The organism is Streptomyces sp. NPDC017993, from assembly GCF_044328065.1.
Lineage (GTDB): Bacteria > Actinomycetota > Actinomycetes > Streptomycetales > Streptomycetaceae > Streptomyces.
In genome coordinates, this window is record NZ_JBIRGO010000017.1 from 1 (window position 1) to 57,286 (window position 57,286).

A 57,286-nucleotide genomic window follows, 5' to 3' on the forward strand; every position below is an offset into this window, starting at 1 on the left:
CCAGTTCGCGAAACCGGCGAACAGCGGCGTCGCGAACATCAGCAGCATGATCGTGCCGTGCATCGTGAACGCCTGATTGAACTGCTCGTTCGACATGATCTGCGTGCCGGGACGGGCCAGCTCGGCGCGCATGAGGAGCGCCATCAGGCCGCCGACGCAGAAAAACGCGAACGACGTGACCAGGTACATCGTGCCGATGGTCTTGTGATCAGTGGTCGTGAGCCACTTCACCACGGCGATACCCGGTTGCTTCTTGCGTACGGGCGGTGCTGCCGGAGCCGAATCGGCGGCGGCACCCTGAGGTTCGTTGAGGATGCTCACTGGTTTTTGGTCTCCGCGTTCCTGGCGTGATCCGTCTGCTCGATGCCCGACGGCAGGTAACCGGTCTGGCCCTTCTTCGCCAGGTCCTTCAAGTGCTCCCGGTACCGCTCGGGGGAGACGACCTTGACGTTGAAGAGCATCCGGGAGTGGTCGACGCCGCAGAGCTCGGCGCACTTGCCCATGAAGGTGCCCTCGTGGTTCGGAGTCACCTCGAAGACGTTGGTGTGGCCCGGGATGACGTCCTGCTTCATCAGGAAGGGCACCACCCAGAAGGAGTGGATGACGTCACGCGACGTCAGGACGAACTGGACGGTCTCGCCCTTGGGCAGCCACAGGGTCGGACCCGGGTTGCCGGTCTGCGGATTCCGCTCGCCCGGGGTGCCCTCGTCGTAGACGCCTTCGGCGCCGGTGGGAACACCCTTCTTCCACTTGTCCGGAATAGCGGAGAGTTCCTTGGAATCGACAGCCGAGGTCGACTTGTTGCCGTCCACGTCCTCCAGGTAGTTGAACGCCCAGCTCCACTGGAAGCCCACCACGTTCACGACGTGGTCCGGCTTCTTGGAAGTCTTGAGGAGTTCGCTCTCATCACGCGCGGTGAAGTAGAAAAGCACCGCGATGATGATGAACGGGACGATCGTGTACAACGCCTCGATCGGCATGTTGTACCGCGTCTGCGCGGGGACCTCCACCTTGGTCCTGCTGCGACGGTGGAAGATCACGCTCCAGATGATCAGGCCCCACACCAGCACGCCCGTTGCGAGGGCGGCGGCCCAGGAGCCCTGCCAAAGAGAGAGGATCCGCGGCGCCTCGTCGGTGACGGGCGTTGGCATGCCGAGGCGGGGGAAGTCCTTATATGTGCAACCAGTCGCGGTCGCCAGGACCAGGCCCGCAGCAAGCACCTGCGGCAGCTTCCGCCGCATCGGGCGCCGCGACGAGCGGTCGGAGCCGTTGGGACTCACGTAGCGCCTTCCCGAGAGTCTCGCCCGCGAGACCGGCTGCGGCCGTCTCGCTGGTCGGTCGCCGGCCCTGGCACGGGCAGGGGTTTGGATGTTTATGCGGACCAAACCCTACTGGACGCTATTTGGGGTCGCGCGGGGAGGGTGCCCAACGCGCCGCACGGCACCCCGAAGGGGTGGCCGAGCCCTTCCGGCGCCGCCCCCTGAGCTCCCGAATCGCCGCTTCCACCAGGCATCTGACGACGTGCCGACATCAGGCCCGGCGGCGCCCCCTGCCCTGTCTCCCACCTGCCGCCCGTCCGCGCCCCTGCGCCCGGAGCGGCGGCCCGGCCGGTCATCTAACGTCTCGTACGTGCCCTACTTCGACGCCGCCTCCGCCGCCCCTCTGCACCCCGTCGCCCGGGACGCGTTGCTCGCCTCCCTGGACGAGGGCTGGGCCGATCCGGCCCGCCTCTACCGCGAGGGGCGCCGGGCCCGGCTGCTGCTGGATGCCGCGCGGGAGGCGGCGGCGGAGGCCGTGGGGTGCCGCCCCGACGAGCTGGTTTTCACCCCTTCGGGGACGCAGGCGGTACATTCCGGAATTTTCGGCGCGCTCGCGGCCCGTCGGCGTGTCGGGCGCCAACTGCTGCACTCCTCGGTTGAGCACTCCTCGGTGCTGCACGCCGCGGAGGTGCACGCGGCGGCCGGCGGCACGGTGTCGGAGGTCGCCGTGAACCGGTTCGGCCGGGTGGCCGCCGAGGACGTCGCCGCGGCGCTGCGGCCGGACACCGCGCTCGTCTGCCTCCAGTCCGCGAACCACGAGGTGGGAACCGAACAACCGGTCGAGGAGGTAGCGGCGCTCTGCCGGGAGGCGGGTGTGCCCCTCCTGGTGGACGCCGCACAGTCCCTGTTGTGGGGAAGCGTGCCCGGCGCCTGGTCACTGCTGGCGGGGAGCGCGCACAAGTGGGGCGGACCACCCGGCGTCGGGCTGCTCGTGGTCCGCAAGGGCACCCGGTTCTCGCCCCAGGGGCCCCTGGACGAGCGGGAGTCGGGGCGCGCGCCGGGGTTCCAGAACCTCCCGGCGATCGTGGCCGCGGCGGCATCCCTGCGGGCGGTGCGCGCGGCCGCGGAGTCCGCGCCGGCCGGCTCCGCGCCGGACGAAGGGGCGCGGCTGCGGGGGCTGGTGGATGTGATCCGGGCCAGGGTTCCGGAGCTGGTACCGGACGTGGAGGTCGTCGGTGACCCCGTCCACCGGCTGCCGCACGTGGTGACCTTCTCCTGTCTCTACGTGGACGGGGAGACGTTGCTGCACGAGCTGGACCGTGCGGGCTTCTCGGTCTCCTCGGGCTCCTCGTGCACATCGAGCACGCTGGTCCCGAGCCATGTGCTGCGCGCGATGGGGGTGCTGTCCGAGGGCAATGTGCGGGTCTCGCTGCCGTACGGCACGTCCGAGGCGGATGTGGACCGGTTCCTGGAGGTGCTGCCGGGGACGGTGCGCTCGGTGCGGGAGCGGCTCGGTGTGCCTACCGGGGAGTCCGCGGCTACGGTGCCGGCCGAGGCCACGGAGGGCGGGCCGGACGCGGGGAGCACGGCGGAGGCTACCGCCACTACGGATCCGGAGCCCGACTCCCCCGCCGGGCTGGTGGTCGACGCGCTCGGCAGACGCTGTCCGATCCCGGTCATCGAGCTGGCGAAGGTGATCGGCCGCGTGCCGGTCGGTGACACCGTGACGGTGCTGTCCGACGACGAAGCCGCACGGCTGGACATCCCCGCCTGGTGCGCGATGCGCGACCAGGAGTTCGTCGGCGAACGGGCCGCGGAGCGCGGCGCCGCGTACGTCGTGCGGCGCCGCGTCTGACCATTCGGCCGGCTCAGCCCAGGTGTGCCTGGATCTCGCCCGCGGCCTCGTGGCCGTATGCCTTGGTGAAGCGGTCCAGGAAGTGGCTGCGGCGCAGCTCGTACTCCTGGGTGCCGACGGTCTCGATGACCAGCGTCGCCAGCATGCAGCCGACCTGCGCGGCGCGCTCCAGGCCGACGCCCCAGGCCAGGCCGGACAGGAAGCCGGCGCGGAAGGCGTCGCCCACGCCGGTCGGGTCGGCCTTGGCGTTCTCCTCCGGGACACCGACCTCGACGGCGGGCTCGCCGACCCGCTCGATGCGGACGCCGTTGGCGCCCAGGGTGGTCACGCGGGTGCCGACCTTGGCGAGGATCTCGTCGGAGGTCCAGCCGGTCTTGGACTCGATCAGGCCCTTTTCGTACTCGTTGGAGAAGAGGTAGGCCGCGCCCTCCATGAGCGTGCGGATGGCCTCGCCGTCCATCCGGGCGATCTGCTGGGAGAAGTCGGCCGCGAAGGGGATCGCGCGGCTGCGGCACTCCTCGGTGTGCCGGATCATCGCCTCGGGGTCGTCCGCGCCGATCAGCGCGAGGTCGAGGCCGCCGACCCGCTCGGCCACGGTGTGCAGCTCGATCAGCCGGGCCTCACTCATGGCGCCGGTGTAGAAGGAGCCGATCTGGTTGTGGTCGGCGTCGGTGGTGCACACGAAGCGCGCGGTGTGCAGGACCTCGGAGATGCGCACCGAGCGGGTGTCCACGCCGTGCCGGTCGAGCCAGGCGCGGTACTCCTCGAAGTCGTTGCCCGCGGCGCCGACCAGGATCGGGGCGGTGCCCAGCTGGCCCATGCCGAAGCAGATGTTGGCGGCGACGCCACCGCGACGGACGTCGAGCTGGTCGACCAGGAAGGAGAGGGAGACCGTGTGCAGCTGATCGGCGACCAATTGGTCGGCGAAGCGGCCGGGGAAGGTCATCAGATGGTCGGTGGCGATGGAGCCGGTGACTGCGATACGCACGACGGGTCTGCTCCTGCGGAAGGCGTGAGGGCGGACGGACGGAGAGCAACGCTACCCGGTCACACCGGACCCTCCTACCTGACAAAACTACCCAATAGTAGGGCTTTCTCCGCAGGCCGAAGGGTGCGTACGGTTCCGCTATGACCAACGATGTGAAAGCCGTCACTTCCCGTTCCCGCGCGGTTTCCACCGGGGATCCGGAGTCGCTCGACCAGCTGCGTGGGGACTGCGCGCGGATGGCGCCGCACTGGAAGGCCGGGCGGCGGTCCACGCCGGCTCCGGCCGGCGCGTCCGATCTGCACGGAATCAAGGTCTCGGCGGCTTCCGCCGCACTTGTCGATGGTATGTCCGAGTACGGCGACTGAAAAGCGCACTGAAGGGAACCGCCCGCACCCCCGGCCCGTCCCATCGGCGTCCCCCTCACGGAGGATGGCACGTCAGATGTCCAGCGGAGCCGAAGGAGCGATGCGGTGAACACCGAGGACACCCCCGAGACCACCACGTCCACGGAGCGCAGGCGGCGCACCCCCCTGGTGGTCGCCTCGATGGCCGCTGCGGTGCTGCTCGCCGGGGGCGGCGCGGCGTACTGGGCCTCGTCCGCGTCCAGCGGCGGGGACTCCGCGGCGGGCGCCGGGGCGAAGAAGGACCCGCCGCCGCTTGCGCTCGACGGCTACGGCGGCGGCGGGATCGCCGCCGGTGAGCCCAATCCCCAGGGTGCGAACTACCGGGCGGTGGAGAAGCTGCCGGACGGGCCGGACTCCGCGCCGGTGTACCGCCCGCAGGGGCAGATCAGCAAGGCCGCCGTGGAACGGCTGGCCAAGGCCCTGGATGTGGCCGGAAAGGCCCGGTCGGAGGGCAACACCTGGAAGGTCGGAGGGCTGACGCGGGATGCCCGCAGCCCCGTTCTGCAGGTGAACAAGACCGGCTCGGGCTCGTGGACGTACACGCAGTACGGCACCCCGGGCGGGACGAACTGCGCGCTGCCCGCCAATCCCAAGGACGACGCCGAGGAGGGCTCGGGCGCGTCGAGCCGGCCCGGCTGCCCGTCCTACCGCGGTGGCGGGGACGCCTCGACCGAGGACGACGGCAGCGGCAAGGGCGCGGTGTCGCAGGAGAAGGCGAAGCAGGCGGTGCAGCCCGCGCTGAAGGCGCTCGGCCGGCAGGACGCGAAGCTGGACGCGAGCGGGCTGTCCGGCGCGGTGCGGATCGTGACCGCGAACCCGGTGCTCGGCGGGCTGCCGACGTACGGCTGGCAGAGCGATCTGCAGGTCGGCTCGGACGGGCAAGTCGTGGGCGGCAGCGGCCAGTTGGCGAATCCGGCGAAGGGCGCGGACTATCCGGTGCTGAACGCGGACAGGACGCTGGACCGGCTGAACTCGCGGGACGGCCGCAACAAGCCCGGTGACTGCGCCTCGCCGCAGACCGAGAAGGGCCGCAGCGGTGGCGGCGTCGCGCCGTGCGAGCCGGCACCGACGCGGGCACAGAAGCCGGCCGACGTGACCGGGGCGACCTTCGGGCTCTCGGTGCAGTACGTGGACGGCCGGCAGGCGCTGGTGCCGTCGTGGCTGTACAAGGTGCGCCAGCCGGGCGCGAGCAACGGCCCGGACGCGTTGTCGACGGTCGCGCATCCGGCGGTGGATCCGGCGTATCTGGCCCACCAGGGCGAGGACGGCGCGTCGCAGAGCCCGGGGCAGTCGCCGCAGAAGCCGTCCGGGAAGCCCGGGGCGATGGCGCTGGAGGCGTACGCCGTCTCCGATGGCGGGAAGAAGCTGACGCTGCACTTCTGGGGCGGCGTGTGCAGTACGTACTCGGTCAGCGCCGAGGAGTCGGGCACGACGGTGAAGACCAAGGTGACCGGCAAGGACAAGAAGCCGGGTCAGGTCTGCGTCAAGATCGCCAAGGAGTTCACCAAGACGGTGACGCTGGACAAGCCGCTGGACGGCCGGAAGGTCGTCGATGTGTCGACCGGTGAGTCCGTGCCGAAGCAGTGACAAGCCCCCCGGGCCGCCGACGGCCCGGGGGAAACAGCGAAAGGCGGCGCCCCCTCGGGGGCGCCGCCTTTCTTCCCGCTGACTCTTAGCTGAAGGAGTCGCCGCAGGCGCAGGAGCCGGTGGCGTTCGGGTTGTCGATCGTGAAGCCCTGCTTCTCGATGGTGTCCACGAAGTCGATCGAGGCACCACCCAGGTAGGGGGCGCTCATCCGGTCGGTGACGACCTTGACGCCGTCGAAGTCCTTCACGACGTCACCGTCGAGCGAGCGCTCGTCGAAGAAGAGCTGGTAGCGCAGTCCGGAGCAGCCACCGGGCTGAACGGCCACCCGCAGCGCGAGGTCGTCCCGGCCTTCCTGCTCCAGCAGGCCCTTCACCTTCGACGCGGCCGCGTCGGACAGGATGATGCCGTCGCTGACGGTGGTCTCGTCCTGAACGCTCATCTACATCTCTCCCGGGTTGTACGGACCGCTTGTCATCGGATGCAGAACTCTGCAACCAAAGACGTCCCGGATTAATTCCGGCTGGGCTCAACTTGTCGAGAAGCCTTCCGGACACTGCCGGCAAGGGTTCTCTCTTCATGCTCGCACACCGGCGCGCGGTTGACGGTGGCCGCCCGCACAAGCGGCGGGGCGGATGCGTCACATCGACACAATGGCCATCGTCAAAGTGACGTGAAGGAGCTATGATAGATAGCGTCAAATAGACGAAAAGGCTCCCGGTGTGCACGCACCGGCTCCACTGGTGTGCGGCAGCGCCGCGCTCATCGAAGAAAAGAGAGGGTGCGTGTCGTGACCACCGCCCAGCCCCTGGACGTCCAGCCGAGCCCGCTCGCGCTGCTCCTCCTCGGCCGCGAGGCCGACCCCAAGAGCGAGCGTGGCGTGGACTGCCCCGGCGACCTGCCGGCTCCGTCCGACCCCGACCTCGTCGAGCGCGCCCGCGCGGCCAAGGCGAAGCTCGGGGACAAGGTCTTCATCCTCGGGCACCACTACCAGCGCGACGAGGTCATCGAGTTCGCCGATGTGACCGGAGACTCCTTCAAGCTCGCGCGGGACGCCGCCGCCCGGCCGGCCGCCGAGTACATCGTCTTCTGCGGTGTGCACTTCATGGCGGAGTCCGCGGACATCCTCACCACCGACGACCAGCAGGTCGTCCTCCCCGACCTGGCCGCCGGCTGCTCGATGGCCGACATGGCCAATGCCGAGCAGGTCGCCGAGTGCTGGGACGTGCTGACCGAGGCCGGCATAGCCGAGCAGGTCGTGCCCGTGTCGTATATGAACTCCTCGGCCGACATCAAGGCGTTCACCGGCAAGCACGGCGGCACGATCTGCACCTCCTCCAACGCCAAGCGGGCGCTGGAGTGGGCGTTCGAGCAGGGGGACCCCTCGACGAGCAAGGTGCTCTTCCTGCCCGACCAGCACCTGGGCCGCAACACCGCCGTCCGCGACCTGGGGATGTCCCTGGAGGACTGCGTCGTCTACAACCCGCACAAGCCGGGCGGCGGGCTGACCGTCGAGCAGCTGCGGAACGCCAAGATGATCCTGTGGCGCGGGCACTGCTCGGTGCACGGCCGCTTCTCGCTGGAGTCGGTCGAGGACGTACGGGCCCGGATCCCCGGCGTGAACGTCCTGGTGCACCCCGAGTGCAAGAACGAGGTCGTGGCGGCGGCGGACTACGTCGGGTCGACGGAGTACATCATCAAGGCCCTGGAGGCCGCGCCCGCCGGTTCGAAGTGGGCGATCGGCACCGAGCTGAACCTCGTCCGGCGGCTGGCGAACCGGTTCGCCGACCAGGACAAGGAGATCGTCTTCCTCGACAAGACGGTCTGCTTCTGCTCGACCATGAACCGCATCGACCTGCCGCACCTGGTCTGGACGCTGGAGTCGCTGGCGGCCGGCAAGGTCGTCAACCGCATCGAGGTCGACAAAGAGACCGAGAGCTTCGCCAAGCTGGCGCTGGAGCGGATGCTGGCGCTGCCGTAGGCGCGCCGGAAACCCGAAGGGCCGGGGCCCGCACCGTGAAGTGCGGGCCCCGGCCCTTGCCGTCATCGACGTGGCCGCAGGGGGCGGTCAGACGCCCGCAGGCTCCGGGGTGCGGTCGTCCTTCCCGGCCGGGGCCGCGTCCGTGTTCCTGGCCGCCTTCTTCTTCGCGCGGCGCTCCTTGCGCAGCTCGATCATGGCGTAGAGCGTCGGGACGAGAAGCAGCGTCAGCAGCGTCGAGGTGATCAGACCGCCGATCACGACCACCGCGAGGGGCTGCGAGATGAAGCCGCCGTCCCCGGTGATCGACAGCGCCATCGGCAACAGCGCGCAGATCGTCGCGAGCGCCGTCATCAGGATCGGGCGGAGCCGGTGCCGGCCGCCCTCGATGACCGCTTCCACCACGCCGTGGCCCTGCGCCCGGTACTGGTTGATCAGGTCGATCAGCACGATCGCGTTGGTGACCACGATGCCGATCAGCATCAGCATGCCGATCATCGCCGGCACGCCCAGCGGGGTGCCGGTGGCGACCAGCAGGCCGATGGCGCCGGTCGCCGCGAAGGGTATCGACACCAGCAGGATCAGCGGCTGCACCAGCGACTTGAAGGTCGCGACCAGCAGCATGAAGACGATCGCGATGGCCGCCAGCATGGCCAGTCCGAGCGAGGTGAACGCCTCGGTCTGGTCCTGCGAGACGCCGCCGATCTCCGCGGTCGCGCCGTCCGGCAGGTCGAGCGCCTTGATCTCGCTCTGCAGCGCGGTGCTGACCGCGCCGGTGTTGTCACCGGTCGGCTTGGCGGTGATCGTCGCGGAGCGCGCGCCGTCGATCCGGGTCATCTGGACCGGGCCGGGGACGGTCCGCACGGTGGCGATCTCGCCGAGTTCGACCGCGCCGGCCGGCGTCGGGACGGCCAGGTTCCGCAACTCGGCCTCGGTGGTGGCCGGGTGGGCCGCCGTGATGACGATGTCGCGCTCGGTGTCGTCCAGCAGCGCCTTGCCGCTGGTGGTACCGCGGACCGCCTGGGTGACCGCGGCGCCGAGGGTCGCCTGGTTGTAACCGGCCGCCGCGGCCTTGGCGTTGGCCTTGACGGAGATCCGCGGGACGCTCTGCGCCAGGTCGCTCTGCACGTCGGTGACGTCGTCGAGACCGGCGACTGCCTTGCGCACCTGCTCCGAGGCGGCCCGCAGGACGTCGGCGTCACCGGCCTTGACCACCACACTCAGGTCCTGGCTGCCGAAGCCGCCGCCCGCGGTCACGGTGGTCTCGCCGATGCCCTCGCCGAGCTTGTCGAGTCCGGCCCTCAGATCGTCGGAGACCTTGCCGGAGTCCGCGTCGGCGGTGAGCTTCAGCTGGTACGAGGCCTGGTTGGCGCCGGTGCCGCCACCGAAGGCCGCCATGAAGCCGGAGGAGCCGACGGTGACCTGGTAGTCCTCTACGTCGTCCGTACCGGCCAGCAGCTTCTCGACCTTCTTGGCCTGCGCGTCGGCCGCACCCAGGCTGGTGCCGGGCCTCAGCTCCTGCTTGAGGGTGAGGGTGTCCTGGTCCCCCTGGTCGAAGAAGTTGGTCTTCAGCAGCGGCCCCATGCCGAACGTGCCGATCAGGATGACGGCCGCGATCACCAGGCTGGTGACCCGGCGGCGGGTCGCGAAGCGCAGCACGGGGACGTACAGCCGCTGGAGCGGGCTGCGGGTCTCCTTCTCCTCGGCCGCGCGGCGCAGCTCCTCCGGGTCGGTGCCCGCGGGGGTCTTCGGGGCGCGCAGGAACCAGTACGAGAGCACCGGCACGACCGTCAGCGACACGATGAGGGACGAGAGCAGGGCGACGGTGACGGTGAGCGAGAAGGAGCCGAAGAGGGCACCGACCATGCCGCCGACCACGCCAATGGGGAGGAACACCGCGACGGTGGTGAGGGTGGAGGAGGTGATCGCTCCGGAGACCTCGCGGACGGCGGTGAGGATGGCCGAGCGGCGCTCCTCGCCGTAGCCGAGGTGCCGCTTGATGTTCTCCAGGACGACGATGGAGTCGTCGACGACGCGGCCGATGGCTATCGTCAGCGCGCCGAGGGTGAGCATGTTGAGGGAGAGGTCCTGGGTCCACAGGACGATCAGGGTGATGACGACGGAGAGCGGGATGGAGACCGCCGTCACCAGCGTGGAGCGCAGGCTCAGCAGGAAGACCAGGATCACGATCACGGCCATGATCAGGCCGAGCAGGCCCTCGGTGGTCAGCGACTCGATCGACTTGGAGACCGCCGGGCCCTGGTCGGAGACGACCGTGACGTCGGTGCCCTTGCCGAGGTCCTGACGGATCTGGGTCAGCTTGTCCTTGACCGCGTCGGAGATGGCGACGGCGCTGCCGTCCTGGTCCATCGTCACCATGACGGCGAGGCTGGGCTTGCCGTCGGTGCGGGTCAGCGAGGTCGGGGCCGCCGGCTTCTCCTTGACGGTGGCGACGTCACCGAGCCGGACCGGCTTGGCAGCTCCGCCGCCCTGGGCCGCGGCCGCGCCGCCCGCCGCCGGGCTCGGGGCGATCATGAGGTCCTGGATCTGGCGGACCGAGCTGAATCCCGCGCCGACCTGGACGGTCCTGCTCCGGCCGTCCTCGGCGAACGAGCCGGCCGGCACCGAGGTGCCACCGGCCTCCAGCGCCTGGCCGAGCGCGGCGGCGGACAGCCCGGAGGCGGCGAGCTTCTTGTCGTCGGGGGTGACCGCGACGATCCGGTCCTGTACGCCGTCCACGGTGACCTGGCCGACGCCGTCGATGTTCTTCAGGCCCGGTACGACGCTGCGGTCCAGCTGGTCGGCGAGTGTCTGCTGGTCCTTGGTGGTGGAGGAGACGGCGAGGACGACGGTGGGTATGTCGTCCGTCGAGCCGGCCACCACCTGCGGGTCGACGTCCTTCGGCAGCTGCGCACGGGCCCGGTTCACAGCCTGCTGGACATCGGCGACCAGGCGCTTGGAGTCGTTGCCGTAGTCGAACTGCGCCATGATGACGCCGGAGCCCTCGCTCGATGTCGAGGTGACGCTCTTGATGCCGTCGACCGCCTGGATGCCGTCCTCCAGCGGCTCGATCACCTGCTTCTCGACGACATCGGGCGACGCGCCCTGGTACGGCGCCAGCACGGACACCATGGGGAGTTCGATGGAGGGCAGGAGCTGCTGCTTGAGCTGAGGGATCGCGATGGCGCCGAAGGCGATCGCGACGATCGACATCAGCGCTATCAGGCCCCGTTGTACGAGGCTGAGTCGGGACAGCCAGGACATGGGTGGGGTCTCTCTTCTGTTCTGAAGGGTCGGCCGGGGCGCACCGGGCGGATCAGGGCGCGGCGGCCTGCTCCGCCCCCATCCGGGTCGCGTTCCGGGGGCCTGCACCGGCCCACCTACACCATCGACCCTGGCAGGGCCACTTTCCCTCGCTCGCAGGTCGGTTTCGGGGCCGGGGTCGTACAGCGTTCGGAGTACGGGCCCCGCACCCTCACTGCACCCGTGGGCGTACGAGTCCCGATTCGTACGCGATGACCACCAGTTGTGCCCGGTCCCTGGCCCCGAGTTTGGCCATCGCACGGTTCACATGCGTCTTGACGGTCAGCGGACTGACGGCCAGCTGCTCGGCGATCTCGTCGTTGGACAGCCCGCCGGCGACCAGGACCAGCACCTCCCGCTCGCGGCCGGTCAGCGTCGAGAGCCGCTCGGCGCCGCGGCCACCGAGCCCCCCGTCGGCCGAACTGTCGCCCTGCGCGAGGAACTTGGCGATCAGCCCCTTGGTCGCGACCGGTGAGAGCAGCGCCTCGCCGGCCGCCGCGATCCGGATGGCGCTCAGCAGTTCGTCGGGCTCGGCGCCCTTGCCCAGGAAGCCGCTCGCGCCGGCCCGCAGGGACTGCACCACGTAGTCGTCCACCTCGAAGGTGGTCAGGATGACCACCCGGACGCCGGTCAGCTTCGGGTCCTGGCTGATCATGCGGGTGGCGGCGAGGCCGTCCACGCCGGGCATCCGGATGTCCATCAGCACCACGTCGGGGACGCTCGACGCGGCCAGTTCGTACGCCTGGGCGCCGTCGGACGCCTCCCCGACCACCTCCATGTCGGGCTCGGAGTCGACGAGTATGCGGAACGCGCTGCGCAGCAGCGTCTGGTCGTCGGCGAGCAGTACCTTGATCGTCATGCGGTCTCCCCCGTACGGACGGTCTGCAGCGGCAGGGTGACCCGCACCTGGAATCCCCCGTTGGCGCGCGGCCCGGTCACGACCGTGCCGCGCAGCGCGAAGACCCGCTCGCGCATCCCGATCAGGCCGTGGCCGCCGCCGTTCTCCTCCGGCCCGGCCGGCTCCGCGGCGGCGCCGTCGTCCAGGACGGTCACCGACAGCGCGGCGTCGGACCTGATGATCCGCACGATCGCGCGAGCCCCTTCGCCGGCGTGCTTGTGGACATTGGTCAGCGCCTCCTGGACCACCCGGTAGGCGGTGAGGTCGACGGAGGCGGGCAGGGCGTCGGGCGGCCGGGGAATCTCCAGTTCGACGGGGAGTCCGGCGCGGGTGAACCCCTCGACGAGCTGGTCCAGGACGCCGAGCCCCGGTGCCGGTTCGGTCGGCGCCTTCGGGTCGTCGGACTGGCGCAGCAGACCGACCGTGGCGCGGAGTTCCTCCAGCGCCGAGCGGGACGCCTCCCGCACGTGCGCCAGCGCCTGTTTGGCCTGGTCGGGGCGGTTGTCCATGACGTGCGAGGCGACACCGGCCTGCACATTGACGAGCGCGATGTGGTGGGCGACGACATCGTGCAGCTCGCGGGCGATGCGCATGCGTTCCTCGGCGACCCTGCGCCTGGCCTCCTCCTCCCGTGTGCGCTCGGCCCGTTCGGCGCGCTCGCGGATGGCGTTGACGTAGGCCCGGCGGCTGCGCACCGCGTCGCCCGCCGCCGCGGCCATGCCCGTCCAGGCGAAGATCCCGAGGTTCTCCTGGGCGTACCAGGGGCTCGCGCCGTAGAGCATCGCGGCGGCGGTCAGCACGACGACGGTCAGCGCGCCGACCCGCCAGGTGGTGGGCCGGTCGGTGCGGGAGGCGAGGGTGAAGAGGGCGACCACGGAGGCGGCGGCCACCGGGGCCCGCGGATCGCTGGACTGCACGACGAGCTCGATGATGGTCAGCGACCCGGTGGCGGCGAGGACCGTTCGCGGCAGTCGGCGGCGCAGCACCAGCGCGGAGCAGGCCAGGGCGGCCAGCACCACGGTCATGGCCGACAGTTCGCGGGCGCCGAACCGCGGGCCGTGCGGACCGTGCGGTTCGGCCACCGCGCCGCACAGGATCGCCGTGAAGACGCCCACCGCCAGGACGGCGTCGAACGCGAGCGGGTGCGTCCGGTACCACGGGAAGCGGCCCGCGCGGGGCGCGTCCTGGCCGGGTTCGGGTGAGGTCACAAGAGCAAACGGTAGCGCCCCGGTCCCACGAGGGGGCCGGGGCGCTGTCGTTGTGCGCTGGAGTGAAGGCGGCGCCGGGGCGGCACGCACCCGCAGGTCCGCGCCGGCCTGGCACTCAGCCCGGGATGAGGCCGTCGTCGCTGAGCATCTCCCGGACTTCTTCGAGGGTCGCGTCCGGAGCCGGCAGGATCAGTTCGGACGGCTCCAGGGCGTCGTCGGGCAGGGGGGTGCCCATCCGGCGCACCGCGTCCAGCAGGGCGCCGAGCGTCCGGCGGAAGCCGTCGTCGTCACCGCTCTCCATCTCGGCGAGCAGCTCATCGTCCAGCTTGTTCAGCTCGGTGAAGTGGGCATCGTCCAGCTTCACCTGCCCCTCCCCCATGATCCGTACGATCACGACGGTCTCCCTTGGTCCGGTCCGACGATCTCTGCGAGGCTATCCGCCGCCGACCGTCACTGCTTGTCGAAACGCGGCTGGTCCTGCTGCGGCGACGGCTGCGCCTCGCCACCCTGGCCCGGCTCGATTGCCTGCTTGCCGGCGGACGGGCCGCCCGCGAGTTCGGCCTTCATCCGCTGCAGTTCCAGCTCGACATCGGTGCCGCCGGACAGCCGGTCCAGCTCGGCGGTGATGTCGTCCTTGGCCATGCCGGTCGGGTCGTCCAGCGCACCCGAGGCCAGCAGCTCGTCGATCGCGCCGGCCCGCGCCTGCATCTGCGCGGTCTTGTCCTCGGCACGCTCGATGGCCATGCCGACGTCGCCCATCTCCTCGGAGATGCCGGAGAAGGCCTCGCCGATCCGGGTCTGGGCCTGGGCCGCGGTGTACGTGGCCTTGATGGTCTCCTTCTTCGTACGGAAGGCGTCGACCTTGGCCTGCAGCCGCTGCGCCGCGAGGGTGAGCTTCTCCTCCTCACCCTGCAGCGTCTGGTGCTGCGTCTCCAGGTCGGTGACCTGCTGCTGCAGCGCGCTGCGACGGGAGAGCGCCTCGCGGGCGAGGTCCTCCCGGCCGAGCGCGAGCGCCTTGCGGCCCTGGTCCTCCAGCTTGGAGGACTGGCCCTGGAGCTGGTTGAGCTGCAGCTCCAGGCGCTTGCGGGAGGTCGCCACATCGGCGACACCGCGGCGCACCTTCTGGAGCAGCTCCAGCTGCTTCTGGTACGAGTAATCGAGGGTCTCGCGCGGATCCTCGGCCCGGTCCAGGGCCTTGTTGGCCTTCGCGCGGAAGATCATCCCCATCCGCTTCATGACACCGCTCATGGGCCTCGCGCGCCCCCTTCTGACCGAGTTTTACATCGGGCTTAGGCTCCAGCACATCTACAGACCCCACAGTACGGGCCTTGGTTCCATTACCGCACTGTTCGGACCCGGATGCGCTCCTCCTCCAGGACGATCAGGGAGCACCTGTTCTCCCGCCCAGGGAGTAGGAAGCGCCGGAGAACCGCCGTGGCGTCCGCTCTGTCCTGGTACCACACCGAGCGCGGGACGCGCCGTTGCCGGATCGTTCCCCGTCGGACGATGGCCCACACCCGCCGACCACGTACCCTTGGGTGTTGTGTTCCGAAGCCGTTCGAAGGATGAGCAGGCCGCGACCGCCAAGGTGACCGCGGACCAGCCCCAGCAGCCCCGCGACCCGCAGGCCCCCAAGGGGCGGCCGACGCCGAAGCGCAGCGACGCCCAGTCGCAGCGCCGCTCGCGTGCGCATACGCCGACCAACCGCAAGGAGGCGTCCAAGGCCCAGCGCGAGGCCCGCCGTACCGACCTGGCCAGGCAGCGCGAGGCCATGGCCAGTGGCGATGAGCGCTACCTGCCGGTGCGCGACAAGGGCCCGGTGCGCCGGTTCGCCCGTGACTTCGTCGACTCGCGCTGGTGCGTCGCGGAGTTCTTCCTGCCGATGGCCGTCGTGATCCTGGTGCTCACCATGGTCCGCGTCCCGCAGATCCAGAACATCGCGCTGCTGCTCTGGCTCGTGATCATCGTGCTGATCGTGCTCGACTCGGTCGGCATCTGGTTCCGTCTGGGCAAGCAGCTCACCGCGCGCTTCCCGAACGAGAGCCAGAAGGGCGTCAAGGCCTACGCGGTCATGCGCACCCTGCAGATGCGCCGGCTGCGGCTGCCGAAGCCGCAGGTCAAGCGCGGAGAGCGGCCCTGAGCCGGAGCCCGTCCGGTTTCCGTGGCGGGGCCGATGCCTGGCTCGGCGGCCTGGGCGGGCTGCGCAACACCGTCCGCCAGGAGCTGGTGGCGCGCCAGCTCGAGGAGCAGATCACCGCACGCTTCCCCGTGGGACAGCGGCTGCGGGTGCTCGACGTGGGCCCGGGGCAGGGCACTCAGGCCCTGCGGCTGGCACGCGCCGGGCACCAGGTCACCGGACTGGAATCCGACCCGAAGATGCTGCAGGCCGCACGGGACGCGCTGGCCACGGAGCCGGCCGGGATCCAGGACCGGGTCCGGCTGATGGAGGGCGACGGCCGGGAGACCGGCGTGCACTTCCTGCCCGGCTCCTTCGACGTCGTGCTGTGCCACGGCGTGCTGATGTATGTGCCGGACCCGGATCCGATGCTGGCCGGCCTCGCCCGGGTGCTGGCACCCGGTGGCCTGCTGTCCCTGGTCGTCCGTAACGCCGACGCGCTCGCCATGCGGCCCGGGCTGTCCGGCGACTGGGCCACGGCGCTGGCCGCCTTCGACTCACCCGCCTACACCAACCGCCTCGGGCTGCCGGTGCGCGCCGACCGGCGGGACGCGCTGAGCGCCACCCTCGCCGGGATCGGTGCTCCGCTGCACACCTGGTACGGCGTCCGGGTCTTCACGGATCTCGCGGGGAATGACCCCGCCCCGCAGTCCGCCGAGGAACGGGAGATGCTGCTGGCCGCGGAGGACCGCGCGAGCCGCACGGACCCTTACCGCGCGGTCGCGGCCCTGCTGCACCTGTGCGGCGTCCGCGGCTGACGGCGGCGATCTGCCGGCGGAGCCGGCAGCCGACGACACCGACGACGACGCGGGGCGTCCGCCGGCCCGAAGGCCCGGCGGACGCCCCTTGGTCGACCGGCTCGCGGACTCAGCCCGCGTCGGCGTGCAGACTCATCGGGGCCGTGTAGATCTCCGTGCCGTCCTCGAAGAGCCTCACCTGGTCCACCCCGCCGTCGAGCAGGGCTTTCCACTCCTCACCGACCCAGGACTCCGCGTCCCCCTGCGTGGTGAACTCCTCCGGCTCCACCGCGGGCGCCGTCTCCGTACCGTCCGTCTTCTCGAACCGCCACGTCCACGCCATGTCCGCCTCCTGGATCCCACCGAGTACGTGTCTGTGCCACCGCGGGCCGCGACCTGCCGCGCCCGCTGTGTCGTGCTTTCGTGCTGATCCGCAGCCTAACGGCCGTGTCGAGAGGTCCCCCCGCGCGCCCGCGCGGCACGGACGCGAGAAACTCGGCGGGTGGACCTCACTCTCCTTGGCACCGGAGCCCCTCAGGGGCTGCCGCGCCCCGGCTGCCCGTGTGCCGCCTGTGCCACCGCCGTCGGCGGCGAGGCGCGGGCGGCGACCGCGCTGCTCATCGACGGCGCGCTGCTCATCGACCTGACGCCGGGCCCCGCCTTCGCGGCCGCCCGGGCCGGCCAGTCGCTGGCCGGCGTGCGACAGGTGCTGCTCTCACATCCGCACGACGGGCCCGCGATGGAGGTGCCGGCCGGGTTGCCGCAGCCGGGCCGGGTCGCGGACGGGCGGGAGCTGGCGCTGCTCGACGGGCACCGCGTACGGGCCATCGCCGTGGACATCCCCGGCACCGGCTACGAGGTGGGCGGCGCAGGCGGCGAGCGGCTGCTGTATCTGCCTCCCGGCGCCGCACCGGCCGGGCTCGGCGGGGAGAACCGGGGCGGCGGCTACGAGGGCATGGGCGGCACCGGCCCGTACGACCTGGTGCTGCTGGATGTGCTGGAGCGGCCCGACGCCCTGGCCCGGCTGCGGGCGAGCGGGGCGGTGGACGCGGCGACCGATGTGGTCGCGGTGCACATCGACCACAGTGTGCCGCCGGGCCCCGAACTGCACCGCAGGCTCGCGGCGGCGGGCGCCCGCGCGGTGCCGGACGGCAGCTCGCTGGTGGTCGGCGAGTATCACGCCGTGCCCGATCTGCCGCGCCGCACCCTGGTGCTGGGCGGCGCGCGCAGCGGTAAGTCGGCGGAGGCGGAACGGCGGCTGGCGACCTTCCCCGAGGTGCTGTACGTGGCCACCGGGGGCAGCAGGGAGGGCGATACGGAGTGGGCGCAGCGGGTGTCGCTGCACCGCGAGCGGCGCCCCGGCAGCTGGCGCACCGCGGAGACCTGCGATCTGGTGCCGTTGCTCGCGGACACCGGCCCCGGCGCCGACCCGGGCACCGGCCGGCCGGCCGACGCCTCGCCGCTGCTCATCGACTGCCTCGCACTGTGGCTGACTCACGCCATGGACGAGGTCGGGGCGTGGGACGACGAGACGTGGGAGGCCGGTGGCCGGCGCGCGCTGCGGGAGCGGACCGATGCCTTGGTCGCGGCTCTCCGGGCGACCCGGCGCCCGGTGGTGGCGGTGAGCAACGAGGTGGGCTCCGGGGTGGTCCCGGCGACCGCGGCTGGCCGCCGCTTCCGCGATGAACTCGGGAGGCTGAACGCCGCGTTCGGCGCCGAGTGCGAGCAGCTGCTGCTGGTCGTCGCGGGCCAGGCGCTTGCGCTGCGTGGATGACACGGCGCGGGCCTGGCCCGTGTCCGCTTGCCCGGGGGCGCCGGGGCGGGTGCCCTTGACCCGTGACCGAATCCGAACCGACCAAGACCGTACCGCCGGCCGCGGCGGGCCGCGCGGCATCCGCCGTCCGCGGTGCGCGGGAGCCGCGGTGCGCCGCGGGCACCAAGAGGCATGCGGCCCGCGGCGTGCGGGATCCGGGGCCGCGGGAGCGGCGTTTCGATGCGGCGGTCCTGGCCTACCTGGCGCACTCTCCGCAGGCGACGGTGGTCGCGCTCGGCGAGGGGCTGGGCACCGGCTTCTGGCGGCTGGACAACGGGCGGCTGACCTGGCTGACGGTGCAGCCGCCGGAGACCGCCGCGATGCGCCGGATGCTGCTGCCGGACGGCCCCCGGCGGCGTACGGCCCCGTGCGCGGTGACCGATCACCGCTGGTTGGACGCGGTGCCGCAGCCGGATCGCGGGGTTGTCGTCGTGGCACCGGGGGTGCTGATGCGGATGCCGCCGCCCGCGGTGCGGGCGTTGCTCGCGGCCTGCGCGGAGCGGTTTCCCGACGGTGCGCTGGTCTTTGACGTCCTGCCACGGCGGGCCACCGCGCTGGTCCGATGGTGCGCCGGGCTGTCCGGTGGCCGGTGGCCGGATCCGTCGCGGTGGGGTCTGGACCGGGCCGACCTGCCGCGGGTGGCGAGTGCCCATCCGGGCATCACCGGCGTCCGCGAACTTCCTTTGGGGCGTGGGTGGTTGAAGGGGCCGGTGAGTTGGCGGCCGGCCCGGCTGCCGGGCGTACGCGCCGTGGCACCCCTGGTGGTCGAGGTGCGTTTCGCCGCCCGGTAGCGGCCGGCGGGCCCAAGGGCAGGCGATATTCCGGTGGATCGCCGGTGGCCGACGGACCGCGCACGTCAGCCCGCCGGTCGCGCAGGGTGAGGCCGGTCGGCCGCGCGCGTGCGGTCGACCGGCCCCGGGCCGCCTCGCCCGCGGCGCGTTGCCGGTAATCTGCGCCCAATGAGCGCCCTGAACCTCGATGACTTCGCCCAATTGATCGAGCGCCCCGACGGCGGCGTGCGCCGCGACGCCGAGGAGCGGCGGGCCCAGCTGGCCGTGCCGCCGGGTGCGCTCGGCCGCCTCGACGAGTTGGGCGAGTGGCTGGCCGCCGCCCAGCATCAGGTGCCGGTACGGCCCGTCACGCAGCCGCGGGTGCTGCTGTTCGCCGGCGACCACGGGGTCGCGGAGCTGGGCGTCTCGGCCCGTGCGGCCGGCACCGCCAAGGACCTGGTGCGCGCCGTGCTGGACGGCGCGAGCCCGGCCGCCGTGCTGGCGCGCGGCGCCGCGGTGCCGGTGCGCGTGGTGGACATGTCGGTGGACTGCGAACCGGACGAGCTGCCCGCTGAGGTCTCCCGGCACCGGGTGCGCCGCGGATCCGGCCGGATCGACATCGAGGACGCCCTGACCGCCGAGGAGGCGGAGGCGGCGTTCCGGGCCGGGATGGCCATCGCGGACGAGGAGGCGGACGCCGGCACCGATGTGGTGGTCCTGGGCGATCTCAGCGTCGGCGGGACGACCGCCGCGAGCACCCTGATCGCGGCACTGTGCGGGACCGACGCCTCGGTCGTCACGGGGCGCGGCGGGGCGCCGATCGACGATCTGGCCTGGATGCGCAAGTGCGCGGCGATCCGGGACGCGCTGCGGCGGGCCCGGCCGGTCCTCGGCGATCAGCTGGAGCTGCTGGCCACGGTCGGCGGCGCGGACCTGACGGCGATGACGGGCTTCTTGCTGCAGAGCGCCGTACGCCACACGCCGGTGATCCTGGACGGCGTGGTCGGCGCGGCCTGTGCGCTGGTCGCGCAGCGGGTGGCGTTCCGGGCGCCGGACTGGTGGGTGGCCGGTCAGGCGAGCGGCGAGCCCGCTCAGGGCAAGGCGCTGGACCGGATCGCGCTCAACCCTCTGCTCGACCACGGCGTCACTGCGGGTGAGGGGACGGGGGCGCTGCTGGCTCTGCCACTGGTGCGGGCAGCGGCGGCTCTGGCGGCGGAACTACCCGTACGCGACTGAGCATCACCGGCCGGTAGCGGCCGGTCGGCACCACGGCCGGAGCGGTCACACATCGGGACCGCTCGGGCCGTCAGTGACATCCCCATAAGATCGCTCTTCATGGGAGATGTCGCTTGAGTCCGGATGATGGCCGCCCTGCCGGCCCCTGGTGGCGGCGCGGCGTCGTGCGCATGGCGGCGCCGATGGTGCGACGGAGTGTTCCCCCGGCGGCGGTCATGGGCGCCGGCGATGTGGGCGGCACGGCTCACGCCGAGTGCGGCCCGACGCCGGAGCGGGCGGGCGCAAGAGGCGCAGATCACCCGGATCCCACTGAACCCCGTGATATCGCCTTCCGTCTTCGTTCGCGGATCGCGACTCGGCGCGGGCCCGGTGCGGTGCCGGTGGCGCGCGCCGCTCAGCCTCTCCCTCCGGCGGTGGCAGATGGATTCGCCCTCTCGCACCCCTGCGAAATACCGCCCTCCTCGGGGAGCGCGGGCCATGCTCTTCGCCATGCGCACCGCTTCGCCGCGTACCGGGGCCGTCTCCGCCCACGCGGAGGGATGCCCGGACTCGCCGGGGCCGTCGACAAGGCGGCGCCGGGCGCACCGGGAGAACGCGAGATGAGCGAGCCCGCCCTGCGTCGCGCCGCGCGGGCCGAGTGGGGCCCGCTCCTGCGGACCGTGCGGTCCGCGCTGGCCGCGCGGAAGCTGCGGGCGATTCCGGTGACGCTCACGGCGGTGTGCCTGACCGTGGTCTTCCAGTTCGTGCAGAACCAGTCGTGGGGATACCGGCCGATCCAGAACATCGGGTCGGTGCAGGCCGACGAGCACCTGTGGCTGGCGCTGCTGCGGACCCCCTTGTCGCTGTTCGTCCCCGCGCTTGACCTGCCGGTCTGGGGCGCGCTGGCCCAGATGCTCGTGGTCTTCGGGATCGCCGAGATCTGTCTGGGCCGGTGGCGGATGCTGGCGGTCGCGTACACCGCCACGCTCGCCGGGACGATGTACGCCCGGATCGGCCTCTGGCTCGGCGCGGACAGCCCCCTGGGGCTGCCCGACGCGGACGCCTACGTCATCGACACCGGCCCGTCGGCGGCCGTGGTGGGCCTGGCCGTCCTCGTGTGCTGGCACCACCGCGCCTGGCTGTCCTGTGCCCTGGTGTCGGCCGCGATGGTCTTCGAGGTGGTGTTCATCAAGAACAACCTGGCCGGCAAGGAGCATGTCGCGGCCGTGCTGGTGGTGCTGGTGGTGTGCGCGGTGGGAGAGCTCCGAAGACGCAGCCGCCGCGGACCGGACGGCACGCGGCGCGTCAGCGGCTCGGGGCGCCCCCGATGACGTACTCGATCTTGCGGCGGACCGAGTTCCAGCGCAGGTCGTGGCGGTACGCGCGGACCGTCGCGCGCGCCCTCGCCTTGGGCCGGTCGCGGTAGAGGCGTTTGGCCCAGGGCGAGTTGGGCCGGGCCAGCCGGACGGCACCGAAGAGGGCCACGAACGGGACGAACGTCCCGACGACGGCCATCCGGGCCTTGCCCTTGACCAGCGCGATCAGCACGAAGAGGAAGTTGGCACCCACCGTCCGTACCACCTGGAGGCGGTCGCTGGTCTCGTCCGGGCTCAGCTCGTTGACACCGAACGGCAGGAAGCCGCAGAGGATCAGGCCGACCAGCGCGGCGGTGAGGATGACGATCTCCACGCTCTTGGTGCCCGCCTCGGTCCAGTACACGTCGTCCAGATGCAGGACCAGCGCGAACTCGTCCAGGACCAGCCCGACCCCCATGCCGAAGAGCACCGCCGCGACACCGGAGCCGAAGCCGCGCCGGTCCCCGGCGAGGGCGATGAAGCCGCCGATGACCATGAGGAGCACACCGGGGACGACGTGGTGGATGTGCACCCCGCCGGGGGTGACGTTGCGGAAGGGGCCCTTGCCGGCGCGGATGAGGCGGGTGATGGCGCGGGTGATGAGGAAGGTGAACACGAAGGAGCCGAGGGCGAGGAGGAGCGGCAGCTTTCCGGGCTCGACGATGTTGCGGAACCACCAGTGATCCATCCCACATGCTCCCCATTTGTCGCGTAGGGGCAATCTAGCGTCGGCAGGGGCCGGGATAGCCTGCGCCGGTGAGCGACACCCCCGAGCCCCCGGCCCCCTCCGACGCCCTGCGGTTCGCCTTCGGGACGCTGACCGTGCTGCCGGTGCGCCTCACCCGCTGGGACCGCCCGACCGCCCGCGGCGGGATGCTCTGCGCGCCCCTGGCCGGTCTGGTCGTCGGCCTGGCCGCGGCCGCGTTCGGCGGTGCGCTGCTCCTGCTGGGCGGCAGCCCGCTGCTCGCCGCCGTCGGTAGCGCCGCGGTACCCGCCGCCCTCACCCGCGGCCTCCACCTGGACGGGCTCGCCGACACCGCCGACGGCCTGGGCAGCGGCAAACCGGCCGAGGACGCGCTGCGCATCATGAAGCAGTCCGACATCGGCCCCTTCGGAGTCATCACCCTGCTGTTCGCCCTGCTGGCCCAAGTGGCCGCGCTCGGCGGGCTGTACGCGCAGAGCTGGGCGCACGGGGTGCTGGCGGCGGTCACCGCGGCGGTCACCGCACGCTGCGCACTGACCCTCGCCTCCCGCACGGGGGTGCCGGCCGCCCGCCCCGAGGGCTTGGGCGCCGCGGTCGCGGGCACCGTGCCGGCTGGCGCGGCGCTGCTCTGCGCCGCGTTGGTGACGGCCCTGTGCGCCGCCGGCGGCGCCGCGTTCGGCCCGTACGGCGCCCTGCACGCCGGACTTGCCGTGCTGTTCGGCCTCGGACTGTCCGAACTGCTGCTCCGGCACTGCCGGCGACGGTTCGGCGGGGTGACCGGCGATGTGTTCGGCGCGCTCGCGGAGAGCGCGGGGCTGACGGCCCTGGTCGTTCTCTCGCTCGGCTGAGCCGGTTCGCCCCCCTCGACCACCCGCCCCGGCCCGCGCTGACGTCACGTCACCGCCGTGTGGCGCACCTCTCATTCGATACCGTCGGCCCACCGTCCCGACCCTTCGGGCCAATGCGGACCGATCACCGCAAAGCACCCAACTCCCCTGTGCCGATGGCCGGTTCCGCAGGGGTGGGCGGCGGCCGTCAACGTCGCGTGGCAGGTCGGCACGGCATAGGGCGGCGCCATGCGTCACCTCCGCGCGTAGGCTCGGCCACAGCAGCGCCCTGGGCGCGAACGGATTCCCGGACGGAACAGGACCTTCATCACCGTGACTGCACTGACCCTCAGTACTTCCTCCGCCGCAACGTTGCGTGCGGACGCCGTCGTCGTCGGCGTGGCCAAGGGCGCCAAGGGCGTCGTTGCGGCCCCCGGCGCGGAGACCGTGGACAAGGCCTTCGGCGGCAAGCTCGCCGCCGTGCTGGAGACCCTCGGCGCGAGTGGTGCCGAGGGCGAGGTGACCAAGCTGCCCGCCGCCGACGGCCTCAAGGCTCCGGTCGTGCTGGCGGTCGGTCTCGGCGAGGCACCCGCCAAGGGCGACGGTTACGCCGCCGAGACGCTGCGGCGCGCCGCGGGCAGCGCCGCCCGTGCGCTGGCCGGCACCAAGAAGGCCGCCTTCGCCCTGCCCGTCGAGGACGCCGAGGCGGCCGCCGCGGTCGGCGAGGGCGCCCTGCTGGGCGCGTACACCTTCACCACGTACCGCAGCAACGGCGCGCAGGGCGCCAAGGGCGCCAAGAAGGCGGACAACGGCAAGTCGGCGCCGCTCGCCGAGGCCGCGATCGTCGGCGCCAAGCCGCGCGACAAGGAGTTCAAGGCCGCGGTCGAGCGGGCCCAGGCGCTGGCCGCGGAGATCAACCGCGCCCGTGACCTGATCAACATGCCCTCCAACGACCTCGACCCCAAGGCGTTCGCGGCGCAGGCGCAGGCCGCGGCCAAGGAGTTCGGCCTCAAGGTCGAGGTGCTGGACGAGAAGGCGCTCAAGAAGGGCGGCTACGGCGGCCTGCTGGGCGTCGGCCAGGGCTCCGAGGCGCCGCCGCGGCTCGTCCGCATCGCGCACACGCACGCCAAGGCGAAGAAGACCCTGGCCCTGGTGGGCAAGGGCATCACCTACGACTCGGGCGGCATCTCCCTCAAGCCGGCCGGTCACAACGAGACGATGAAGTGCGACATGAGCGGTGCGGCCGCGGTGTTCGCCGCCGTCGTCACCGCCGCGAAGCTGGGCCTGGAGGTGAATGTCACCGGCTGGCTGGCGCTCGCGGAGAACATGCCGTCCGGTTCCGCCACCCGCCCCGGCGACGTGCTCACCATGTACAGCGGCAAGACGGTCGAGGTGCTCAACACCGACGCCGAGGGCCGGCTGGTGCTGGCCGACGCGCTGACCCGCGCCTCGGAGGAGTCGCCGGACGCCATCGTGGACGTGGCCACACTGACCGGCGCGATGGTGCTCGCCCTGGGCAACCGCACCTTCGGGATCATGGGCAACGACGACGCTTTCCGCACCTCGATCCACGAGATCGCGGAGGAGGTCGGCGAGCAGTCCTGGCCCATGCCGATGCCGTCGGAGCTGCGCAAGGGCATGGACTCACCGATTGCCGACATCGCCAACATGGGTGAGCGGATGGGCGGCGGCCTGGTCGCCGGACTCTTCCTGAAGGAGTTCGTCGGCGAGGGCATCACCTGGGCGCACCTCGACATCGCGGGCCCCGCCTTCCACGAGGGCGCACCCTGGGGCTACACCCCCAAGGGCGGCACCGGCTCGGCCGTGCGCACCCTGGTGCGACTGGCCGAGCGCACCGCGGCGGGCGACCTCGGCTGAGCCGTTCCCCTCTCGCCTGATTTGTCCGTACGGCCCCGGACTCACCGTCCGGGGCCGTCGGTGTGCGTTCGCTGTCAACGAAATCCGCACGCCTGTACGCACCAGTAACCCCCTTGAGGCGGCTGTTCCGCCGCCCCCTGGCCCGGCCCGCCGTCCCGCCTTCCCGGAACAAGTGCGAAGATGGGTTCTCGGCAGGACAGGGCCCCCCTTACCCAGGGCCGAAGTAAAAGCGGCCGAACCACAGCCGCCGTCCGGTCATTGGAGACCGGCTCCGGCGTACCCATGCATGGAGGACGTGACGTGGCGAACGACGCCAGCACCGTTTTCGACCTAGTGATCCTCGGAGGCGGTAGCGGTGGTTACGCCGCTGCCCTGCGCGGGGCGCAGCTGGGCCTGGACGTCGCCCTGATCGAGAAGGGCAAGGTCGGCGGTACCTGCCTGCACAACGGATGCATCCCCACCAAGGCGCTGCTGCACGCCGGTGAGATCGCCGACCAGGCTCGCGAGAGTGAGCAGTTCGGCATCAAGGCCACCTTCGAGGGCGTCGACATCGACGCGGTCCACAAGTACAAGGACGAGGTCATCTCGGGCCTGTACAAGGGCCTGCAGGGCCTGATCGCCTCCCGCAAGGTGACCTACATCGAGGGTGAGGGACGTCTCTCCTCCCCGACCTCCGTCGATGTCGACGGACGGCGCGTCGAGGGCCGCCACGTCCTGCTGGCGACCGGCTCCGTGCCGAAGTCGCTGCCGGGCCTGGAGATCGACGGCGACCGCATCATCTCCTCGGACCACGCGCTGAAGCTCAACCGCGTGCCGAAGTCCGCGATCGTGCTGGGCGGCGGCGTCATCGGCGTCGAGTTCGCCTCGGCGTGGAAGTCCTTCGGCACCGACGTCACCGTCGTCGAGGGCCTCAAGCACCTCGTCCCGGTCGAGGACGAGAACAGCTCCAAGCTGCTGGAGCGCGCGTTCCGCAAGCGCGGCATCAAGTTCAACCTCGGCACCTTCTTCGACAAGGCCGAGTACACCGCCGACGGCGTCAAGGTGACCCTCGCCGACGGCAAGACCTTCGAGGCCGAGGTGCTCCTGGTCGCGATCGGCCGCGGGCCGGTCTCGTCGGGCCTGGGCTACGAGGAGCAGGGCGTCGCGATGGACCGCGGCTACGTCCTGGTCGACGAGTACATGCAGACCAACGTGCCGACCATCTCGGCCGTCGGTGACCTCGTCCCGACCCTCCAGCTCGCACACGTCGGCTTCGCCGAGGGCATGCTGGTGGCCGAGCGGCTGGCCGGTCTCAAGACCGTGCCGATCGACTACGACGGCGTGCCGCGCGTCACGTACTGCCACCCCGAGGTCGCTTCGGTGGGTATCACCGAGGCCAAGGCCAAGGAGCTGTACGGCGCCGACAAGGTCGTCGCACTCAAGTACAACCTCGCAGGCAACGGCAAGAGCCGGATCCTGAAGACCTCGGGCGAGATCAAGCTCGTCCAGGTCAAGGATGGCGCCGTGGTCGGCGTCCACATGGTCGGTGACCGTATGGGCGAGCAGGTCGGTGAGGCCCAGCTGGTTTACAACTGGGAGGCCCTGCCGGCCGAGGTTGCGCAGCTCGTTCACGCGCACCCCACGCAGAACGAGGCACTCGGTGAGGCCCACCTGGCCCTGGCCGGCAAGCCTCTCCACTCCCACGACTGACCCCAGTCCCGGGCGCGACCACATCCGCACATTCGATAGGAGCAACTGAAACCATGGCGGTTTCCGTAACCCTGCCGGCGCTCGGCGAGAGCGTCACCGAGGGCACCGTCACCCGCTGGCTCAAGGCCGAGGGTGAGCGCGTAGAGGCCGACGAGCCGCTGCTCGAGGTGTCGACCGACAAGGTCGACACCGAGATCCCGGCACCGGCCGCCGGCGTCCTGTCCTCCATCAAGGTGGCCGAGGACGAGACCGTGGAGGTCGGCGCCGAGCTGGCCCTCATCGACGACGGCACCGGCGCGCCGGCCGAGGCACCGGCTCCGGCCGCCGCCGAGGCCGCACAGCCGCAGCCCGAGCCCACCCCGGCTCCGGCCGCCGAGGCCCCGGCCCCGGCCGCCGCCCCCGCCGGTGGCGCCCAGGGCACCGATGTCGTGCTCCCCGCACTGGGCGAGAGCGTCACCGAGGGCACCGTCACCCGCTGGCTGAAGGAGGTCGGCGAGGAGGTCTCGGCCGACGAGCCGCTGCTGGAGGTCTCCACCGACAAGGTCGACACCGAGATCCCCGCGCCGGCCTCCGGCACGCTGCTGGAGATCGTGGTCGGCGAGGACGAGACCGCCGAGGTCGGCGCCAAGCTCGCCGTCATCGGTTCGGCCGACCAGGCCGCCGCCCCGGCCGCGCAGCCCGAGCCCACCCCGGCACCGGCCGCGCAGCCCGAGCCCACCCCGGCTCCGGCGCCCGCTCCGGCTCCCGAGGCCAAGGCCGCTCCGGCGCCCACCCCGGCTCCGGCTCCCACGCCCGCTCCGGCCGCTCCGGCCCCGGTCACCCCGGCTCCGGCCGCGGGTGAGGCCGAAGGCGCGTACGTCACTCCGCTGGTGCGCAAGCTCGCCGCGGAGACCGGCGTCGACCTCGCCGCGGTCAAGGGCACCGGTGTCGGTGGCCGCATCCGCAAGCAGGACGTCATCGCCGCCGCGGAGGCCGCCAAGGCCGCCGCCCCGGCCGCTGCCGCCCCGGCCGCCGCCAAGGCGGGCGCCCCGGCCATCGAGGCGTCGCCGCTGCGCGGTCAGACCGTCAAGATGCCGCGGATGCGCAAGGTCATCGGCGACAACATGATGAAGGCCCTGCACGGCCAGGCGCAGCTGACCACCGTGGTCGAGGTGGACATCACCGCGATCATGCGGATGCGCAACAAGGCCAAGGACGGCTTCGCGCAGCGTGAGGGCGTCAAGCTCTCGCCGATGCCGTTCTTCGTCAAGGCCGCTGTCCAGGCGCTGAAGGCCCACCCGGTCGTCAACGCCCGGATCAACGAGGACGAGGGCACCATCACCTACTTCGACACCGAGAACGTCGGTATCGCGGTGGACGCGGAGAAGGGCCTGATGACCCCGGTCATCAAGGACGCCGGTGACCTCAACATCGCCGGTATCGCCCGCAAGACGGCGGACCTGGCGGGCAAGGTCCGCGCGAACAAGATCACGCCGGACGAGCTGTCCGGTGCGACCTTCACCATCAGCAACACCGGTTCGCGTGGTGCCCTGTTCGACACCGTCATCGTGCCCCCGAACCAGGTCGGCATCCTGGGCATCGGTGCGACCGTCAAGCGCCCGGTGGTCATCAACCACCCGGACCTCGGCGAGACCATCGCGGTGCGCGACATGACCTACCTCGCGCTCTCCTACGACCACCGTCTGGTGGACGGCGCCGACGCCGCCCGCTACCTGACCACGGTCAAGCAGATCCTGGAGGCCGCCGAGTTCGAGACCGAGATCGGTCTCTGAGTTCGGCGGGCACGCGCCAGCTGTGCCAAGGGTCGGCCCCGGTTCTTTCGAGCCGGGGCCGACCCCTTTGCGTTTCCCGGATAATGGCCCCCTGCTCACCCCACGCTCTGAAGGAGCACGTCATGACCCCGCCCGTCATCCATTCGCTGCGCGAGCAGATCCGCGAGCACATCCTCGAGGGGATCGTCAGCGGCCGCTGGCAGCCGGGCGAGCGGATCGTGGAGCGGCGGATCGCGGTCGAGCTGGAGGTCAGCCAGACACCCGTTCGGGAGGCGCTGCGCGAGCTGGAGTCGCTGCAGTTGATCGAGTCGGCGCCGAACAAGGGCGTACGGGTGCGCAATCTGACCGCGGACGACCTCAAGGAGAGTTACCCGGTGCGGGCCGGCCTGGAGCAGGTGGCCGCGGAACTGGCCGCCGTGCGGCTGGCGCAGGACACCGCGGCACTGGACACCGAGGTGGCGGCGCTGCGGGAGGCGGACCGGGCGGGCGACGGGGAGGCGCAGGTGCGGCACACGGTGGCCTTCCACCGGGAGATCGTGCGGGCGGCCGGTAACGCCGTGCTGCTGCACACCTGGGAGTCGCTGGGGATCGAGGTCTGGACGACGCTCTCGATCCGCTGGTTCAGCCCGGAGCCGCGCTCGCACGCCCAGGATCACCAGGAGATCGTGGACGCGTTCCGGCGGCGCGACCCGAAGATCGGCACCCTGCTCAAGACACACGTCCTGAGCTGCGCACCGAGGGTCTGACGGCGGCGGGGAGGGCTCCTGCCGGGGTCTGCGGGACCGCTCCCGGAGACCCGATTCGGCGTGGCACCGCGTGCCCGAAAATGCGGCACGCCGTGCCGACCTGCGGTTATTCGTCCCCGTACCGTTGATCGATCATCGATCAGAGGCGTATCGTCGCTTGCGGGGCGCGACACCCTGCCTGCCGAATTCCTGCCGAAGAACTCGTAGGGGGTGTCGTCGCAGCCCCGTCATCCGCCCGCAGGGGCGGAAGCTCGCGGCATGTGGCGCGGCGCATCGCACAGGCGGAAGGTCCTCGCCGTACCAGGCGTACGGGACGGCCCGAACCGCCGCGATGTGCCCCGCCGGGTACCGCGAGCCGGACGGGCGCTGGGACGACTCCCCCGAGCATCCCTCCCGTCCGGAAAGGGGCCACCCATGCCCGAACCCGTGCGCCTGCCGTACAGCCAGCTCGACCAGATCCCGGACCGCGATCCCGAGGAGACGGCCGAGTGGCGCGAATCGCTTGACGCCGTCACCGAGGCAGCGGGCCCGCAGCGTGCCGCGTACCTGATGCGCCGTGCCCTGGAGCACACCGCGCGCAGTGAGGGCACCGCCCTCCCGTCCCTCCTGGAGACGGACTACGTCAACACCATCCCGACCTCCGCCGAGCCCGAGTTCCCGGGCGACGAGGCGATGGAGGCCAGGATCACCGCCTGGAACCGCTGGAACGCGGCCGCCATGGTCACCCGCGGCTCCAAGCTCGGCCTCGGCGGCCACATCGCCACCTTCGCGTCCGCCGCCTGGCTCTACGAGACCGGCTTCCAGCACTTCTTCCGCGGTAAGGAAGGGCTGGACGTTGTCGACGGAGACTCCGGCGACCAGCTCTACATCCAGGGCCACGCCTCCCCCGGCATCTACGCCCGCGCCTTCCTCGAGGGCCGCCTCACCGAGGACCAGCTCGACCACTTCCGCCAGGAGGCCGGCGGCGAGGGCCTGCCCTCCTACCCGCACCCGCGGCGGCTGCCCTGGATGTGGGAGTTCCCGACCGTCTCCATGGGCCTCGGCCCGCTCTCCGCGATCTACCAGGCGCGCTTCAACCGCTATCTGGAGCACCGCGGGATCAAGGACACCGCCAACTCCCACGTATGGGCGTTCCTGGGCGACGGCGAGATGGACGAGCCCGAGTCGACCGCTGCCCTGGCGCTGGCCGGCCGCGAGGGCCTGGACAACCTGACCTTCGTCATCAACTGCAACCTGCAGCGCCTGGACGGCCCGGTCCGCCCCAACTTCAAGATCGTGCAGGAGCTGGAGGCCCAGTTCCGCGCGGCCGGCTGGAACGTCGTCAAATCGCTGTGGGGCCGGGCCTGGGACGAGGTCTTCGCGCTCGACACCGACGGCGCGCTCGTCCGGCGCCTCGCCGAGACCCCCGACGCGCAGTTCCAGACGTACGCCACGCGCGACGCCGCCTACCTGCGCGAACACTTCTTCGGCAGCGAGCCGGCCCTGGAGGCCATCGGCCGCACGCTGTCCGACGCCAAGCTGCTGGAGCTGTTCCAGACCTCCCGCGCCGGCCACGAGCCGCGCAAGGTGTACGCCGCCTACAAGGCCGCCGTCGACCACAAGGGCGGGCCGACCGTCATCCTGGCGCAGACCGTCAAGGGCTACACCCTGGGCGCGGGCTTCGAGTCCCGCAACGCCAACCACCAGATGAAGAAGCTGACCGGGCAGGAGTTCCGCGCGATGCGCGACCTCCTCGAACTGCCCATCCCGGACAGCGCGCTGGAAGGCGACCTGCCGCCGTACTGGCGCCCCGCCGACGACTCCCCCGAGATGGTCTACCTGCGCGAGCGGCGCGCCGCGCTCGGCGGTCCTGCCCCGGCCCGCAAGGTCGTCGCCAAGCCGCTGCCGATGCCGGCGGACAAGAACTTCGACGCCCTGAAGAAGGGCTCCGGCAGCCAGGAGATCGCCACCACCATGGCGTTCGTCCGGCTGATCAAGGACCTGATGCGGGACAAGGAGACCGGCAAGCGCTGGGTCCCGATCGTGCCCGACGAGGCCCGCACCTTCGGTATGGAGTCGCTCTTCCCGACGGCGGGGCTCTACTCCCCCAAGGGCGCGACCTACGACCCCGTCGACCGCGACCAGCTGCTCTGGTACAAGGAAGCCAAGGACGGCCAGATCCTCAACGAGGGCATCACCGAGGCCGGCTCGCTCGCCGACTTCACCGCCGCCGCGACGTCGTACGCGACGCACGGCGAGCCGATGATCCCCTTCTACATCTTCTACTCGATGTTCGGCTGGCAGCGCACGGCCGACCAGTTCTGGGCGCTCGCCGACCAGCTGGGCCGCGGCTTCGTCATCGGCGCCACCGCGGGCCGTACCACGATGACCGGTGAGGGCCTGCAGCACGCCGACGGCCACTCGCACCTGATCGCCTCCACCAACCCGGCGGCGCTCTCGTACGACCCGGCCTTCGCCTACGAGGTGTCGGTGATCGTCAAGGAGGGTCTGCGCCGGATGTACGGCGGGGCCGACGGGGAGGACGCGGACGTCTTCTACTACCTGACGGTCTACAACGAGACCAAGGTCCAGCCGGCCATGCCGGAGGGCGTCGAAGAGGGCATCCTCAAGGGCCTGTACCGCTACCAGGAGGGCACCAAGCCCTCCGCCGACAGCCCGCAGCTCCAGCTGCTGGCCTCCGGTACCGCCATTCACTGGGCCCTGGAGGCGCAGCAGCTGCTGGCCGACGACTGGGGCGTGGCGGCGGATGTCTGGTCGGCGCCGTCCTGGACCGAGCTGCGCCGCGACGCCCTGGAGTGCGACGCCGCCCGGCTCGACGGCGAGGACCGCATCCCGTACGTCACCCGTGCGCTGGCCGGCGCTCCCGGACCGGTCGTCGCGGTCAGCGACTGGATGCGGGCGGTCCCGGACCAGATCGCGCCGTGGGTCGATCAGGACTGGGTGTCCATCGGCACCGACGGGTTCGGCCTCTCCGACACCCGTGACGCGGCCCGCCGGCACTTCGGCGTGGACCCGCAGTCGGTCGTCGTGCAGGCCCTCGCGGCGCTCTCCCGCCGCGGCGAGGTCAAGCCGGAGACCGTCAAGGAGGCCAAGGAGCGCTACGGCCTGTGAGCTGTGGGCGGCACCGGCCGACACCGGGCGCCGCCCACCCCTGCTCCCGTGCGAAGACCACCCACCGCGCCCGGGGTCTTCGCACGGGAAACCACCGGCCCTGCCCGGTCACGCCCTGGAGGCGGTGACCGGGCAGGGCCCACCAGCACCCGCCGCCACCGGCCCGCGTCGGCCGGTGCGGCCCGGCATGATGACGCCATGCGTGCTGCCCGGCTGATCAAGATGGTGTTGCTGCTCCAGTCCCGGCCGTCGATGACGGCCGCCGAACTGGCGCGGGAGCTTGAGGTCTCCGAGCGCACCGTCGCCCGGGACGTGCTGTCGCTCTCCGAGGCCGGGGTCCCCGTCTACGCGGACCGCGGCCGGGCCGGCGGCTACCGCCTCGTCGGCGGCTACCGCACCCGCCTGACGGGGCTCGGCCGCAGTGAGGCGGAGGCGCTCTTCCTGTCCGGAGTGCCGTCCGCGCTGCGGGAGATGGGCCTCGCGGACGCCGCGTCCGCCGCCCGTCTCAAGGTCTCCGCCGCGCTGCTGCCCGAACTGCGCGATGCCGCGTCGGGCGCCGCGCAGCGCTTCCATCTCGACGCGCCCGGCTGGTATCACGAGCCGGGGACGCCGCCGCTGCTCCCGACCGTCGCCGACGCGGTGTGGGACGACCGCCGGCTGTCCGCCCGCTACCTGCGCAAGGACACCGAGGTGGAGCGGGAGCTGGAGCCGTACGGTCTCGTGCTGAAGGCTGGCGTCTGGTACCTGGCGGCCCGCCCACGGGACAAGGCGCCCACCGGGCATACGGCCGGAGCCGGGCAGACGGCGGCCGGTCCGGGGACCGGCTTCCGGGTCTACCGGGTCGACCGCTTCACCGCCGTGGACACCACCGGCGAGCGCTTCCACCGCGACGAGAGCTTCGACCTGCCGGCGTTCTGGGCGGAGCGGGCGGCGCAGTTCACCCGCTCCCTCCTGCGTGCGGAGGTCGTGCTCCGGCTCTCGGCACAGGGCGTCCGGCAACTGCCGCACGTCACCGACCGGGTGGCGGCCGGGGAAGCGGTGGACAGCGCAGGCCCGCCCGACGCGGAGGGCCGGCTGACCGTCACGCTGGCCGTGGAGTCCGAGGAGGTCGCGTACGCGCAGTTGCTGGGCCTCGGCCCGGAGTGCGAGGTGTGCGCGCCCGCCGCGCTGCGCGAGCGGTTCGCGGCGGCCGCCCGGCGGGCCGCCGCGCTGTACTCCTGACTCCCCCGGGGTCCCGGACGCGCGCTTCGCTACATCAACACCCGTACAGTGCACGCCTGTTGCGGCATCCGGTGCCCTCCGAGCCGGGTTTCCGCCTAGCGGTAGTCCTCGGGTCCCGCGGTCTTCCCGCCGACGACCACCTCTTCGAAGTACCCGAAGCCGTCGGGCCGCGAGCCGTCGGCGTCGGTGAAGTCGTAGACCTTCGCCAGCTGCCCGCTGGAGAGCGACCGGCCGCTCCAGCGTTCCTTGTCGGGGTCGGCGGCCAGCGCCGTGACGGCGCGGCCGATGAGCGCAGGGGACTCGGCGATGGCGAAGTGCGGTTCCTGTGCCACCGCGTCACGCCAGGTCTCCTCCGTCACCCCGAAGTGGTCGAGCATCTCCTCGGACCGCAGAAAGCCGGGAGTGAGCGAGACGGCCGTGCCGCCGTACTCCTTCAGCTCGGCCGCGAGGCCGAAGGCGATGCGGTGCGGGGCGTTCTTGGTGAGGTCGAAGCAGAGGTTGCCGCGGTAGGCCCGGTTGAAGGCGGCGGTGCCGTCCGTGACCTCGACCACCAGCCCGCCCGGCCGCCTGATCAGCAGCGGCAGCGCGTGATGGCTGGTGATGACGTGGCTGTCGACCCCGAGGCGGAACATCCGCAGGCCGTTGTCCAGATCCACGTCCCACAGCCTGGTCTCGAACTCGATCAGCCGGTCGCCGCCCCAGAGGCTGTTGACGAGCACGTCCAGGCGCCCCTGTTCCCGGTCGATGCGCTCGATCAGCGCCTTCACCTCGGCCGGCTCCAGGTGGTCCACCGCCACCGCGATCCCGGTGCCCCCGGCCGCGGTCACCAGCTCCGCGGTCTGCTCGATGGTCTCCGAGGGCCGGCCGACCTCGCTGACCCGCTCCCGCGTCGTCCGCCCCGTCACATACACCAGCGCCCCGGCCCGACCCAGCTCCACGGCCATCGCCCGGCCCGCGCCCCGGGTGGCGCCGGCGACCAATGCCACCCGCCCCGTCAGATCCGCCACGACCGGCCGGTCCGCACGTCCCGTTTCCCCGTGTCCCGTCATGTCCGCCACTCCTCGCTGTCCGCAGTCCCGCGTCCGTACGTCCCGACCCTGACAGCCAATCCCGACACCTTCTGTCGCCTTTTTCGGCGGGCTCTTGGAGGTGCTGCCGGCGGGGCTCCTGTGGTGGCGTTGCCGGCGGGCTCTTGCCGGTGGGCCCCCGCGGTGCTGCCGTACGGATCCACCCGCGCGGCGCGCCCGCGGCCGGCCCCTACGGGATGGCACGCAGGCTGCGGCCGCCTGGGAGCCTGCCCGTGACACCGGCCGGTGCGTCGTGCGCGACCGGTACGGCGAGCGTGCCGGTGCCCGAGGCCGCCTTGACCCCGCCCGCGACGTCGATGCCGCCGACCGCCCGGCTGCCGGCGGCGAGGAGATACCACTTCCCGGACTTCGTCCGCCAGCGGATGTCCCCGACCACATGCGGCCCGAAGCGGCTGCACGCGGCGGTGTTCCGGGCCCGGCCGGCGACCAGACCGGGGTCCGCCGGGCGCGCGGCGGGCGGCTGGAGCTGCACCGTGACCAGGCCGGGCCCGCGCCAGGTGTCGGCGCGGCTGCAGACCCAGGTCGCCTCGCCCGCACCCTCGGGGAGGCGCTGCCGGGCGAACGCCCAGTTGTTCACCGACCGCACCCCCTCGCCGCGCAGCGACCGCAGCGAGCAGGCGGTGCGGGCCCAGCTCCGCAGCCCTTCGGGGCCGGTCGCCTCGCGTGGTGGCTGCGGCGGCGCGCCGTCGGCGGCAGCCGGCAGGTAGGTCAGATGGGCCGGCGCGAGGTCCCCCAGGTCGGTCACCAGGAAGGTGTGCTCCTCCGCGACGCGCTGCGAGGAGCGGAACTGCGCCACCGGCCACTGCCCGCACGCGGTGTCCGCCTCGGGCGGGGTGGGCACACGGTCGGTGACGCCGTCGGGAGCGAGGTGCAGCGGGCGGGCCGGGGCGCCGGGCGCCAGCAGGTCGCGGGTGGTGGCGTCGGAGACCCAGGGGGCGATGAGATACCGCATCCAGCCGTTGCCGCGCCCGATGACCAGTGCGGCGCCGGTGGTCACGTCCGCGTCGTCGACCCTGGCGAAGTGCAGGGTCGGGGTGGCTCCCATCGGTTCCGCGTAGCGCACCAGCCGCTCGCCGTCGTGGAGGACCACCACCATCACGCCGTCGATGAGGCCCGCGAACAGCAGCCGCGGCGGCCGGGCCGGCGGCCGGGTGGACGTACCGGCGGTGGCGGTGATCCGCGCGTCGGTGGGTGGCGCCGCCCAGACCCGCAACGCCCGTGCCAGCAGCTTGGTGTTGCCGGCCTGCCGGCCGCGGGCGGGCCAGGCGGTGAAGTCGAGCCGCGAGGTGTCGGCCCACTGGTCGTTGGGGGCGCGCAGCAGCCGCTCCGGCTCCAGCGCCTGCTGCGCGAAGGACGCGGCGCTCGCCGCCGAGCCGGCGGCCGAGGGGCCCGGTCCGCCGCCCGGCACCCCCACCCCCACCACCACCGCGCCGACGACCAGCACGGCCGCCGCCACGAGCGACGCGCGCACCCGCTGACGGCGGCGCAGCAGGTCCGTCGGCCGGGTCTGGACCGTGCAGGGGTCGAACTCCCCGGAGTTCAGCAGCACCGCGACATCGGCCGCGGCGGCCTGGTCGAGCTGCCCGGCGGCCCGCTGCGCCGCCTCCGGGTCGACGACCCCGGCATCCGCCAGCACGGCGCGGGCCTCGTCCTCCTCCAGCCCCTCCAGGTGCCACAGTCCGAGGGCTGCCCGCACCGGCGCCGGGACGCCGGACAGCGCCTGGTCCAGGGCGAGTTCGTCGGCACCGCCGGCCTGGGGGAACAGCCGTAGTCCCCAGACGACCGGTACGGAGGGCAGCCGGCGGGCGGCCGCCGGGCCCGTCCCCGGCTCGTACGCCAGGGCGAGTCGCAGGGTCCGCAGACGCACCGCTGTGAAACCGGTCCCGGGCGCCGGGCCGCGCTGCGCGGGCAGGGCGCGCACGGGCCTGCGCAGCCGTGCACGGGCACGCACCCTGGGCAGCGCCCGCTGCACCAGGCCATGGGCGGTCAGGACGCGGGGGTGGCGGCCCATCGACGGGGGAAGTACGAGGTAGGCGAGGCGGACGAGCCGTGGGTAGTGCTCGACGATGGCCGCTTCGGCCCGTTCCACATCGGCCCGGGTACGTTCGTCCATGGGCATGGCCTGAAACAGCCCTTCACCAGAGGGGGATCTGCCGTTGTTGCACGCCTTCCAACGAGTGAATCCGAGGGCGGTCACACGACGCGTCACCGGTCCGCGTCACACCCGCGTCGCAGATGGGGTACTCGGCATGCGGGGCACCACGGCAGGACCGATGCTGGAGCGGTGATGGACGAGACGGAGTTCTGGGAGCTGATCGACGGCTCCCGCCGGGCAGCCGACGGCGACCCCGAGGAGCAGGCCGACGCCTTGGTCGAGCGGCTGTCGGGGCGCGACCCCGACTCCGTCGTGGACTTCGCCCGCCACTTCGAGTCGCGCTACAACCGGGCGTACGCCTGGGAGCTGTGGGCCGCGGCGGCGGTCCTCCTGGACGGCGCGAGCGATGACGCCTTCGACTACTTCCGGTGCTGGCTGATCGGGCAGGGCCGGGACGTCTTCGAGGGCGCGCTGCACGACCCGGACCATCTCGCCGAGCTGCTGGACGACTTCGACGAGGCGGTGGACGGCGACGCCGAGGAGCTCGGCTATGCGGCCGATGAGGCGTACGAGCAGCTGACCGGCGCCGAGATGCCCGATCTGGGCCTGGCCGCACCGCCCCGCGAACCGCTCGGCACCTACCTGGACCTGGACGACGACGAGGCCCTCGCCGAACGCTTCCCCCGGCTGTGGGAGCGGTTCAGGCGGTAGGGCCGGCCGGGCCCGCGCAGGCCCGTCCCCCGCGTACGGCGGCCGGTTGACCCCGGGTGCCACCGGCCGGCACGGGGTGCGGGCAGGATGGCCCCATGCGGATCGCGATCACCGGCTCGGCCGGTCTCATCGGCACGGCACTTGTACGGTCCCTGCGCGCGGGGGGCACCGGGGACGGGGAGTCCGGCGGCCACGAGGTGGTGCGCCTCGTCCGGCGGCCGCCCGCGGCTCCGGACGAGGTGCACTGGGACCCCCGGCGCCAGGAGATCGACACCGCCGGGCTGGCCGGCTGCGACGCGGTGGTCCACCTCGCCGGCGCGGGAGTCGGCGACCGCCGCTGGACCCCCGCGTACAAGCGCGAACTGCGCGACAGCCGCGTCCTGGGCACCCGGACCCTCGCCACCGCCCTCGCCTCGATGGACAACCCCCCGCGGGTCTTCGTCTGCGGCACCGCGATCGGCTACTACGGCGACACCGGCGACCGTCCCACGGACGAGAGCGCGCCGGCCGGTACGGGGTTCCTGCCCGAACTCTGCGTCGACTGGGAGAACGCCGCCGCGCCGGCTCAGGAGGCGGGCGTCCGTACCGTCTTCGCCCGTACCGGACTGGTCGTCGCACGCTCCGGCGGTGCCTGGGGCCGGCTCTTCCCGCTGTTCCGCGCCGGGCTCGGCGGGCGGCTCGGCGACGGCCACCAGTTCTGGAGCTTCCTCTCCCTCCAGGACGAGATCGCGGCGCTGCGCCATCTGATCGATACCGAGGACCTCACCGGTCCGGTCAACCTCACCGCCCCGGAGCCGGTCACCAACCGCGAGGTCACCAAGGTCATGGGCCGCGTCCTGCACCGCCCGACGCCCTTTCCGGTGCCCGCCGTGGCGCTTCGCATCGCGCTGGGCGAGTTCGCCGGGGACGTGCTCGGCAGCCAGCGGATCATCCCCCGGCGCCTGCTGGAGTCCGGATTCTCCTTCGCGCATCCCGGGATCGCCGACGCCGTACGCGCCGCGTAGCGCCGCTGCTCCGTTCCCGGCTGCGGCACACGTGCGCCGCCCCGGAGCCGACCGGCGGCAGATCCATGGCACCCGGTGCCATGCGGCGGGCCGCCCGCCCCGGGGCCTGCCCCCTACGCGCCCCGCGCGCTACCTGTCGGCCGCCCCGTGCACCTCCCTACCGTCCTCGCACACATCTATCGGCATTCCGCCCGGCGGCACCGGGCATGAGACCGGTGCCGCCGAGGCTGGGACCGACCTGGGGAGGGCCACGTGCTGCGCACCACATCGACCGTGGACGTCGTCATCGTGGGAGCCGGTTCAGCCGGCCTGGCCGCCGCCCGCCATCTGACCGGGGCGGGCGTCTCGGTCACCGTGCTGGAGGCCGCGCCACACATCGGCGGCAGGTCCGCCACCGAGGAGCTGGACGGCTTCCGGCTGGACCGCAGCGGCCGGCCGCTGGCCATCGGCGCCGACGAGCTGCACCGCACGCCCGGTCTCGGCGATCTGGCACTGCGTCCGTTCGCGGCGGGGCTGACGGTGCACAACGGCCAACGCGCCCAGCGCATCGGCGCGACCCGGAGCACGAGGGGCGCACTTTCTGCGGCGCGCGCCCTCTCGCGCGCTGAACGCCGCGCCGAACGCCGCGCGGAGCGGAGGCAGGACCGGCACTCCGACCGGCACGGGGACCGCGCCACCAAGCCGGCGCCGGCCGACCGCTCGGTCGGCGACGTGCTGGCCCACCGTCCGGCCTTCCCGCCGCGCGCCCAGGACGCGTTCCTCCGGCCGCTGCTCGGCGCGTTGCTGTGCGATCCGCAGCTGCGCGACTCCAGCCGGGGCGCGGCACAGGTTCTCCGGGCCTTCGCCCAGGGCCGGCTGAGCCTGCCGGCCGGGGGCGCCTCGGCCGTCCCCGAGTTCCTCGCCGCCGCGCTGCCTCCCGGCACGATACGGACGTCCGTCCGGGCCACCTCCGTCTCCACCACGGGCGTCAGCACCGCCGAGCACGGCCGGATCCCCTGCCGCGCGGTGCTGGTGGCGACCGCCGCACACGACGCGGCGCGGCTGCTGCCGGGGCTGCGGGTGCCCGCCTTCCACCCGGCGACGGTCCTGCACCACACGGCGGGGGCCGCGGGGGCGCGCGGCGGCCCCTACCGCGACACCGCACTGATCCTTCCGACCGCCGGACCGGTCGCGCACACCTACTCCGCCGGCGCGATCGATCCGTCGCGCACGCCCCCCGGCCGGACGCTGATCACCACGACCGTGCTGGGTGCCGCCGCCGCGCTGCCGGCGTCCGTCCTCGACAAGACGGTGCGGCCCCAACTGGAGCGGATCTACGGGGCGATGGCCGACGACTGGCAGCTGCTGACCGCCCATCACGACCCCTGGGCCGCCCCGGCGATGCCCGCGCCGCACGACCCGGAGCGACCGGTGCGGGTGCTGGCCGGCCTCTACGTCTGCGGCGACCACCGGGACTCCAGCACGCTGCAGGGCGCCCTGCACTCGGGCCGCAGGGCCGCCCACGCGCTGCTCCAGGACTTCGGCCTGCCGGCCCCCGCCGAGCCGAACTCCCTGCGCCCGGCGGCCTGATGGTTCGTACGGGCCGAGTTCCCCGCACCCGGTGGCCCGGGTGCGGGGAACTCTCAGCCCAGCGCCGCCACCCGGTCGCGGTACCCGCGCACCGCGGCCGCGTCGCGGAACGGCTCCAGCCGCCGTTCGAACTCCCGGACGTACTCGTGGGCGCGTACCGAGCGCATCTCCGTGGCCTGGAGCGCCGCCTCCGCACCGAGCGTGCAGGCCTGCTCCAGCTCGCCAAGACCCAGCCGTGCGGTCGCCAGGACGACCCGGCAGAACAGCCGGCTGCGGGCGAACCCGGCGGCCCGCAGCTGCAGGGACCGCTCGGCGTGCTGGCAGGCAGTGCGGTACTGCTGGAGGTCGCGGTGGCAGTGCGCCAGCTCGTCGGCGAGCTGTGCCTCGTCGAAGAACCGTGCCCAGTACGGAGTCTCGTCGCCGGGCCGGGCGGCCTCCAGGGCCCGCTCGGCCCGCGACAGCGCGGCGGTACATGCCCGGACCTCGCTCATCAGGCCGTGGCCGCGCGCCTCCGCGGAATGCAGCAGCGCCTGCACCACCGGCGGCGCGCTGCTGCCGATGCCCTGCTGCGCGACCCGCGCCAGCTGGACGGCCTCCCTGCCGTGTCCCAGATAGACGGCCTGCCGGCTCATCGTCACCAGGACGTAGGAGCCGTACGCCCGGTCGCCGGCCGCCTGGGCCAGCCGCAGCGCCTGGACGAAGTACCGCTGCGCCAGGCCGTGCGCGGCGATGTCGTAGGAGGTCCAGCCGGCCAGCCGGGTCAGGTCGGCGGCGGCCGCGAACAGCCGGCGGCCGGTCGCCTCGCCGTAGCTGCCGCGCAGCATCGGCTCGGCCTCGTGCTCCAGATAGCGCACCAGCGCCTGGCGGGCATGGCCGCCGCCGTAGGCGTGGTCCAGCGACCGGAACAGCTCGCCGACCGAGCGCAGCGCCGCGACGTCCCCGGAGGAGACCCGGGCGCCCTGGACGCGGTCGACGCGGTCGGTCCGGCGCTGGCGTGGCACCGAGGCCCGGCCCTGGGCGGGCACCCGGCCCGGTCCTTCGGCGCCGGGGTCGCCGCGGGCGACCCGTTCGTCGGCGCGGCCGATGAGCCAGTCCCGGCTGGGCACCACGAGACCTGCCGGGGTGAAGGCGATCTTCCGCAGCTCGGCGTGGCTGCCGGAGTCCTTGCGCCACAGGCCGCTGACGATGTCCACGGCCTCGGTGGGCGTCGCGGCGAATTCGAGCCCGGCGTACACGGGCGCACAGGCGTCCAGGCCGAGGTCCTGGGCGGACAGCCGGCGTCCCAGCCGGCGGGTGAACACCTCGGCGATCAGCGCGGGGGTGGTGCCTCTGGGCTGCTGCCCGCGCAGCCAGCGCGTCACCGAGGTCTTGTCGTAGCGCAGGTCGAGGCCGTGCTCGATACCGAGCTGATCAACCCTTCTGGCCAGCCCTGCGTTGGAGAACCCCGCCTCGGCGATGAGCGCGGCGAGCTGGCGGTTGGGTGTGTGTTGCGGGGGTCGTTCCGTCATCAGCTTTACCGGTCTCCTGCCTTCCGGGCCGGGCTGCCGGACTCGGCTGTCCCTGTCCGGCACGCTCCTCGCCCTTGTGGGACGGCGTGAATGTAACGGCCGAAGAGGCCGTTCTCGCGGCCTGTGCCCTGTGTTCATCCGATCGTGTGAGCAGGGCGCACGCGGTGCGCAGGGGCGCTGGGCACCGGCCGCCTACGGGAGCCTGAGCGGGCCGCCGTACAGTGGCCTGGGCGCGAAGTGGCATCAAATGTTGCAGCGAAATGCAACAGAAGTTCGAAGAGGAGCTGCCGTGACTGCGATCTCTCGGGGGGAGACCCCCGCACCCGAGGGGCTGCGCTTTGTGCATCTGGGGTTCGGTACGGACGCCGTGGAATACGAAACGGCATGGCAGGAGCAGCGCCGGGTACACGCCGCCCGGTTCGCCGACGAGGTGCCCGACACCTGCCTGCTGCTGGAACACCAGCCCGTCTACACCGCCGGACGGCGCACGTCCGACGACGAGCGCCCCCTGGACGGCACCCCGGTCGTCGACGTCGACCGCGGCGGGAAAATCACCTGGCACGGCCCCGGCCAGCTGGTGGGATACCCGATCCAGAAACTGCCGCGTCCGGTTGACGTCGTCGCCCACGTCCGCCGCCTGGAGGACGCCCTGATCCGGGTCTGCGCCGACTTCGGCGTGACGGGCTCCCGCGTCGAGGGACGCAGCGGTGTGTGGGTGCTGGGCGATCCGGTCGAGGAGCGGGCGGCCCCGGGCGGCCTGCAGCTGGACTTCGACCCGCGGGCCGCGGACGAGCTGTTCGACCCGCGGCTGAACGGCCCGGAGTACGCGCCGTCCAACGCCGGCCAGCGCCGCGAGGACCGCAAGCTGGCCGCCATCGGCATCCGCGTCGCCAAGGGCGTCACGATGCACGGCTTCGCGCTGAACGTGAACCCGGACAACACCTCGTTCGACAAGATCGTGCCGTGTGGCATCCGTGACGCCGGGGTCGCCTCGCTCTCCGGTGAGCTGGGCCGCGAGGTCACCATCGCCGAGGCCCTGCCCGTCGTCGAGAAACACCTGCGGGACGTCCTGGAAGGCGCCGAGCTCCTTCCCCGCGCGGTCTGAACCGCGGGCCGGGCGGGACGGCAGGAATGCTCCCCTCCCACCCGAGGTTGACCTGCACAGTCTGCACGCGTAAAAGCGTGCGAATTATCGGGCGTACCCTGGTGTACGCCGAAGAAACGAAGTCGTAGGGAGCCGGACGTGTCCGCAGTCGCACCCGACGGACGCAAGATGCTGCGCCTGGAGGTCCGGAACAGCCAGACCCCCATCGAGCGCAAGCCCGAGTGGATCAAGACCCGGGCGAAAATGGGTCCCGAGTACAACCACCTGCAGAGCCTGGTCAAGAGCGAAGGTCTGCACACGGTCTGCCAGGAGGCGGGCTGCCCCAACATCTACGAATGCTGGGAGGACCGCGAGGCGACCTTCCTCATCGGTGGCGACCAGTGCACCCGTCGCTGCGACTTCTGCCAGATCGACACGGGCAAGCCGCAGGAGCTGGACCGCGACGAGCCGCGCCGGGTCGCCGAGTCCGTCGAGACCATGGGCCTGAAGTACGCCACCATCACCGGCGTCGCCCGTGACGACCTGGAGGACGGCGGCGCGTGGCTCTACGCGGAGACCGTCCGCCAGATCCACGCCTCGATGCCCGAGACGGGCGTCGAGCTGCTGATCCCCGACTTCAACGCGGACCCCGAGCAGCTGGCCGAGGTCTTCTCCTCGCGCCCCGAGGTGCTCGCGCACAACGTCGAGACGGTGCCGCGGATCTTCAAGCGGATCCGCCCCGGCTTCCGCTACGAGCGGTCGCTGGACGTCATCACCCAGGCCCGCGAGGCCGGCCTCGTCACCAAGTCCAACCTGATCCTGGGCATGGGCGAGGAGCGCGAGGAGATCAGCCAGGCGCTGCAGGACCTGCACGACGCCGGCTGCGAGCTGATCACGATCACGCAGTACCTGCGCCCCTCCGTGCGGCACCACCCCATCGAGCGCTGGGTCAAGCCCGCCGAGTTCGTGGAGCTGAAGGAGGAGGCCGAGGAGATCGGCTACGCCGGCGTGATGTCCGGTCCGCTGGTCCGCTCCTCCTACCGCGCCGGCCGCCTTTACCAGCAGGCCATCGAGCGGCGCGAGGTCGAGGCGTCCAGTCAGGCGGTCTGAGCCGCCCGGCGCGCCATCTTGTGAATCGTGGCACATGCTGAAGGAACGCGGCCCGCTCTCCCCCAGGCCGGGGGCGTGCGGGCCGCGTCTGCTGCGTCATGAGTTTCATCGGTGTTTGACCGACAGGTCATCCGTTGGTAACACCCTTCAGTGACGATGGATGTACGCACCGCGCTCGAACCGATGGACATACGCACACCTTCCGCCCGTTCGACCTCCTCGAGGGAGACTCCACCATGCAGGCCGCGCCGCTCCGCGCCACCGCCCGCCCCATCCCTTCCGTCTCCGGTGCACTGCGTGCCGTCGAGGCCGTACTGATGAGCGGCGGGCAGCGCACCGCCCGCCGTAACGCCTGGACGTCGGTCCTGGAGGACCGCCGTCGGGCCAAGGACCGCCACGAGGCCCAGTACGTACTGGAGGCCGCGGCGACCGGGCGTCCGCAGGCCACGTAAACTTCGCTGTATGGCGAGGAAGGCAAACTCAGACGGCGCTGCCGGCGCTGAGAACACCGGGCGGCTCAAGCAGATCGCCCTGACCTACAAGATGACCCGTCGGGTCGACTCCAAGGTCGGTCTTGTCGTCGCTGGCGTAGGCATCGTCGTATTCGGCGTTCTCCTTGCCATCGGCTTCGCGATCGGCCACCCCCTCTACGCGGGCATCCTGGGCTTCGTGCTGGCCTTCCTCGCGATGGCGATCGTCTTCGGACGGCGCGCCGAGCGAGCTGCCTTCGGGCAGATGGAAGGCCAGCCCGGTGCGGCCGCGGCCGTGCTGGAGAACGTCGGCCGCGGCTGGACGATCACCCCGGCCGTGGCGATGAACCGCAACCAGGACGTCGTGCACCGCGCCGTCGGCAAGCCCGGCATCGTGCTCGTCGGCGAGGGCAACCCGAACCGTCTCCGCGGTCTGCTGGCCGCCGAGAAGAAGCGGATGGCGCGCACCGTCGCCGACACCCCGGTCCACGACATCGTGGTGGGCGACGGCGAGGGCGAGGTGCCGCTGAAGAAGCTCCGTACGACGCTCATGAAGCTGCCCCGCGTGCTTCCCGGCGCCCAGGTCACGAGCGTCAACGACCGGCTGCGCGCGCTCGGCGACCTGATGAGCAACATGCCGGTACCCAAGGGGCCCATGCCCAAGGGCATGCGGATGCCCAGGGGCGGCGGCAAGATGCGCTGAGCGGCCGCACCGCCGCTTCCGCCGACCGACGCGACCCCCGCCCGACCACAACGCCCCGGAGCTCTCGGCTCCGGGGCGTTCTGTATGCAATACGTCGGTGAGGCAGACGCGGGACGCCGGGTCAGCGCGGCCCGCAGAAGAACAGTACGACCAGCAGCAGCACCAGCAGCGCCCAGCCGAGCACCCCGATCTTCGGGCGCTGTGGATCGCGCCCCTGGGGCCATGAGCTGACATCGCGCGGAGCATCTCCCATGGCTGAGCAGCCTATGGGCTGACGGCTGCGGGGCCTACGACCCACGCTTTTGCCGGTACGCGCCGTCGGCTTCGGTACGCGGCGCCGGGGCCGTTCCGTATGCCGTGCCGGGGTGGACGAGCCGGCCTGCTCAGATCCGTACCTGTACGGACCGGGAGAGCCGGTCGTGCAGGCCGCGGCCGTCGCGGTCCCAGATGACGGCCGGAATGACCACCAGGAGCAGGAGGGTGCGCAGCACCACGCGGGGCAGCGAGAGACGGCCGCCGCCCTCGGCGGCGACCCGCAGGCCCAGCAGCCGCTTGCCGGGGGTGAAGCCGACCGTGCCGACCGTCAGCACGCTCAGCAGCGCGAAGACGAGCAGTGCCCAGTTGCTCGCTGACTGCGGCTTGCCGCCGCTGAGCAGGCCGTATGCCACGAGCATGCACAGCGCCCAGTCGACGAAGAGCGCGGCGATGCGGCGCCCGGGGCGGGCGATCGAGCCCGGCCCTTCCTCCGGCAGCCCGAGCTGCTGCTCGCGGTATCCGAATTCGACGCCCATGTCCTCGGCTGCCGCGCGGGGCCCGGAGATCCACGATCCGATTGCTTGCCTGTTGTCCACCCGTCCACGGTACTGCGACCGCATACGTTCGATTTATCAGGGGCGGTGGGGACGAGCCGTTCGAGCCTCTGACGGCGCACACTGGGAGGCGAGGGGGACCGCGCGCCGGTTAACCTCACCGAAACAAATGGGTCATGCTTGGGAAATCCCGCCTGCCTATGGTCGGCGGGCAAGCGCGCCACCGCACATGGACGCGCTCCGAGTAGCAACCCCGCGTCTGCCGACCGGTGACCGGGCTAGGAGGAGTTGGATGTTCCAGAACGCCGACGAGGCCAAAAAGTTCATCGCGGACGAGGACGTCAAGTTCGTCGACGTCCGCTTCTGCGACCTGCCCGGTGTGATGCAGCACTTCACGATCCCGGCAACGGCGTTCGACCCGGCCGAGGAGCTGGCGTTCGACGGCTCCTCGATCCGCGGATTCCAGGCGATCCACGAGTCCGACATGGCGCTGCGCGCGGACCTGTCGACCGCCCGGGTGGACCCGTTCCGTCGTGACAAGACGGTCAACATCAACTTCTTCATCCACGACCCGATCACGGGTGAGCAGTACAGCCGCGACCCGCGCAACATCGCCAAGAAGGCCGAGGCCTACCTCGCCTCCACCGGCATCGCGGACACCGCGTTCTTCGGCCCCGAGGCCGAGTTCTACGTCTTCGACAGCGTCCGCTTCGAGACCAGCGCGAACCAGTCCTTCTACCACATCGACTCCGAGGCCGGTGCCTGGAACACCGGTTCGGAGGTGAACAACCGTGGTTACAAGGTCCGGTACAAGGGCGGCTACTTCCCGGCCCCGCCGGTCGACCACTTCGCCGACCTGCGCGCCGAGATCTCCCTGGAGCTGGACGCGGCCGGCCTGCAGGTCGAGCGTCAGCACCACGAGGTCGGCACGGCCGGCCAGGCGGAGATCAACTACAAGTTCAACACGCTGCTCGCCGCGGCCGACGACCTGATGCTGTTCAAGTACATCGTCAAGAACGTCGCCTGGCGCAACGGCAAGACCGCGACCTTCATGCCCAAGCCGATCTTCGGTGACAACGGCTCCGGCATGCACGTCCACCAGTCGCTGTGGTCCGGCGGCAACCCGCTCTTCTACGACGAGCAGGGCTACGCCGGCCTGTCGGACACCGCCCGCTACTACATCGGCGGCATCCTCAAGCACGCCCCGTCGCTGCTGGCCTTCACCAACCCGACGGTGAACTCCTACCACCGCCTGGTCCCCGGCTTCGAGGCCCCGGTCAACATGGTCTACTCGCAGCGCAACCGCTCGGCGGCCATGCGTATCCCGATCACGGGCTCGAACCCGAAGGCCAAGCGCGTCGAGTTCCGCGCGCCGGACCCGTCCTCGAACCCGTACCTCGCCTTCTCGGCGCTGCTTCTCGCGGGCCTGGACGGCGTCAAGAACAAGATCGAGCCGCCGGAGCCGATCGACAAGGACCTCTACGAGCTGGCTCCCGAGGAGCACGCGGGCGTCGCCCAGGTCCCGACCTCCCTCCCGGCCGTCCTCGACGCCCTTGAGGCCGACCACGAGTACCTGCTGGCCGGCGGTGTCTTCACCCCCGACCTGATCGAGACGTGGATCGACTACAAGCGCACGAACGAGATCGCCCCGATCCAGCTGCGGCCGCACCCGCACGAGTTCGAGCTGTACTTCGACATCTAAGAACGCCGCGGGGCGGAGCGGGCTTCCGCTCTCCCGGGCAGTCTTCGGGCCGCCGGACGTGTCCTTCCTTCACCGGGAGGCGCGGCCGGCGGCCGGGTGTCAGTGGGGCCGTGCAGACTGGGGGTATGCCTGAATTGCCGGAGGTCGAGTCCCTCAGCCGGTTCCTGGCCGATCGGCTTGTCGGCCGGTCCGTCGCGCGGGTGTATCCGGTCGCGGTGCACGCGCTCAAGACGTACGACCCTCCGCTCACCGCCTTCGAGGGCCGGGCGCTGGACGAGGTGACCCGGCACGGCAAGTTCCTCGATCTTCGGGCCGGGGACCTGCATCTGGTCCTGCACCTCGCCAGGGCGGGCTGGGTGCGGTGGAAGGACAAGCTGCCGGAGACGCCGCCGCGGCCCGGGAAGGGGCCGCTGGCGCTGCGGGTCCGGCTCGCCGAGCCCGAAGGTGCGGGCTTCGACGTGACCGAGGCGGGCACCCAGAAGCACCTCGCGGTGTATGTCGTACGGAATCCGCAGGAGGTGCCCGGTGTGGCGCGGCTCGGGCCCGATCCGCTGTCCGGGGCCTTCGGTCTCGCGGACTTCGCCGCGCTGCTGGAGGGGGAACGCCGGCAGATCAAGGGCGTCCTTCGCGATCAGGGCGTGCTGGCCGGGATCGGGAACGCCTACTCGGACGAGATCCTGCACGCGGCGCGGATGTCGCCGTTCAAGGCGGCGGCCAATCTCTCCGAGGACGAGGTGGCCCGGCTGTACGAGGCGATCGGGTCGACGCTCACCGACGCGGTGGAGCGATCCCGCGGGCTGGCCCTCGGGGACCTCAAGGCGGAGAAGAAGAGCGGACTGCGGGTCCACGGGCGCAAGGGCGAGCCCTGTCCGGTCTGCGGGGACACGATCCGCGAGGTGTCCTTCAGCGATTCGGCGCTGCAGTACTGCCCCACCTGCCAGACCGGCGGCAAGATCCTCGCGGACCGGCGGCTGTCCCGGCTGCTGAAGTAGTGGGGTTCCCGCTCCCGCCGCCGGACCGGTACCGGTGCGCGGTTCCCGGTCCGGCGGCGGGGTGGGTTCAGCCCTCGGGCTGCTCGGAGGCGAGGAGTTCGCGGAGTTCGGCGACGGCCTCGCGGAGACGGTCGGCGAAGGTCCGCATCTGGTCGGCCACCGCCAGCGGGGTGCTGAGGTAGAGGTTGAAGCGGTCCGGCAGGAGCACGTAGGCGACGCCGATGCACCGGCTGCTGGTCGATCCGAAGCCGAAGTACTGGATGTGGGCGGACGGCGCGGAGCTGGTGCTCAGGTAGTCGTCCCGCATGGTCACCCAGCCCGGTGACCGGTAGAGCGAGGGCTGCTCGGTCACTCCCAGCTCGGCACCGCGCCGCCGCTGGATCAGCTCCAGCTCCCACAGGTGCTGCTCGGGCGCCTCACCGATCTGGCATTCCTTGGCGCGCGTCACATGCCGGGCGGCAGCGGCGCGGAACGCGGCGCGGCGGGTGTCCGCGTCCGCGGCGGGGTCCTCCATCGCCGCGACGAACCGCTGGATCTCCGGGGTGACGACGCGCATCGCCTCGGTCCGCCCGCGCCGGTACTGCCGGGTGGCGATCGACTCGTACGTGGCGCCCAGCCGTCCCTTGGCGCGCTGGTGGGCGAGCTGGTAGGCGAGCTGGACGAAGGCGTCCGGCGAGACCCGCAGGGCCTTGGCCGCGGTGCTGCCGAAGTCCTCGAAGGACACGGTGGTGGTCGCGGTGTTCTCGCCGTACGCCGCGAAGGCGTCGGCGGCGGAACGCACCTGCGCCCGCAGGGCCTCGTCCAGTCCGAAGACGACCGGCCGCAGGGCGGGCTGTCCCTGGGCGCGGGCCCCGGACCGCCGGGAGTGCTCCTCGGCCGGGGTGGCGAGCAGGGCGTCGACGAAGCTGAGGATGGTGGTCCCGTCCAGCTCGCAGTGTTCGACGTTGATGCCGGCACGGCCGTCGGCGAACACGATCAGGGACACGGCCTTGTCGAACCAGCGGTTGCCGCGGTCACCGTGGAGCAGCTGGTCGCAGGTGTCCTGGGTGTCCGCGGGGGCGAAGTCCTCCAGGCAGAGGCAGAACAGCGCGGTCTCGACGTCCTCCAGGGCGTCGGCGTTGCGGGGGTCGCAGGCGAGCAGGTCCTGGCGGGTGGCAGCCCACTCGGCGCGGGCCATGGTGGTCAGATGACCCACCGAGGTGTCCCGGGCGGCCGGTTCGGCGCCGGCCTTCAGGACGGCGTTCAGCCCCGCCTCCAGGTCCTCCAGGCTGTGCGGTACCCCGTCCGCGCCGAACACGTCGAGCCGGAACATGTTGCCGCGGTGGAAGACCACGATGTGCCGGGCCCGGGACGGCCCGGGAGACGCCTCGGTGTACGGGGCGCGGACGGTGTCCTGCTCCGCCCCGGGAATGCGGGTCGTCGAGAACAGGAACTTGTTCTGCTCCATCGACTGGGGCACGCCGCGCGGCGCCAGCGGCGGGATCAGCTCCTGGTCGAGCTGCCGCTTGTAGTGGACGGCTCCCGCGATGAGTCCGGCCGCCCGCTCGACCTGGGGCCGGCCGGTGTCCTGGAAGAGGAAGAAGAAGTTGGCGTTGAGGGCGATCCGGTCCCGGCGGCCCAGGTAGCGGTAGGGCCAGAACGTGTCGAGCCAGCTGTGCACGCCCTCCGTGGCGTCGTACTCCGCCAGTGCCGCGTGCAGTGCCCGGCCGGGGCCGTCGGGCCGGAGGAAGGCGGCCACCTCCGCCTCGGTCGCCGCCCGCTCGTCAGCGGTCAGCAGCGGCGCGCTCCAGGCGAGAAACCTCTCGCAGCTCTCCTCCAGCGTGGGCAGCGGTACGCGCGGCAGGCTGTCCTCCCCCGCGAAGGTCGCGGCGGCTGCGGTGTCCTGACTGGTCTTCACTTCTGCTCTCGATTCGGGTCGGGGGAACGGGTGGGTTCCGCGGGGGCGGCGGGGTCCTCGGCCGGAGCGCCGGCCGTGCCCGCCGGGCGGGAGAGGTAGAGCTGTGCGTGGAGCCAGCCATCGGCTTCCAGGCCGTGCGGGTCCACCCCGGCGGCCGACATCGTCTCCAGTACCTGCGCCTGCTCCTCCGGGGAGGCGAACCGCCGCTGCCTGAAGGTCCCTTCGACGCGGGTGGTGCGGTAGCCGAGCCGGGACAGCGTGTCCTCGACGGGGTCGAAGGGGAACATCCGCAGCACGAAGTGCGCCATCCAGGGCAGTTGGCCTTCCTGCGCGCGGACGACATGGGTGAGGGTCCGCTCGGTGACGTAGCCGAGGCAGCCCGTGGAGATCACGAGGTCCGCCCCGGCGAGCTGCGCGCGCTGGCGGGCGGTGGGTTCGTCGCGCTCCAGGTCGGCGTGGACGGCGTCGTCGAGGAAGCCGGCCTCCGTGGCGTACGCCAGCGCGGGGGCGGAGGTGTCCAGGCCGACGAAGCGGAGGGCGTGGGCGGGCCGGCGGGACCGGGACAGCTCCTGGTCCCGGGCCAGCAGTTCCTCGCGGGTGAGTGCGGCGGCCGGCGTGCCGTCGACATCTGCCCCGCAGTAGCGGCTGTAGAGCTCGTCCATCGTCGTGTCGTACTTCAGCAGGGCGGCGTTGATGCCGTACGAGCAGCCGATGTCCAGCACGGTCGGCGCCGCGACCCGCCGGTACTCACGGTACTCCTGGATCAGCTTGGCGAAGTAGGGCTTGGCCTGCTGCGGGATGCAGTAGCCGAGGGGTTGCAGCACACGGAAGTAGGAGCGCGGATCGGGCTGGGTGTAGATGTGGTCGAGCGAGACTTTTCCGGTCGCGTCGAAGCGCACGGGGCGTACTCCTTGGTGGATCGCAGAGAGGGGATTCGGCCTACGACTGCGTGCCCTGCCCATCCGCTAATCCAGCAGCTGGTCGCCCCTGACGGCTCGCCCCTCCGCGGCCTCGTGCGCGGGGAGTACCCGGCCGAAGAGCTGCCGGGTGCGCGCCACGCTCCCGATGACGCCGGGCCGCTCGCTGTAGGCGAAGATCGCGGAGTGCCGCGCGATGTCGCCCTGGACGGGGCTGACCCGGTGCAGGGAGTAGCGCCCCTTGAAGAGTTGGAGGTCGCCCGGCTTCAGGGGGAGGCGCCGCGTCAGGCGCTCGCCCCGGCCGTCGAGGACGTCCCGGACGTCGTCGAAGCTCTCGGTGTGCGGGGACCTGATGTGGGGGCAGTACTCGAAGACGCCGCCGTCCTGCGTCTGCTGGGTGAGCATGCTCACGGTGAATTCGTTGGTGTCGAAGTGCCACGGGTGCTCCATGCCCGGCGAGACGACGTTGAGAACAAGTCCGGAGAGCGGGTCCGCCAGTTCGTGCAGCTGCGGCAGCCCGAAGCAGCGCGCGATGAAGCGCTGGAAGACCGTGTGGGAGTAGAGCCGGCTGATGAGGGCGTCGGCGGGGATGCGGTCCCGCGCGACGAACGCGTTGCCCCGTTGGAAGGTCCGCCGTCCGGGGTGGTCGGCCGGCAGGTCCGCGTCGACCGGGATGTTGTAGACGTTGACCGTTTCGACGTCGAAGTGCGCCCGGGGCGCGATGTCCGCGCACTCCTGGCGCAGGACGTCCAGGAGCGAGGGGCGGATGAAGTCCGGCAGCACGGTGCAGCCGAGGGTTTCCAGCTCGCGCCGGGCGCGGGTGACGACGGCCCTGGCCTCGGCGCTTTCGAGTTCCGACAGGGGGTAGCGAGCCGTGTCGACCAGCTGGTCGAACTTCATGGCTTCCAGAGTGCTCATTCGATCCTCTCCACGTACGGGCAGACCGTCCCGAACCGGACGCCCCGACGCTCGCGGACCTTGCCGGCAGTCCACACGCGACGCCCGGCAAGGTCCGCGAGCCGTCGGGGCGCACCCTCGGCTCATCATCAACTCTACTGATGAGTAACACAGTTGGGTTCGCCATGGGGAGACCCGGGATTGTCTGTGACACGTCACACGATGCCGGGGGCGGCGTCCCCTCGGCACCGAATTCGCCACACGTCCGCCCGTACGGACTCCGGGTCCGGGTCGACCGGGGGCGACGCGGGGTCCGGCGCCACCTCCGCGCTCCCGGCGTCGCGTGCGTCACGTTCTTATGCAACTTGTTGCATAAGGCTCTCGGGTGGTCTAGAAAGTGGCTGACCACCGCTGTGCAAGGAGGCGCCGGATGAGCCAGTACCCGCACTTGATGAGCCCGCTCGACCTCGGCTTCACCACATTGCCGAACCGCGTGCTGATGGGATCGATGCACGTCGGCCTGGAGGAGGCGCCACACGGCTTCGAACGGATGGCCGCCTTCTACGCGGCGCGGGTGCGCGGCGGTGTCGGGCTCATGGTCACCGGCGGCATCGCGCCCAACGAGGCCGGGCGCCCCTGGGAGGGCGGCTCCTCGCTGACCACCGAGGACGAAGCGGCGCAGCACCGGCTCGTCACCGACGCGGTGCACCGCGAGGGCGGCAAGATCGCGATGCAGATCCTGCACTTCGGGCGGTACGCCCACCACGCGGGGCTGGTGGCGCCCAGCGCGCTCCAGGCGCCCATCAGCGGCCACACGCCGCACGCGATGACGGACGACGAGGTCGAGCAGACCATCGAGGACTTCGTGCGGGCGGCGGAGCTGGCCCGGCAGGCGGGCTACGACGGTGTCGAGATCATGGGCTCCGAGGGCTACCTGATCAACGAGTTCATCGTCACGGCCACCAACCGCCGCGAGGACCGGTGGGGCGGCAGTTACGAGAACCGCATCCGCTTCCCCGTCGAGATCGTCCGCCGGGTCCGGGAGCGGGTCGGCCCGGACTTCATCCTCATCTACCGGCTGTCGATGCTCGATCTCGTACCGGGCGGCTCCTCCCTCGACGAGGTGATCACGCTCGCCAAGGAGATCGAGGCGGCCGGCGCGACGATCATCAACACCGGTATCGGCTGGCACGAGGCCCGCATCCCCACCATCGCGACGTCGGTGCCGCGCGGAGCGTGGGCCTGGGTGACGCGGCAGGTGATGGGCGCGGTCTCGATCCCCCTGGTGACCAGCAACCGCATCAACACCCCCGAGGTGGCGGAGCAGTTGCTCGCCGACGGGCACGCCGACCTGATCTCGATGGCCCGTCCGCTGCTCGCCGACCCCGACTTCGTCAAGAAGGCCCGCGAGGGCAGGGCCGCGGCCATCAACACCTGCATCGGATGCAACCAGGCGTGCCTCGACCACACCTTCAGCGGAAAGATCACCTCGTGCCTGGTCAACCCGCGGGCGTGCCACGAGACGGAGCTGGTGCTCTCGCCGACCCGGCGCCGTAAGCGCGTCGGCGTGGTCGGCGCCGGGCCGGCGGGGCTGGCGTGCGCCGTGGCGGCGGCCGAGCGGGGCCACGAGGTGACGCTGTTCGACGCCGCGGAGCGGATCGGCGGACAGCTGAACGTCGCGCGGAAGATCCCGGGCAAGGAGGAGTTCGGCGAGACCCTGCGCTACTTCCGCCACCAGCTGGAGCACTGGGGGATCGACGTCCGACTGGGCACGGCCGTCACCGCGGAGATGCTGGCCGACGGCGGCTTCGACGAGACGGTGATCGCCACCGGTGTGACCCCGCGCACGCCCGAGATCCCGGGGACCGACCACCCCAGCGTGGTCACCTACCTCGATGTGCTGCGCGACGGGGCGCAGGTCGGCGAGCGGGTCGCGATCATCGGGGCCGGCGGGATCGGCTTCGACGTCGCGGAGTTCCTGACGGACGGCGGGGACGACGCGAGCCTGGACCCGGCGGTGTTCTTCCGGCAGTGGGGCGTGGACACCGACTACGGGACGCCGGGCGGCCTGCAGGCCCCGCAGCGGCAGGCGCCGCCGCGGACCGTCCATCTGTTGCAGCGCAAGGCGACCAAGGTCGGCGCGGGGCTCGGCAAGACCACCGGCTGGATCCACCGCACCGAGCTGCGCCACCGCGGGGTCACCATGGTCGCCGGCGCCGACTACCACCTCATCGACGACGCCGGCCTGCATGTGACGGTGGACGGCAGGCGCGAGATCCTCGACGTCGACACGGTCGTGCTGTGCACGGGGCAGGAGCCCCGCCGCGAGCTGTACGAGAAGCTGCTGGCCGCCGGGCACGAGGCGCACCTCATCGGCGGGGCGGACGTCGCCGCGGAACTCGACGCCAAGCGGGCCATCGCGCAGGGCACCGAACTGGCGGCCACCCTGTGAGCGGCGCTGCCTAGGATTCCCCCATGTCACTCCCGCACGCGATCCTCACCGCCCTGCTCGAAAAGCCGTCGTCGGGCCTGGAGCTGACCCGCAGGTTCGACCGGTCGATCGGGTACTTCTGGTCCGCCACGCATCAGCAGATCTATCGCGAGCTGGGGAAACTGGAGCAGGCCGGGCTGATCCGCGCGCTCCCCTCGGACCAGCCCGCCCGCGGGCAGAAGAAGGACTTCGAGGTGCTGCCCGCGGGCCGGACGGAGCTGACCCGGTGGGCGGCCGGGGAGCACGACCCCAAGCCCGTCCGGGACGCGCTGCTACTGCGGCTGCGTGCCTCGGCGGTGGTGGGACGCCATGGGCTCGACGACGAACTGCGGCGCCATCTCACCCTGCACCAAAGGCAGTTGGCGGAGTACAGCCGCATCGAGGAGCGGGACTTCGATGCCCCGACGTCGCCCGACGACCGGTTGCAGCGGCTGGTGCTGCGGGCGGGCATCGGGCTGGAGACGTACTGGGTGCAGTGGCTGACGGAAGCGCTCGCGGAGGTGGCGGACATCGAGGCGGCGCAGGACGGAGAGGCTCAGGGCGGGGAAGCTCAGGGCGGGGAGGCTGAGGGCAGCTCCCCTTGAGCGAGAGCGCGCATACGGCGGCGGCCGGCCCCGGGGAGTCCCGGAGCCGGCCGCGCTGTCATCCGTGCGTCGTCAGCAGTTGTCGTAGATCAGGGCCCGCACCAGACGGCAGGTGGTTTCGGACGGGGCGTGCACGCCGATGTCGGCGGCGGTGGCGCGGATCTTGCGGTTGTGGGCCTGCTCGGGGCGGTACACGCCGGTGTCGAGCAGGGCGATGGCCAGACGCATCGCCTTCAGGCGGCGGTTGTGGGATTCGTACCGCTCGCGCGGCCATCCGGCGGGCAGGGGTTTCTTGGGCAGCGGGTGGGCCGGGAGAGGCTTCGTCATGAGTGTGGCAGCGGCCATCGGCGGACCTCCTGGAGCGTGGATGAACCCTCACTGACTGGTTCCCATTCTACTGGCGACCACTGACAAAAGCCCCTGGCCAGCGGGGATTTGGGGCCTTCGGGGACCGGCCCGCGCGCTGCCCGTGGAGCCGGTGCCCGCGCCCCTTCCCCGTCCGTCGCCGGGCGGCCCTCGGACACCTTTCCCGACGGTGCCCGCCGCCCTGCGCGCACCGCGTGACGCGCCCCGGCCGGCCTCACCCCAGCTGCTCCTCCGCGGCCGCCAGGATCTCGCTGACGCGGAGCCCGAAGCGGACGTCGCAGGGGTCCGGGCGACCGGTGCGGGCGGCGGCGAGGAGCGCGTCGACGGCGCGGTGGAACGCCGGCTGCGGGCCGTCCGTGCGGCGGGGCAGGGCCGTGGTGCCCGCGCTACCGCGCAGGGTGATCCCCACGCCTGCCGCCGCCGCGGGGGCCGTCAGGCTGAGCGTCGCCGAACTCGCCGCACCGCCGCTGTGGCGCATCGCCAGCAACACCGTGTCGGCCGGCCCGCGGGTGGCGGTGACCGCCTCCGCGTCGCCGAGTACGGGGAGCAGCACGGACAGGGCGTGCGGCCCGACGTCCCACAGGGCGCCCTTCTCGCGGCGCCAGGGCGAGTCGGCGTACGGGCTCGCGCTGTCGGCGGCGAAGACCGAGCCGAGCCAGTCGGCGTGCGCGGTGAACCAGCCGTCGACGGCGGCCTGGGCAGCGATCCACTCGCCCTCCTCCTTCCCGAAGCGCGCGGTGAAGAAGACGACCGAGGCGGTGCCCGCGCGCTCCGCGGCATCGGCGACGGCGCGAGCCTCGGCCACATCGGTGGCCACCGGCTTGTCGAGCAGGAGGTGGCAGCCCGCCTCGGCGGCGTGGACCGCCAACGGCGCCTGGACGGACGGCGGCAGGGCGATGGAGACCGCGTCGCAGGCGGCGAACAGTTCGTCGGGCGTGGCATACGGGCGGCTGCCGTGGGTTTCGGCCAGTGCGGAGGCGGCCTCGGGCCTGCGCCCCCAGACGCCGACGAGTGTGACGCCGGGGTGGGCGGCGAGGACGGGGGCATGGACGCGCTGCGCCCAGGGGCCGGTGCCGAGAAGGCCGATGCGCGGGGTCGTCGTCATGGGGCCAGTCTCTCGCGGGGTGTGGCGCGGGTCCGGCAGTACGTGACGGCCGCTCCGCTCCCGGGCGTCCGGGAGCGCCGGGGCGGATCCGACGTCCCACCATCTGGGATTCACGGGGCTGCAGGGGCCGGGCGACCACTCCACAGGGGCCTATATTCCAGGGCATAAGGGGACGAAATCCTGGGGATTTCCGGCCCGTCCGGTTGAGTAACCTGCGGTTCACATACGGGCAATGGATGAGAAACGGCTGGTTGCGAGAGTGCCGCAGTACGCCCGCACGCGTACCCGCACCTACCCGTATAAGAGGACCCCGTGACCTTCAAGGCCGAGTACATCTGGATCGACGGCACCCAGCCGACCGCCAAGCTCCGCTCCAAGACCAGGATCCTGGCCGACGGTGCCGAGCTGCCCCGCTGGGGCTTCGACGGATCCAGCACCAACCAGGCCGAAGGCCACTCCTCGGACCTCGTCCTGGAGCCGGTGTTCAGCTGCCCCGACCCGATCCGCGGCGGCAACCACCTCCTGGTGCTCTGTGAGGTCCTGCACACCGACCTGACGCCGCACCCCTCCAACACCCGCGCCCTGCTGCGCCCGGTGGCGGAGAAGTTCGCCGGCCAGGAGCCGATCTTCGGCATCGAGCAGGAGTACACCTTCCTCAAGGGCGACCGCCCGCTCGGCTTCCCCGAGGGCGGTG

General features: G+C 72.0%; 50 protein-coding genes (1 of these 50 cut by a window edge). 29 read left to right on the forward strand and 21 right to left on the reverse strand.

All coding sequences use genetic code 11. The features are described 5' to 3' along the window. Positions 1-321, reverse strand: a 321-nt coding sequence (locus ACH4FH_RS27725; RefSeq protein ID WP_398558643.1) for a cbb3-type cytochrome c oxidase subunit I, incomplete at its 3' end; no start/stop codon positions are given. After that, positions 318-1,280, reverse strand: coding sequence for a cytochrome c oxidase subunit II (coxB, locus tag ACH4FH_RS27730; RefSeq protein ID WP_398558644.1), 963 nt, complete (start codon positions 1,278-1,280; stop codon positions 318-320). The genes coxB and ACH4FH_RS27725, both read right to left, overlap by 4 nt. A gap of 349 nt (positions 1,281-1,629) precedes the next feature. On the opposite strand from coxB, the gene ACH4FH_RS27735 reads away from it, so the two are divergent. Further along, on the forward strand, positions 1,630-3,114 hold the full coding sequence (locus tag ACH4FH_RS27735; RefSeq protein ID WP_398558645.1) for a cysteine desulfurase/sulfurtransferase TusA family protein: 1,485 nt from the start codon (positions 1,630-1,632) through the stop codon (positions 3,112-3,114). A gap of 13 nt (positions 3,115-3,127) precedes the next feature. On the opposite strand, the gene ACH4FH_RS27740 is transcribed toward ACH4FH_RS27735, so the two are convergent. Continuing rightward, a complete protein-coding gene (locus tag ACH4FH_RS27740; protein WP_398558646.1) occupies positions 3,128-4,102 on the reverse strand; it encodes a carbohydrate kinase family protein in 975 nt (324 codons plus the stop codon). A 140-nt stretch (positions 4,103-4,242) separates the two neighbouring features. Between ACH4FH_RS27740 and ACH4FH_RS27745 the strand changes: the two genes are divergently transcribed. Then, entirely contained in the window at positions 4,243-4,467 is a 225-nt protein-coding gene (locus ACH4FH_RS27745) for a hypothetical protein (RefSeq protein WP_398558647.1), read from the forward strand. A gap of 105 nt (positions 4,468-4,572) precedes the next feature. After that, on the forward strand, positions 4,573-6,093 hold the full coding sequence (locus tag ACH4FH_RS27750; RefSeq protein WP_398558648.1) for a hypothetical protein: 1,521 nt from the start codon (positions 4,573-4,575) through the stop codon (positions 6,091-6,093). An 85-nt stretch (positions 6,094-6,178) separates the two neighbouring features. On the opposite strand, the gene ACH4FH_RS27755 is transcribed toward ACH4FH_RS27750, so the two are convergent. Next, positions 6,179-6,532: an iron-sulfur cluster assembly accessory protein gene (locus ACH4FH_RS27755; protein WP_362614785.1), complete on the reverse strand. Its 354-nt coding sequence runs from the start codon at positions 6,530-6,532 to the stop codon at positions 6,179-6,181. Between the two features lie 339 nt (positions 6,533-6,871). On the opposite strand from ACH4FH_RS27755, the gene nadA reads away from it, so the two are divergent. Beyond that, complete coding sequence (nadA, locus tag ACH4FH_RS27760) at positions 6,872-8,071, forward strand: quinolinate synthase NadA (protein ID WP_398558649.1); 1,200 nt, start codon at positions 6,872-6,874, stop codon at positions 8,069-8,071. Positions 8,072-8,158: 87 nt separating this feature from the next. Here the strand turns inward: nadA and ACH4FH_RS27765 are convergent, their stop codons facing one another. The 5 genes from ACH4FH_RS27765 to ACH4FH_RS27785 form a co-directional block, all read right to left on the reverse strand. Continuing rightward, positions 8,159-11,332: an efflux RND transporter permease subunit gene (locus ACH4FH_RS27765; protein ID WP_398558650.1), complete on the reverse strand. Its 3,174-nt coding sequence runs from the start codon at positions 11,330-11,332 to the stop codon at positions 8,159-8,161. Between the two features lie 211 nt (positions 11,333-11,543). Next, a complete protein-coding gene (locus ACH4FH_RS27770; RefSeq protein WP_398558651.1) occupies positions 11,544-12,230 on the reverse strand; it encodes a response regulator in 687 nt (228 codons plus the stop codon). After that, positions 12,227-13,477, reverse strand: coding sequence for a sensor histidine kinase (locus ACH4FH_RS27775; RefSeq protein ID WP_398558652.1), 1,251 nt, complete (start codon positions 13,475-13,477; stop codon positions 12,227-12,229). Before ACH4FH_RS27775 ends, ACH4FH_RS27770 begins: the two co-directional genes overlap by 4 nt. A 115-nt stretch (positions 13,478-13,592) precedes the next feature. Beyond that, on the reverse strand, positions 13,593-13,871 hold the full coding sequence (locus ACH4FH_RS27780) for a hypothetical protein (RefSeq protein ID WP_398558653.1): 279 nt from the start codon (positions 13,869-13,871) through the stop codon (positions 13,593-13,595). Between the two features lie 56 nt (positions 13,872-13,927). Beyond that, positions 13,928-14,725: a PspA/IM30 family protein gene (locus ACH4FH_RS27785; protein WP_398558654.1), complete on the reverse strand. Its 798-nt coding sequence runs from the start codon at positions 14,723-14,725 to the stop codon at positions 13,928-13,930. A gap of 295 nt (positions 14,726-15,020) precedes the next feature. On the opposite strand from ACH4FH_RS27785, the gene ACH4FH_RS27790 reads away from it, so the two are divergent. Together ACH4FH_RS27790 and ACH4FH_RS27795 are read left to right on the forward strand one after the other, a co-directional pair. Beyond that, complete coding sequence (locus ACH4FH_RS27790; protein ID WP_398558655.1) at positions 15,021-15,617, forward strand: DUF3043 domain-containing protein; 597 nt, start codon at positions 15,021-15,023, stop codon at positions 15,615-15,617. Between the two features lie 50 nt (positions 15,618-15,667). After that, positions 15,668-16,411, forward strand: coding sequence for a class I SAM-dependent methyltransferase (locus ACH4FH_RS27795; RefSeq protein WP_398558799.1), 744 nt, complete (start codon positions 15,668-15,670; stop codon positions 16,409-16,411). 109 nt (positions 16,412-16,520) lie between these two features. On the opposite strand, the gene ACH4FH_RS27800 is transcribed toward ACH4FH_RS27795, so the two are convergent. Beyond that, positions 16,521-16,733, reverse strand: coding sequence for a hypothetical protein (locus ACH4FH_RS27800; RefSeq protein WP_398558656.1), 213 nt, complete (start codon positions 16,731-16,733; stop codon positions 16,521-16,523). A gap of 159 nt (positions 16,734-16,892) precedes the next feature. On the opposite strand from ACH4FH_RS27800, the gene ACH4FH_RS27805 reads away from it, so the two are divergent. The 4 genes from ACH4FH_RS27805 to ACH4FH_RS27820 all read left to right on the forward strand — a co-directional run bounded on the left by ACH4FH_RS27805 (position 16,893) and on the right by ACH4FH_RS27820 (position 21,519). Then, positions 16,893-18,164: a bifunctional adenosylcobinamide kinase/adenosylcobinamide-phosphate guanylyltransferase gene (locus ACH4FH_RS27805; RefSeq protein WP_398558657.1), complete on the forward strand. Its 1,272-nt coding sequence runs from the start codon at positions 16,893-16,895 to the stop codon at positions 18,162-18,164. 62 nt (positions 18,165-18,226) lie between these two features. Beyond that, complete coding sequence (locus ACH4FH_RS27810) at positions 18,227-18,994, forward strand: class I SAM-dependent methyltransferase (protein ID WP_398558658.1); 768 nt, start codon at positions 18,227-18,229, stop codon at positions 18,992-18,994. A gap of 168 nt (positions 18,995-19,162) precedes the next feature. Next, positions 19,163-20,209, forward strand: a complete 1,047-nt coding sequence (locus ACH4FH_RS27815) for a nicotinate-nucleotide--dimethylbenzimidazole phosphoribosyltransferase (protein WP_398558659.1) — start codon at positions 19,163-19,165, stop codon at positions 20,207-20,209. Between the two features lie 599 nt (positions 20,210-20,808). After that, positions 20,809-21,519 (forward strand): hypothetical protein, encoded by a 711-nt coding sequence (locus tag ACH4FH_RS27820; RefSeq protein WP_398558660.1) that lies wholly within the window; start codon positions 20,809-20,811, stop codon positions 21,517-21,519. Here ACH4FH_RS27820 and ACH4FH_RS27825 read toward each other — a convergent pair. After that, the gene (locus tag ACH4FH_RS27825; RefSeq protein WP_398558661.1) at positions 21,494-22,231 is read right to left on the reverse strand and encodes a hypothetical protein; all 738 of its coding nucleotides are present in this window, start codon (positions 22,229-22,231) and stop codon (positions 21,494-21,496) included. The genes ACH4FH_RS27820 and ACH4FH_RS27825 overlap by 26 nt on opposite strands. Before the next feature lie 68 nt (positions 22,232-22,299). Between ACH4FH_RS27825 and ACH4FH_RS27830 the strand changes: the two genes are divergently transcribed. The 7 genes from ACH4FH_RS27830 (at position 22,300) to ACH4FH_RS27860 (ending at position 33,490) form a co-directional block, all read left to right on the forward strand. Then, positions 22,300-23,094 carry an adenosylcobinamide-GDP ribazoletransferase gene (locus ACH4FH_RS27830; protein WP_398558662.1) on the forward strand — a complete coding sequence of 265 codons (795 nt, stop codon included), beginning with the start codon at positions 22,300-22,302 and terminating at the stop codon, positions 23,092-23,094. 312 nt (positions 23,095-23,406) lie between these two features. Beyond that, positions 23,407-24,951, forward strand: coding sequence for a leucyl aminopeptidase (locus ACH4FH_RS27835; protein ID WP_398558663.1), 1,545 nt, complete (start codon positions 23,407-23,409; stop codon positions 24,949-24,951). A 300-nt stretch (positions 24,952-25,251) separates the two neighbouring features. Further along, entirely contained in the window at positions 25,252-26,640 is a 1,389-nt protein-coding gene (gene lpdA / locus ACH4FH_RS27840) for a dihydrolipoyl dehydrogenase (RefSeq protein WP_398558664.1), read from the forward strand. Positions 26,641-26,693: 53 nt separating this feature from the next. Beyond that, entirely contained in the window at positions 26,694-28,412 is a 1,719-nt protein-coding gene (gene sucB, locus ACH4FH_RS27845) for a 2-oxoglutarate dehydrogenase, E2 component, dihydrolipoamide succinyltransferase (protein WP_398558665.1), read from the forward strand. Positions 28,413-28,534: 122 nt separating this feature from the next. Next, a complete protein-coding gene (locus tag ACH4FH_RS27850; protein ID WP_398558666.1) occupies positions 28,535-29,158 on the forward strand; it encodes a GntR family transcriptional regulator in 624 nt (207 codons plus the stop codon). Positions 29,159-29,572: 414 nt separating this feature from the next. Further along, a complete protein-coding gene (gene aceE / locus ACH4FH_RS27855; RefSeq protein ID WP_398558667.1) occupies positions 29,573-32,269 on the forward strand; it encodes a pyruvate dehydrogenase (acetyl-transferring), homodimeric type in 2,697 nt (898 codons plus the stop codon). Positions 32,270-32,467: 198 nt separating this feature from the next. Beyond that, a complete protein-coding gene (locus ACH4FH_RS27860; protein ID WP_398558668.1) occupies positions 32,468-33,490 on the forward strand; it encodes a helix-turn-helix transcriptional regulator in 1,023 nt (340 codons plus the stop codon). A gap of 95 nt (positions 33,491-33,585) precedes the next feature. Here the strand turns inward: ACH4FH_RS27860 and ACH4FH_RS27865 are convergent, their stop codons facing one another. Next, positions 33,586-34,539 carry an SDR family oxidoreductase gene (locus tag ACH4FH_RS27865; protein ID WP_398558669.1) on the reverse strand — a complete coding sequence of 318 codons (954 nt, stop codon included), beginning with the start codon at positions 34,537-34,539 and terminating at the stop codon, positions 33,586-33,588. A 208-nt stretch (positions 34,540-34,747) separates the two neighbouring features. Then, positions 34,748-36,691 carry a hypothetical protein gene (locus ACH4FH_RS27870; RefSeq protein ID WP_398558670.1) on the reverse strand — a complete coding sequence of 648 codons (1,944 nt, stop codon included), beginning with the start codon at positions 36,689-36,691 and terminating at the stop codon, positions 34,748-34,750. A 174-nt stretch (positions 36,692-36,865) separates the two neighbouring features. Between ACH4FH_RS27870 and ACH4FH_RS27875 the strand changes: the two genes are divergently transcribed. From ACH4FH_RS27875 to ACH4FH_RS27885, 3 genes are all read left to right on the forward strand, one after another. Then, positions 36,866-37,384 (forward strand): DUF4240 domain-containing protein, encoded by a 519-nt coding sequence (locus ACH4FH_RS27875; RefSeq protein WP_398558671.1) that lies wholly within the window; start codon positions 36,866-36,868, stop codon positions 37,382-37,384. Positions 37,385-37,479: 95 nt separating this feature from the next. Then, entirely contained in the window at positions 37,480-38,388 is a 909-nt protein-coding gene (locus tag ACH4FH_RS27880; protein WP_398558672.1) for a TIGR01777 family oxidoreductase, read from the forward strand. Between the two features lie 252 nt (positions 38,389-38,640). Next, the gene (locus tag ACH4FH_RS27885; RefSeq protein ID WP_398558673.1) at positions 38,641-39,957 is read left to right on the forward strand and encodes an FAD-dependent oxidoreductase; all 1,317 of its coding nucleotides are present in this window, start codon (positions 38,641-38,643) and stop codon (positions 39,955-39,957) included. A gap of 53 nt (positions 39,958-40,010) precedes the next feature. On the opposite strand, the gene ACH4FH_RS27890 is transcribed toward ACH4FH_RS27885, so the two are convergent. Beyond that, positions 40,011-41,465: a regulator gene (locus ACH4FH_RS27890; protein ID WP_398558674.1), complete on the reverse strand. Its 1,455-nt coding sequence runs from the start codon at positions 41,463-41,465 to the stop codon at positions 40,011-40,013. Between the two features lie 340 nt (positions 41,466-41,805). On the opposite strand from ACH4FH_RS27890, the gene lipB reads away from it, so the two are divergent. The 4 genes from lipB (at position 41,806) to ACH4FH_RS27910 (ending at position 44,832) form a co-directional block, all read left to right on the forward strand. Beyond that, positions 41,806-42,570 carry a lipoyl(octanoyl) transferase LipB gene (gene lipB, locus ACH4FH_RS27895; protein ID WP_398558800.1) on the forward strand — a complete coding sequence of 255 codons (765 nt, stop codon included), beginning with the start codon at positions 41,806-41,808 and terminating at the stop codon, positions 42,568-42,570. Positions 42,571-42,708: 138 nt separating this feature from the next. Next, positions 42,709-43,659 carry a lipoyl synthase gene (gene lipA / locus ACH4FH_RS27900; RefSeq protein ID WP_398558675.1) on the forward strand — a complete coding sequence of 317 codons (951 nt, stop codon included), beginning with the start codon at positions 42,709-42,711 and terminating at the stop codon, positions 43,657-43,659. Positions 43,660-43,895: 236 nt separating this feature from the next. Then, positions 43,896-44,111, forward strand: a complete 216-nt coding sequence (locus ACH4FH_RS27905) for a hypothetical protein (RefSeq protein ID WP_398558676.1) — start codon at positions 43,896-43,898, stop codon at positions 44,109-44,111. Positions 44,112-44,121: 10 nt separating this feature from the next. Further along, complete coding sequence (locus tag ACH4FH_RS27910) at positions 44,122-44,832, forward strand: DUF4191 domain-containing protein (protein ID WP_398558677.1); 711 nt, start codon at positions 44,122-44,124, stop codon at positions 44,830-44,832. 121 nt (positions 44,833-44,953) lie between these two features. Here the strand turns inward: ACH4FH_RS27910 and ACH4FH_RS27915 are convergent, their stop codons facing one another. Further along, a complete protein-coding gene (locus tag ACH4FH_RS27915; protein WP_398558678.1) occupies positions 44,954-45,085 on the reverse strand; it encodes a hypothetical protein in 132 nt (43 codons plus the stop codon). A 130-nt stretch (positions 45,086-45,215) separates the two neighbouring features. After that, positions 45,216-45,683, reverse strand: a complete 468-nt coding sequence (locus tag ACH4FH_RS27920; RefSeq protein ID WP_398558679.1) for an RDD family protein — start codon at positions 45,681-45,683, stop codon at positions 45,216-45,218. Between the two features lie 250 nt (positions 45,684-45,933). Here ACH4FH_RS27920 and glnA point away from each other — a divergent pair, with 250 nt between their 5' ends. Together glnA and ACH4FH_RS27930 are read left to right on the forward strand one after the other, a co-directional pair. Beyond that, positions 45,934-47,343 carry a type I glutamate--ammonia ligase gene (gene glnA, locus ACH4FH_RS27925; RefSeq protein WP_398558680.1) on the forward strand — a complete coding sequence of 470 codons (1,410 nt, stop codon included), beginning with the start codon at positions 45,934-45,936 and terminating at the stop codon, positions 47,341-47,343. 125 nt (positions 47,344-47,468) lie between these two features. Next, entirely contained in the window at positions 47,469-48,335 is an 867-nt protein-coding gene (locus tag ACH4FH_RS27930) for an Fpg/Nei family DNA glycosylase (RefSeq protein ID WP_398558681.1), read from the forward strand. Between the two features lie 67 nt (positions 48,336-48,402). On the opposite strand, the gene ACH4FH_RS27935 is transcribed toward ACH4FH_RS27930, so the two are convergent. The 3 genes from ACH4FH_RS27935 to ACH4FH_RS27945 all read right to left on the reverse strand — a co-directional run bounded on the left by ACH4FH_RS27935 (position 48,403) and on the right by ACH4FH_RS27945 (position 52,067). Further along, positions 48,403-50,232 carry a choline/carnitine O-acyltransferase gene (locus ACH4FH_RS27935; RefSeq protein WP_398558682.1) on the reverse strand — a complete coding sequence of 610 codons (1,830 nt, stop codon included), beginning with the start codon at positions 50,230-50,232 and terminating at the stop codon, positions 48,403-48,405. Continuing rightward, positions 50,229-51,131 carry a class I SAM-dependent methyltransferase gene (locus ACH4FH_RS27940; RefSeq protein WP_398558683.1) on the reverse strand — a complete coding sequence of 301 codons (903 nt, stop codon included), beginning with the start codon at positions 51,129-51,131 and terminating at the stop codon, positions 50,229-50,231. The genes ACH4FH_RS27935 and ACH4FH_RS27940 overlap by 4 nt, the downstream gene beginning before the upstream one ends. A gap of 66 nt (positions 51,132-51,197) precedes the next feature. Further along, complete coding sequence (locus ACH4FH_RS27945) at positions 51,198-52,067, reverse strand: arpA protein (protein WP_398558684.1); 870 nt, start codon at positions 52,065-52,067, stop codon at positions 51,198-51,200. Positions 52,068-52,476: 409 nt separating this feature from the next. Here ACH4FH_RS27945 and ACH4FH_RS27950 point away from each other — a divergent pair, with 409 nt between their 5' ends. Both ACH4FH_RS27950 and ACH4FH_RS27955 read left to right on the forward strand, forming a co-directional pair. Beyond that, complete coding sequence (locus ACH4FH_RS27950; protein ID WP_398558685.1) at positions 52,477-54,498, forward strand: FAD-dependent oxidoreductase; 2,022 nt, start codon at positions 52,477-52,479, stop codon at positions 54,496-54,498. A 23-nt stretch (positions 54,499-54,521) separates the two neighbouring features. Beyond that, positions 54,522-55,121, forward strand: coding sequence for a PadR family transcriptional regulator (locus ACH4FH_RS27955; RefSeq protein WP_398558686.1), 600 nt, complete (start codon positions 54,522-54,524; stop codon positions 55,119-55,121). Positions 55,122-55,193: 72 nt separating this feature from the next. On the opposite strand, the gene ACH4FH_RS27960 is transcribed toward ACH4FH_RS27955, so the two are convergent. Then, positions 55,194-55,466, reverse strand: a complete 273-nt coding sequence (locus ACH4FH_RS27960) for a hypothetical protein (protein ID WP_398558687.1) — start codon at positions 55,464-55,466, stop codon at positions 55,194-55,196. A gap of 235 nt (positions 55,467-55,701) precedes the next feature. Then, entirely contained in the window at positions 55,702-56,592 is an 891-nt protein-coding gene (locus ACH4FH_RS27965; RefSeq protein ID WP_398558688.1) for a Gfo/Idh/MocA family protein, read from the reverse strand. A 312-nt stretch (positions 56,593-56,904) separates the two neighbouring features. Between ACH4FH_RS27965 and glnII the strand changes: the two genes are divergently transcribed. Beyond that, a protein-coding gene (gene glnII, locus ACH4FH_RS27970; protein WP_398558689.1) for a glutamine synthetase crosses the window boundary here: on the forward strand, positions 56,905-57,286 show its 5' end (the start). Its footprint extends 641 nt past the window's final position; 382 of the gene's 1,023 nt are visible here — the first part of the coding sequence; the start codon lies at positions 56,905-56,907; its stop codon lies beyond the right edge, outside the window.

What these genes read in the sequence shown, in the direction of transcription:
- ACH4FH_RS27875 (WP_398558671.1), top strand. Translation starts at nt 36,866, where the DNA reads ATGGACGAGACGGAGTTCTGGGAGCTGATCGACGGCTCCCGCCGGGCA.
- ACH4FH_RS27960 (WP_398558687.1), bottom strand. Translation starts at nt 55,466, where the DNA reads ATGGCCGCTGCCACACTCATGACGAAGCCTCTCCCGGCCCACCCGCTG.
- ACH4FH_RS27965 (WP_398558688.1), bottom strand. Translation starts at nt 56,592, where the DNA reads ATGACGACGACCCCGCGCATCGGCCTTCTCGGCACCGGCCCCTGGGCG.
- ACH4FH_RS27910 (WP_398558677.1), top strand. Translation starts at nt 44,122, where the DNA reads ATGGCGAGGAAGGCAAACTCAGACGGCGCTGCCGGCGCTGAGAACACC.
- ACH4FH_RS27915 (WP_398558678.1), bottom strand. Translation starts at nt 45,085, where the DNA reads ATGGGAGATGCTCCGCGCGATGTCAGCTCATGGCCCCAGGGGCGCGAT.
- aceE (WP_398558667.1), top strand. Translation starts at nt 29,573, where the DNA reads ATGCCCGAACCCGTGCGCCTGCCGTACAGCCAGCTCGACCAGATCCCG.
- ACH4FH_RS27815 (WP_398558659.1), top strand. Translation starts at nt 19,163, where the DNA reads ATGAGCGCCCTGAACCTCGATGACTTCGCCCAATTGATCGAGCGCCCC.
- ACH4FH_RS27800 (WP_398558656.1), bottom strand. Translation starts at nt 16,733, where the DNA reads ATGGCGTGGACGTGGCGGTTCGAGAAGACGGACGGTACGGAGACGGCG.
- ACH4FH_RS27765 (WP_398558650.1), bottom strand. Translation starts at nt 11,332, where the DNA reads ATGTCCTGGCTGTCCCGACTCAGCCTCGTACAACGGGGCCTGATAGCG.
- ACH4FH_RS27745 (WP_398558647.1), top strand. Translation starts at nt 4,243, where the DNA reads ATGACCAACGATGTGAAAGCCGTCACTTCCCGTTCCCGCGCGGTTTCC.
- ACH4FH_RS27890 (WP_398558674.1), bottom strand. Translation starts at nt 41,465, where the DNA reads ATGACGGAACGACCCCCGCAACACACACCCAACCGCCAGCTCGCCGCG.
- ACH4FH_RS27905 (WP_398558676.1), top strand. Translation starts at nt 43,896, where the DNA reads ATGCAGGCCGCGCCGCTCCGCGCCACCGCCCGCCCCATCCCTTCCGTC.
- sucB (WP_398558665.1), top strand. Translation starts at nt 26,694, where the DNA reads ATGGCGGTTTCCGTAACCCTGCCGGCGCTCGGCGAGAGCGTCACCGAG.
- ACH4FH_RS27820 (WP_398558660.1), top strand. Translation starts at nt 20,809, where the DNA reads ATGAGCGAGCCCGCCCTGCGTCGCGCCGCGCGGGCCGAGTGGGGCCCG.
- ACH4FH_RS27945 (WP_398558684.1), bottom strand. Translation starts at nt 52,067, where the DNA reads ATGAGCACTCTGGAAGCCATGAAGTTCGACCAGCTGGTCGACACGGCT.
- ACH4FH_RS27755 (WP_362614785.1), bottom strand. Translation starts at nt 6,532, where the DNA reads ATGAGCGTTCAGGACGAGACCACCGTCAGCGACGGCATCATCCTGTCC.
- ACH4FH_RS27850 (WP_398558666.1), top strand. Translation starts at nt 28,535, where the DNA reads ATGACCCCGCCCGTCATCCATTCGCTGCGCGAGCAGATCCGCGAGCAC.
- ACH4FH_RS27865 (WP_398558669.1), bottom strand. Translation starts at nt 34,539, where the DNA reads ATGACGGGACACGGGGAAACGGGACGTGCGGACCGGCCGGTCGTGGCG.
- ACH4FH_RS27825 (WP_398558661.1), bottom strand. Translation starts at nt 22,231, where the DNA reads ATGGATCACTGGTGGTTCCGCAACATCGTCGAGCCCGGAAAGCTGCCG.
- ACH4FH_RS27950 (WP_398558685.1), top strand. Translation starts at nt 52,477, where the DNA reads ATGAGCCAGTACCCGCACTTGATGAGCCCGCTCGACCTCGGCTTCACC.
- ACH4FH_RS27955 (WP_398558686.1), top strand. Translation starts at nt 54,522, where the DNA reads ATGTCACTCCCGCACGCGATCCTCACCGCCCTGCTCGAAAAGCCGTCG.
- ACH4FH_RS27785 (WP_398558654.1), bottom strand. Translation starts at nt 14,725, where the DNA reads ATGAGCGGTGTCATGAAGCGGATGGGGATGATCTTCCGCGCGAAGGCC.
- ACH4FH_RS27930 (WP_398558681.1), top strand. Translation starts at nt 47,469, where the DNA reads ATGCCTGAATTGCCGGAGGTCGAGTCCCTCAGCCGGTTCCTGGCCGAT.
- ACH4FH_RS27880 (WP_398558672.1), top strand. Translation starts at nt 37,480, where the DNA reads ATGCGGATCGCGATCACCGGCTCGGCCGGTCTCATCGGCACGGCACTT.
- glnA (WP_398558680.1), top strand. Translation starts at nt 45,934, where the DNA reads ATGTTCCAGAACGCCGACGAGGCCAAAAAGTTCATCGCGGACGAGGAC.
- ACH4FH_RS27870 (WP_398558670.1), bottom strand. Translation starts at nt 36,691, where the DNA reads ATGGACGAACGTACCCGGGCCGATGTGGAACGGGCCGAAGCGGCCATC.
- ACH4FH_RS27770 (WP_398558651.1), bottom strand. Translation starts at nt 12,230, where the DNA reads ATGACGATCAAGGTACTGCTCGCCGACGACCAGACGCTGCTGCGCAGC.
- ACH4FH_RS27860 (WP_398558668.1), top strand. Translation starts at nt 32,468, where the DNA reads ATGCGTGCTGCCCGGCTGATCAAGATGGTGTTGCTGCTCCAGTCCCGG.